The sequence below is a fragment of the Achromobacter sp. ACRQX genome (assembly GCF_022346505.1).
Classification (GTDB): Bacteria; Pseudomonadota; Gammaproteobacteria; order Burkholderiales; family Burkholderiaceae_B; genus Achromobacter; species Achromobacter animicus.
In genome coordinates, this window is sequence record NZ_JAKRML010000017.1 from 57672 (window position 1) to 114536 (window position 56865).

The window sequence follows — 56865 nt, forward strand, 5'->3', positions numbered from 1 at the left end:
TGGCTGGAAATGCACAGTGTGCCGCGGTCGTCTTCGGGGATGAAGACGGTTTCGATGGCGTTGCCCTGCCCCACGTCAAACAGCCACTTGCGGGTGCCGTCGGTCGAGCGCTGCTCAATGTTGACGGGCAATGCCTCGATGCGGCAATGCGACGCAAGCTGGCTGCGAAAATCGCGGGCCAGGTCGGTCATGGCGTCGAACGAATCGGCGCCGCGCTGGTGCATCCAGCGCTGCAACTGGCGGGCACGAAACGGCTTGCCGCCCCACTGCCCGACCAATTCGGACAGGGCGGAGCCGTCCAGCCCCAGCAGATTGATTCGTTCGACGGATTCCATAACCAGGTAAAACTTAAAGCGCTTTCAACAACTTAAGCCAAAAATTAACGGCTGTGGATGTTGATTTCGGGGAAGAAGAAAGCCACTTCGACAGCGGCCGTTTCCGGAGCGTCGGAGCCGTGGACGGCGTTGGCGTCGATGCTGTCGGCGAAATCGGCGCGGATGGTGCCGGCTTCAGCCTTCTTGGGGTCCGTGGCGCCCATCAGGTCGCGGTTCTTCTGGATGGCGTCTTCGCCTTCCAGCACTTGCACGAACACGGGGCCCGAGATCATGAAGTCGACCAGGTCCTTGAAGAAGGGACGGGCGGCGTGCACGGCGTAGAAACGCTCGGCGTCGGCGCGCGACAGTTGGGTCAGGCGGGCGGCGATGACCTTCAGGCCGGCTTGCTCGAAACGGCCGACGATCTGGCCGATCACGTTCTTGGCGACGGCGTCGGGCTTGATGATCGAGAGGGTGCGTTGGATGGACATAAAAGACTCCGAAAACTGATTTCTGACGGGTTTCTAGTTAATTGCTTGGCGGGGCTCGGGCCGTTCTGAACCACCGCCAAAACAGGATTCGACACTGCCGACCTGTCGGACGCATCCTGGAATGCAAGCGGGATTCCGGTTGCACGCGAATCCGATGATTCTGCACGCATTTCCGAAGGAATCCTCAATGAATTCAGGGACTTCTAAAAGGTTTACAGCAACCCGGCATTCTAACACGCCGAGAAGACCGCAATACATCTTAAAATGAGCGGTTTGCTGCCCGCTCCCTACCCGGGCGCCCCTGTCTGCCGGAACTTAGTAATGACTCAAGCTGCTCCCCCGAACGCCGCGCCCATCGCCGGCGAAACCCCGGAACTCTCGAAGAGCTTCGAACCCTCCGAACTGGAATCCCGCTGGTATGCCGAGTGGGACAAGCGCGGGTACTTCGCCGCGGGCCAGCATGTGGAAACGGGGACGGAAAGCCAGCCGTACGTCGTCCAGTTCCCGCCGCCCAACGTCACGGGCACTCTGCACATGGGCCACGCGTTCAACCAGACCATCATGGACGGGCTGGTGCGCTACCACCGCATGTCGGGCGACGACACCGTGTTCATTCCCGGCACCGACCACGCCGGCATCGCCACGCAGATCGTCGTTGAAAGACAGCTCGACGCCCAAAAGGTTTCGCGCCACGACCTGGGCCGCGAGAAGTTCGTCGAGAAAGTGTGGGAATGGAAGGAAAAATCGGGCAGCGCGATCACCGGGCAGGTGCGCCGCCTGGGCGCCTCGGCCGACTGGCCGCGCGAATACTTCACCATGGACGACCGCATGTCGCGCGGCGTGGTGGAAACCTTTGTCCGTCTTCATAAACAGGGACTGATCTATCGCGGCAAGCGCCTGGTCAACTGGGATCCCAAGCTGCTCACGGCCGTGTCCGACCTGGAAGTGCAGTCCGAAGAGACCGATGGCCACATGTGGCACATCCTGTACCCGTTCGTTGACGGCCCGCAGACCATCGTCGACAAGGATGGCCAGACCGTCACCCTGCGCGGCATGACCATCGCCACGACCCGTCCGGAAACCATGCTGGCCGACGGCGCGCTTTGCGTGCATCCCGATGATCCCCGCTACAAGCACCTGGTGGGCAAGCAGGTCGAACTGCCGCTTTGCGACCGCAACATTCCCATCATTGCCGACGACTTCGTCGACCCCGAATTCGGCACGGGCTGCGTGAAGATCACGGGCGCTCACGACTTCAACGACTACGCCTGCGCGATGCGCCACGATCTGCCCCTGATCGTGATCTTCACGCTGGACGCGCACATCAACGAAAACGGTCCCCAGCAGTTCCAGGGCATGGAACGCTACGAGGCCCGCAAGGCCGTGGTTGCGCAACTGGAGACCGAGGGCTATCTGGTCAAGGTCGAGCCGCACAAGATGATGCAGCCCAAGGGCGACCGCACCGGCGTCGTGCTCGAGCCCATGCTGACCGACCAGTGGTTCGTTGCCATGAGCAAGCCCGCGCCGGAAGGCACGCTGAACCCGGGCAAGAGCATCACCGAGGTGGCGCTGGAAGTCGTGGCCGACGGCCGCATCCAGTTCTACCCGGACAACTGGACCACCATCTACAACCAGTGGCTCAACAACATCCAGGACTGGTGCATCTCGCGCCAGCTCTGGTGGGGCCACCAGATTCCGGCCTGGTACTCGGAAGACGGCCAGGTGTTCGTCGCCCACGACGAAGCCGGCGCGATCGAACAGGCGCGCGCCGCTGGCGTAACGGGTCCGCTCACGCGCGATCCGGACGTGCTGGACACGTGGTTCTCGTCGGGCCTGGTGCCTTTCACGACGCTGGGCTGGCCGGAAAACACGCCGGACCTGCAGCGTTACCTGCCCTCCAGCGTCCTGGTCACGGGCTTTGACATCATCTTCTTCTGGGTGGCGCGCATGGTCATGCTGACCACGCACCTGACCGGCCAGATCCCGTTCAAGCACGTCTACGTGCACGGTCTCATCCGCGACGCCGACGGCCAGAAGATGAGCAAGTCCAAGGGCAACACACTGGACCCGGTGGACCTGATCGACGGCATCGACCTGGACGGCCTGGTCGCCAAGCGCACCTACGGCCTGATGAATCCGAAACAGGCCGGCGCGATCGAAAAGGCTACGCGCCGCCAGTACCCGGACGGCATCCCCGCCTACGGCACCGACGCGCTGCGCTTCACCATGGCGGCCTACGCCACGCTGGGCCGCAACATCAACTTCGACCTGAAGCGTTGCGAGGGCTACCGCAATTTCTGCAACAAGCTCTGGAACGCCACGCGCTTCGTGCTGATGAACACCGAAGGCCATGACCTGACGGTGCCGGATGCCGGCGAGCTGTCCTTCGTGGACCGCTGGATCATCAGCCAGATGCAGACGCTGGAAGCCGACGTGGCGCGCGGTTTTGCCGACTACCGTTTCGACAACATCGCCAACGCGCTCTATCGCTACGTGTGGGACGAATACTGCGACTGGTATCTGGAACTGGCCAAGGTGCAGATCCAGACCGGTACGCCGGCCCAGCAACTGGGCACCCGCCGCACCCTGATCCGCGTCCTGGAATGCGTGCTGCGCCTGGCCCACCCGATCATCCCGTTCATCACGGAAGAGCTGTGGCAGAAGGTGTCTGTCGTGGCCGGCAAGCGCAAGGAAGGCGTGGCCGACAGCGTCAGCGTGCAGCCCTACCCGAAGGCCAACCCGGATGCGGTGGACACCGCCGCCGAAGCCGACGTGGCCGAACTGAAGGCGCAGGTCGAAGCCGTGCGCGCGCTGCGCGGCGAGATGAGCCTGTCGCCCGCCCAGAAGGTGCCGCTGTGCGCCCAGGGCGACGCGCCGATGCTGACGCGCAACGCGCCCTACCTGGCCGCGCTGGCCAAGCTGAGCCAGGTCGACGTGCTGGACGTGCTGCCCGACGCCGGCGCGCCCGTGCAGGTCGTGGGCAGCAGCCGCCTGATGCTGCACGTTGAAGTCGACGTGGCCGCCGAGCGCGTGCGCCTGGACAAGGAAATCGCCCGTCTGGCCGGTGAAATCGCCAAGGCCAAGGGCAAGCTGTCCAACGCCAGCTTCGTCGAGCGCGCCCCCGCCGCCGTCGTCGAACAGGAAAAGGCCCGCATGGCGCAGTTCAGCGAAACCCTGCAGAAGGTGCAGGAGCAGCGCGCCAAGCTGGGCGACTGATCCCAGCGCCTGATGTGAAGCCCAGAAACCCCGGACACCGTTCCGGGGTTTTTGTTTTGGGTGTGTTTTTTGGGGGGGTTGGCGGGGATCGGGGCGCGGACGCTGCCGCCCCTCAAACCCCGCCGTCCGTCATGCGGTACCAGCTCACCACCGCGTTGACGTACAGCCGGCGGAGCGGATAAAGCGGAAACGGCACGATCGGCGACAGCGGCACGGGCAACGCATTGGCATCGCCCGTGGCGACGTATTCGGCCATGGCCGCGCCCATGCAGGTCTGCAAGCCGACGCCGCGGCCCTGACAGCCGATGTCCACCAGCAACCCGGGCTGCGGCGCATGCAGATGCGGCAGATAGTCGCGCGTGACGGCAACCCGGCCGCACCAGCGGAATTCAAAGGGCGTGCCCGCCACCTGCGGAAACATCTTCACCATTACGCGCTCAAGATGCGCCCAGTCCGACTCGCCCTTGGGCTCGCGGAACGGACCGCGGCCACCCATCAGCAAGCGGCCCTGGTGGTCCAGACGAAAGTACAGCAACAGATTGCGCGTGTCGGAAGTGACGTGGCCCTCGGGGAATATGCCCGCGCGGATGCGGTCCGGCAGCGGCGCGGTTGCCACCTGGAACGTGTTGGCGTCGATGATGGACGGCTTGAGACCGGGCCACAGATCGCCGCCGTAGGCATTGGTGCACATCACCACGCGATCGGCGCTGACCGAGGGACCGCGAGCCGTGGACACCGTCCACTTGCCGCCGTCACGCCTCAGACCGGTGACGGGCGTGTCGGTGTGCAGCGTCGCGCCCGCATTCAGCGCGGCGCGCGCCAGGCCCCGCGCGTAACTCAGCGGCTGCACCGCCCCTGCCCGCCGGTCGACCCATCCGCCCAGGTATTTGTCCGCGCCGATCAGGCGCGCGACCTGCGCGCGGTCCAGCGGCTGGGCGTCCACACCAAGGCGCGCCCATTGCGCCGCGCGGCCTTGCGCGATGCGAAGCGCCTGCGGCGTGTGCGCGCCCTGGATCCATCCGGCGCGCACGCGCGGCACGTCCATCGCATGCCGTTCGATCAGGTCAAAAACCACGTCCGCCGTCGCGCCGGCAAACCGTGTCAGCCGCTCGCCGCGCTCGGGGCCGAACATCGAAATCAGATCATCCGGGTCGTACTTCAAACCGGGAATGACCTGACCGCCGTTGCGGCCCGATCCGCCGAAGCCAATCTCGCGCGCCTCCAGCAGTACGACCTTCACACCGCGCTCGGCCAGGTGCAACGCGGTGGACAAGCCGGCATAGCCGCCACCGATCACGGCGACATCGGCCTGCGCGGACGCGTCCAGCGGCCCGGTGGGCGGCGGCGGCGCCGCGGTGGCCGCCCACAGTGACGGGGAAAGCGGAAACGGCGCTGGCTGCATGGGGCTTCCTTCCTTACATGGGATGCAGCACGCGCCGCAGGAAGTCCTGCGTGCGCGGATGCTGCGGATGATTCAGCACTTCGCGGGCGGCGCCCTGCTCCACCATGACGCCGCCGTCAAAGAACATGACACGGTCGGCGACCTCGCGCGCAAAGCTCATTTCGTGGGTGACGACGACCATCGTCATGCCGGCCTCGGCCAGCTTGCGCATGACGCCCAGCACATCGCCGACCAGTTCGGGATCGAGCGCCGAGGTGGGCTCGTCGAACAGGATCGCCTTGGGTTGCATCGCGAGCGCCCGCGCGATCGCCACGCGCTGCTGCTGGCCGCCGGATAGCTGATTCGGATGCGCGTGCTCCTTGTCCGCCAGCCCCACGCTGGCCAGCAATTCGCGGCCGCGCTCCACCGCCTGGGCGCGAGGTTCCTTCTTCACAAAGATGGGGCCTTCGATGACGTTTTCCAGCGCCGTGCGATGCGGAAACAGGTTAAAGCGCTGGAACACCATCGCCACCTGCGTGCGGATCGACACGATGGAAGGCGCGTCGCAATCGACGAGCTCGCCGTCCACGGTGATGCGACCGGCGTTGTAGCGTTCCAGTCCGTTGATGCACCGCAGGATGGTCGACTTGCCCGAGCCGGACGGACCCACCACACACACGACCTCGCCCTGCTCGACTTCGGCGTCGATGCCTTTCAGGACCTCGAGCGGACCAAAACTCTTCCTTACGCCTTGCAGGCTGATCATTTGATGGCGCTCCGCTTTTCCAGATGCCGCACCAGCAGGATGAGCGGCACGCACATCACCAGGTACATCAGCGCCACCAGCGTGAACACCGTGGCGTTCTTGAAGGTGGATACGGCGATGAGCTTGCCTTGCAGCGCCAGCTCGGCGACGGTGATGGTGGACGCCTGCGACGAGTCCTTCAACATCATGATCATGATGTTGCCGTACGGCGGCAGGACGATCTTCACGGCCTGCGGCAGCACGACGCGCCGCATCGTCAGGCCCCAACCCATGCCCATGGCCATCGCCGCCTCGATCTGACCTCGGTCGATCGCCTGGATGCCCGCACGGAAGTTCTCCGCCTGATAGGCCGAATAGGCGATGCCCAGGCCGATGATGGCCGCATGCACGGCGCTCAGCGACACGCCCATGTCCGGCATCACGAAGTAGATGTAGAAGAGCAGCACGATGATCGGAATGCCACGCAGCAGATTGACAAGGCCCGCGCTGAAGCCCGACAGATATTTGTTGCCGGACACCCGCATCAACGCCCATACCAGGCCCAGTACCGTGGACAGCGCAAGGGAACCCAGCGTGACCAGAATGGTGAGCTTGGCGCCCTCCAGCAGGATCGGCATGAACTCTGCCGCGTCTTTCAAGAATTCCGTCATGAGTCCACCCGCTCCAAGAAGACAGCCCGCGATGACCGCTTGGGAAACGGCCAGAGAAGTGCCGCGGATGCGCTGCGTCCGCCGACGCGACCGAACGCGCCGGCGGGATGCTGCAAATGCCCGAACTGAGTCGGCCCGACCGGCATCACGCGCCGCCCAGGCCCCACTTCTTCAGGATCGCGTCGATGGCGCCGTCGGCTTTCAGCTTGGCCAGCGCCTTGTTGATGCGATCAAGCAGCTCGGTGTCGTCCTTGCGCGTGGCAAGGCCAAGACTTCCCATGATCGTCGGTTGGTACGACTGCGCCATCTTCAGGTTGGGATAGTTGCCCTGCGACAGGACGTACGCGGCGATGGGATAGTCCATGAAGCCGCCCTGGATGCGGCCGGCGTTGGCGTCGCGCATCATGTCTGGCGGATTGTCGTAAAGCTTCACTTCCTTGAAGACGCCGCTCTTTTGAATGGGCTCGACAAAGGCAGTGCCGACCTGCACGCCGACGGTCATGCCCTTCATATCGGCGAAGGACTTGTATTCCTTGTTGTCGGTCTTGAGCACCATCAGGCCCTCGCCGTAGCGATAGACGGGCTCGGAAAAGCTCACCACCTGCTGGCGCTGCGGCGTGATGAACATCGCCGCCGACACGATGTCGATGCGCTTGGATGTCAGCGATCCGATCAGTGCGGAAAACGCCATGGGCTCTATCTGCACCGAGAACCCGGCCTCCTTGCCCACCGCTTTCACGATGTCGACCATCACGCCCTCGATGCTGTTCGTCTTGGTATCGAGAAAGGTGAATGGGCTGCCGGTGGGCGTGGACCCCACCTTCAATACCGTCTGGGCTTGGGCGCCCGCCGCCATGGACAATGCTGCGAATACAGAGACAACAAGAGTCTTGAATTTCATGACATATCCTCATCGTGGCAAAGAAGGCCGGGCCGCGCGTGACGCGTCCGGTGGCGGCACGCTCCCCGCGCGTTCCGCCGCTTGAGTGCTGCGCGCTCAGGGCGCTTGTGACGTGTTGTCCTCCGCGGCTTGAGTGATGTTGGAGATGGCCCAGATGACCTCGGTCGTCTGCGTCCCCGGATTGCACCAGCGGCGCGGCGTGCTGCTGGCGTAGCAAAAGCTGTCGCCCGCTTGCAGGCGGATGACGCGGTCGCCCACCCACAGTTCGAGCACGCCCTTGAGCACCAGGCCGATCTGCTCGCCCTGCCCCGTCACGAAGAGCTCGGTGCCGGTGGAGCCGCCGGGCGCGATGGATGCGCGGCACAGGTCCATGCTGCGGCAGGCCGAGGGCGTGAACATCTCTTTGCTGATGCCCTTTTCCTTCAGGTCGATATGGCGGTGCGTGCCCGCGCGGGCTACGCGGCCATCCTCTTCGCCGCCGGTATGCTCGGCGTTGCGCAACAACGCATTGACCGACACGCGAAACTCGCGCGCCAGGAGATGAAGGACTTTGACGGAGGCCGAGCTCAACCCTCTTTCGATCTGGCTGAGCAGGCCGAGCGACATGCCGCAGGCCCGGGCGACGTCAGCCAGCGACCGTCCCTGTTGCTTGCGCAACTGACGCAACTGCTGACCCAGCCACAGATCGACGGCCGACTCCGGCCGCTGCGCGTGGGCGGGCGACGAGGGTGCTGCGCTGGCACGGCGAACGGCGGCAGAGCGGCTCATATGAAAATTTCATGTGCATGTAATTTTCAATACTAAGGAGCCGCAAAAACGCCCACAATCCAGGGACTTCCCTAGCGTTGTGGGCGTGGCAGGCCGGCGCGACAGTCAGGAGGCGTCGGACGGATTGGGCTTGGGATCGGGGCTGGAATCCGGGGTGGTGTCGGGCTGGTTCTGCCCCGTGGGCGCGGCATCCGCGGCAGGTTTGCGCGGGCGACGGCGTCTTGTGCCCGGCTCCGCAGGCGACGGCGTGCCGGCCAACTCGGCCAGATAGCGCTCGTCCAGCTTGCTCAGCCAGCCATTCGCGCGCGCGGATTCGATGAGTTCGGGCCGGCGTGCGGCGGTCAACGCCAGCGACCGCTCGCGCCGCCAGCGCGCGATATTGGCGTGATGGCCGCTTAGCAGCGGCGCCGGCACCGCTTCGCCCTCGTAGACTTCCGGGCGCGTGTAATGCGGGCTGTCCAGCAGGCCGGACAAGGTGTCGTTGAAGGAATCCTGCAGGGCGGAATCGCCGTCGTTGAGCACGCCTGGCAAAAGACGCACTGCGGCATCGATCACGGCAAGCGCCGCGATTTCACCACCGGAGAGGACGAAGTCGCCGAGCGAGATTTCCTGCGTGACGCAGCGATCAATGAAGCGCTGGTCCACACCTTCGTAGCGGCCGCAGATGAGAATGAGGCCATCGCTGGCGGCCAAGGCTTCGGCGCCCGCCTGGTCATAGCGCCGGCCGACCGGCGCAAGCAGCGCCACCGGGGCGGGACCCAGGCCCTGTCCGGCGCGCGCCTGCTGGGCGGCATTGACGGCGGCTTCCAACGGGCCCGGCATCATCACCATGCCGGGGCCGCCGCCGTAGGGGCGGTCGTCCACGGTGCGGTGTACGTCATGCGTGAAATCGCGGGGATTCCAGGCATGGAGTTGCCACCGGCCCTGGGCGTGAGCCCGGCCGGTGACGCCGAGGTCGCGCACCACCCCGAACATTTCGGGAAATAGCGTAACGACGTCGATACGCATCAAAAATCCGCGGGCCAGTCGCTGTCGATGCGGCGGGCAGCCAGATCAACGGCGTGGATATGCGCGCGTACGAACGGCACAAGCATTTCGGCGGGTCGGCCCTTGGCGTCCAGGACGGGTTCGGGGCTTTCGCCTTCACCCTTCTGCAGCAGGACCTTCAACACGGCGTGAGCGCCGTTGTCGAGGACCTCGCTGACCACGCCAATTCGGGCGGGTTCGCCGTTGGCGCTGGAGTACAGCGCACAACCAATGAGATCAACCCAGTAGTATTCGTCTTCCTCGGGCGCGGGAAATGATCCGCGCGGCGCTTGCACGGTATGTCCGCGCAACGCTTCGGCCTGGTCGCGATCCGTGATGCCCTGCAGTTGCGCCACCACGGTGGCTCCCTGCGAACGGACTTGCAAGATCTTGAATGCGACAGGCGCAGACGCGACAGCGCCCCGCGCCAATTCAGGCACAGGGCGAGTCAACCACCATTGAGACGCTGAGAGCAGCACTTCGGCGTTGGCCGAATGCGGCTGCACTTTAACCCAGCCTTTCACACCGTAGGCTGCAGTGATGCGGCCCAGCTCGACCAAATCCGTAGGCGCCGCGTTTGAGGTTGCGGCATCAGGCATTTATCGTGCTCTTTATCAGGCTTGGATAGCAATGAAGCAGCCAGGAATATCCGCTTTCAAGCGCGAGGCTCTAAGCGTGGAAAAACCTGCTGCTCCAGAATCAGCTAAGGATGTGCGTCGCGGGCAATTAGGCCGCGGCGGAAACCTTGGCCGAGTATTCCTTGACCAGACGCTCGACGGCGGGCGACAGTTGCGCGCCGGTGCCGGTCCAGTACTGCACGCGATCCAGCGCAATGCGCAGGTTTTCCGTGCCTTCGCTAGCCACGGGGTTGTAAAAACCCACGCGCTCGATAAAACGGCCGTCGCGACGGTTACGCGAATCGGTGGCCACCAGGTTGTAGAACGGACGCTTCTTGGACCCACCGCGGGCCAGGCGAATCACCACCATAGGTAATCCCTTGAATTAGTTGTGAAAAACGGGAAATTCTAGCACTGAAAGGAGCCTGCTGGCAAATGCGAGTGCCGAAGAATCTGTGATGCGGTGCGATTTGTATCCTAAAACACCACATCCGGGTATTCTACAAGCACGAGCCCAGCCCTGCTGCGGCTCGATGCAGGTGGCCCCGGCATCATTGGTTCGAGGCTGTGCGCGCGGTTTCGCCGGCGCCCACATCTGCGGCCTACCCCGGTTGTCATGCGTTTGAGCAGTTGGTGCGTCTGAAGAGCAATCTGATTGGAGAGATCGGATTTCATGTCGACCCGCGCAATACGCTACGCCCTGCCCTTGCTGGCCGCCATGAAGCGGCAGCCTCATCCTGCCACCCCGACTTTGCTGCAAGCGCCCGGAAGATCCAGGCTGCGTTGCCGCGCCCCAGCCTGACTCCGCTTTTCCCCACAAAAAGTAGTTTAACTGGAGTGTGCAAACCATGAAGAACCAAAAATCAGTCTTCTCACCCGTTGCGCGCCTGGCGATGGCGGGATTGCTGGCGGGAGCGCTGGCGTTGCCCACCGAGGCGCCCGCGCGCGTGATCGGGGCGGCACTGACGACGGCCTCCGGCCAGGTGACGGCGGTGGACCAGGCCAGCCGGACCATCACCCTGCGCGGCGCCGACGGCAATACCGTGGACATCGTGGCCGGACCGGATATCCGCAACTTCAAGCAGATCAAGGCGGGCGACACGCTGACGCTGGACTATTACGAGTCGGTGGCCGTGGACGTGCGTCCCGCCGGCTCCGGTGCACCTGAAGTCGTGACCGAGACCGCCGCGACACGGTCGGCCAAGGGCGCGATGCCCGGCGGCGCAGTGGGCCGGCAGACCACGATCACGGCCGAGATCTGGCACATCAACCGGAGCGCAAACCTGGTGATCCTGAAGGGACCCCAAGGCGGCAGGCGCACCATCCAGGTCAGGGATCCGGCGCTGCGCGAAAAACTTCAGCAGTTGAAGGAAGGTGATCTGGTGGACTTCACGATCACGCAGGCGGTCGCCGCGGCCATTCACAGGTAGGCAAGGACACGCCGGTATAAAGGGCCGCCCCAAAAAGGCAAAAAAATTCGCCACACTGACGCCCGCAAAGAACAAGGCCCGCTTTCAAGCGGGCCCTGTTCATGAAGCGACTGCCCGCCCGGCTAGCGCCGGCGCAGGAAATGCACGCAGCGACCGTCGGCCTCTTGCTGCGCGACCAGCGCATTGCCGGTCTGACGCGCAAACGCCTGAAAATCGCGGATCGCATTGCGGTCCGTCGTGATGACGCGCACCACCTGCCCGCTTGCCATCGTTGCAAGCGCCTTCTTGGCGCGCAGGATGGGCAAGGGGCACGTCAGCCCGCTGGCATCGACGTCTTGGTCGAACACCGGCGCCTCGGCGCCGACATCGAGACGGGAATCGACGTCGCTCATCAGAGGCGCTCGTCCACCCACTTCTGCACGCCAGCGATGGCTGCGGGCAGCGCAGCGATATCCGTGCCGCCACCCATGGCCATGTCGGGACGGCCACCGCCCTTGCCGCCCACCTGGCTGGCGACAAAGCCCACCAGATCGCCCGCCTTGATGCGGTCGGTCAGGTCGGCGGTGACGCCACCGACCAGGCTGATCTTGCCATCGGCCGAGCCGGTGGCCAGCAGCACGACAGCAGGCTTCAGGCGATCTTTCAGGTTGTCGACCATGCCGCGCAGCGCCTTGGGATCGACGTCGCCGATGCTGGCCGCCAGAACCTTGATGCCCTTGACGTCGACCGCGGCGCTGGAGGCCAGGTCATTGCCGGCGCTGGCCGCGAGCTTGTTGCGCGACTGCTCCAGTTCCTTTTCGAGCGTCTTGACCTGGTCTTGCACCTGCGCGATGCGCGCCGGCAGATCGGCCGGGGTGCTGCGCAGCATGCCGGCCACCTGGGTCAGCAAGGCGTTCTGGTTCTGCACCCAGGCAAGCGCGTTGTCGCCGGTGATGGCTTCGATGCGGCGGACGCCCGCGGCCACGCCGCCTTCGGACACGATCTTGAACAGGCCGATGTCGCCCGTGCGGGTGACGTGCGTGCCGCCGCAGAGTTCGCGCGAGAAGCCGATGTCGAGCACGCGCACGGTATCGCCGTATTTTTCACCGAACAACGCCATGGCGCCGCCCTTGACCGCATCGTCGTAGCCCATGACCTGGGCAACGGTGGGATGGTTGGCCAGGACTTCGGCGTTGACGATGGCTTCGACTCGGGCGATCTGCTCAGCCGTCAACGGGGCATCCTGCGCGAAGTCGAAACGGGTCTTGTCGGGATCAACGAGCGAGCCGCGCTGCTGCACGTGCGCGCCCAGCACCTGGCGCAACGCCTTGTGCATCAGGTGCGTGGCCGAGTGGTTGCGCACCGTGCGGGCGCGGCGGACGGCGTCCACGCGGGCCAGCAGCGTGTCGCCGACGGCCAGCGAGCCGGATTCCAGCGTGCCGTGATGGCCGAACACGCCGGACTGGATCTTGAGGGTGTCGGCGACGGCAAAGCGCACGCCATCGGCTTCGAGCAGACCGGTATCGCCGACCTGGCCGCCCGACTCCGCATAGAACGGGGTGGCGTCCAGCACGACGACGGCGCTTTGGCCGGCCTTGACTTCCTGCACCTGCGTGCCGTCCACGTACAGGGCCGTGACCTTGACGTTGTCCAGCTCAAGCTTTTCGTAGCCTTCGAAGCGCGTTTCGGCGCCTTCGTAGCTGAGGCCTTCGGCCATCTTGAACTTGCCGGCCGCGCGGGCCTGGTCACGCTGGCGTTCCATGGCGACTTCAAAGCCGGCCATGTCGACTTCGACTTCGCGTTCACGGCAGATGTCGGCCGTGAGGTCGACCGGGAAGCCGTAGGTGTCGTACAGCGTGAACAGCGTGGTGCCGTCCAGCACGCCGCCCTTGGGCACGTTGGCCAAGGCGGTGTCCAGGATGCGCATGCCGTGTTCGAGGGTTTCGCCGAAGCGTTCTTCTTCCTGCTTGAGGACCTGGGCCACGCGATCCGCGGCGGCGGCCAGTTCCGGGTAGGCCTCGCCCATTTCGGCGACGAGATCCGGCACCAGGCGATGGAAGAAGGGTTTGGTCTGGCCCAGCTTGTAGCCGTGCCGCAGCGCGCGGCGCACGATGCGGCGCAGCACGTAGCCGCGGCCTTCGTTGCTGGGGATCACGCCGTCGACGATGAGGAACGAGCAGGCGCGGATGTGGTCGGCGATGACCTTGAGCGAGTTGTCTTCGAGGTCCTTGATGCCGGTTTCGCGCGCGGCGGCGGCGATCAGGTGCTGGAAGAGATCGATTTCGTAGTTGGAATGCACGTGCTGCAGGACGGCGGCGATGCGTTCCAGACCCATGCCCGTGTCGACACAGGGACGCGGCAGGCGCGGCATGTTGCCGGCGGCGTCGCGTTCGAACTGCATGAACACCAGGTTCCAGATTTCGATGTAGCGGTCGCCGTCTTCTTCGGGGGATCCCGGAGGGCCGCCCCAGATTTCGGGGCCGTGGTCAAAGAAGATTTCGGAGCACGGACCGCAGGGGCCGGTGTCCGCCATCTGCCAGAAGTTGTCGGACGCGTAGCGTGCGCCCTTGTTGTCGCCGATGCGGATGATGCGCTCGGTCGGCACGCCCACTTCCTTGGCCCAGATGTCGTAGGCCTCGTCGTCTTCCTGGTAGACCGTCACCCAGAGCTTTTCCGCCGGCAGCTTGTAGACCTGCGTCAAGAGCTCCCAGGCGTACTGGATGGCGTCGCGCTTGAAGTAGTCGCCAAAGCTGAAATTGCCCAGCATTTCGAAGAACGTGTGGTGGCGGGCGGTGTAGCCCACGTTCTCCAGGTCGTTGTGCTTGCCCCCGGCGCGCACACTGCGCTGCGACGAGGTGGCACGCGTGTACGACCGCGATTCCTTGCCCGTGAAGACGTCCTTGAACTGGACCATGCCCGAATTGGTGAAGAGCAGGGTCGGGTCGTTGCCCGGGACGAGCGACGACGAGGGAACAATGGTGTGTCCCTTGGACTTGAAGAATTGCAGGAACTGCTGGCGAATCTCGGAGGATTTCATCGTGGATGAAGCAGAATTTAGGGCGAATCGCCAATTATAGAGGGTTGGCGGGGATACGCGGGATATGGGCGGAATGGCCATCATCGGACGCAGACGAAACCCGTGGTCCAACCCTCGGTTTCCGTCCATTTCCCGCCGGCGGACACGATGACCTCGGCGTAGCCGGGCGGGCAGGAACACTGGCCCGTGCGAGGATTGGCCGTAGACAAGCCCGTGTAATGGAAGCAGCCGAGCGGATAGTTGGTGCTGTAGGCGCCCCCGAACCCTCCGCTTGCCTGCGTCCAGATGCCGGATTCGCAGGAAAGCAGCTGACCGGCGGCCGACGTGGCCAGCGTTCCGCTTGAAACGCCGCAGGCATGGCCTGGGATCTCCCGGGCCCCGACGGTGACGTAACCACCGGCGTCCACGTTGCCTGCGACAGACAGATTGCCTTGCAGATCCGGATCGCGGGTGTCGCGCATCTTTACATAGCCGCTCATGTCAGGCTGCCCGGCGCCAGCGCCCGCCCACAGGGCAAGCGTGCCAGGCGGATACGCGAGCGCGTCGGCCGCCGGCGGGTTGGGAAACGCATAGGCGGCGCCTCGCAACTGGAACGGCGCTTGCGGCCACACGGCCCCGCCATAGCCGCCCGCGGACGCGATGACCGAAGCCATGGCGACCTCGTCCGGCAATTGCGTCCCCTTTTTCAGCAAAGGTTTGTCGGCAGCGACGACGCCGTCGATCCGGCAAGGCTCGTCGGGGCAGGCCTGGCTGCGCAGGAGCCGGATGTCCGCGCCGAAACCCAGCGCCGACCGGTCGGGAAAGTCCGCAGGCAGGTGGCCTTGCACCCGAAGCTCGGAAAGCGTGGGCCGCAGCGCGTCGGCGAACAGCGGCTGGCCCTGGCTGTCCTGAGGCGGCTCCCCCTTGGTCAGCGCCTCGGAGTGCCGGGACAGCACATCCGTCACCGCCAGCCGGATCTGCGTCAGCCAAACGCCCGTTGAACGGGCGGCAGATGCCTCGATGCCGTGGACGACCGCGTTGGATGCCCAGATGGCGATGGCCGTGGTGATGGCCAGCGCCAGCGCCAGGCCGATGAGCGAAAAGCCTGCCTGCTGCCCGCACAACAACGGACGCTGATGCCCCGCCGGGAAAAGCCGAACCTCCCGGTGCGCGCTCATCGTGCAGTGAAGACAAAAGTGTTTACGTCGCCCTGGCTGCACTGCGCCTGGGCCTGCGCGGCGCGGTATGGCGTCGCGGGATTGGTGATGGAATCCTTGACGACCTTGGCGCCGCTGCTGCCGCTGATGGAGATGATTTCCGACACCCGTTGAAGCACGGACGCGAGCGCTGGGCAGGCTGCGTGGCTGACATTGGTGAGCGTGAGCGTGAACGCCGAGCCCATCCCCGCGCCATCGACGGACGCGGGCTCGACCTGCACTACGCCGCTGCCGCCGGTGCCGGAGCCGCCCAGGCCGTGCGCCACGCTCGCCGCGGCGCCCGCGCCCTGCACCGAGAGCACCGTAGAGTCGCGCAGCGCGTTGGCCAGGGCGCCGGTGTCCAGCCCCGTGTACGGTGTCACGCCACCGCCTTGCGCGTTGATCTTCATGCTGGCGATGAACCGCTGCAATTCTTCGCCGACCTTCGGCACTTTGTTTTCAATGACATACCCGCCAATGGCAGGGATGCCGACGATGGCGATGAGCAGGACGATGGCCGTGACGATGGACACTTCCATCAAGGAAAATCCACGCTGGTTCGCACCAAGGGATCGGGACAGACTGACTGCGTTCATGAATATCCTCATTGATTAAAGTGCGCGGCGAGCCGCGCCGTTTCCGCCAACCCGCGGAGCACTACTGGCTGGCATAGAAATTGGTCAGTGCTTGACGCAGCTCGTCTATCACCGCGTAATGCCACAGCGTGATGCCCAGCACCGAGGCCAGGGAAAGGATCAGCAAGCACCAGCGCAGCACGAGCGCCTGGCGCCGCACCCGGGCCAACAGGCGGACCTCGACGCGCTGGCGCACGCGGGCCAGGCCCGGCTCGACGCCGAGCGCGTCCATCAGGTCCGCCATGTACCACCACGTTTGGGAGTCCAGCAGTCCGGTGCCGAAGATTTCCGCGCCGCTGGCGCCTGCGTCGATGCGGCCAAGCATGGCGTGCAGATGCGAGAGCAGCCACGGCGAGGCATCGCGCGCCTGCACGGCCAGCGCGCGGCGCAATCGCGTGTCGGCCGCGCCGTGCTGCCGGATGAGCACGGCCAGCAGCGACAGAAAGCGGATGGCCTGGAAATCGCGATACAGCCGCCAGAGCAGCCAACGGTCGAGCATGGCGCGAAGATCGCCGGTGAAGTTCGCCAGCGACCAGAGGGCGAGCATGACCACGCCAAATATCAGGACGACCCACAGCGCAAGCCACTGCTTCAAACCGCCCGCCAAAGCGAACAGCCAGCGCGTGAGCGACGCATAGTCTTCGGCGGGCACGGCCTGAAAGACCTGCTGCAGCCGTGGCACGCTGAAGAACGGAATGGCGCACAGCAACGCGAAGGCCACCAAGGCGGCAACGACGCCCGTGGCGGCTGCCGACAGCAATGCCGACCAAGCCTCGGACGCCAGGCGGACGGCGCGCGCCAGGTCGCGCAGCGCCGCGGGCAGATCGCCGCCTTCTTCCTGCACGCAACTGAGCAGCAGGCATTCGTCGTGCGGCAGCGTGTCGGACCAGGCGACGCCCAGGTCCCCGCCGGCGCCCAGATACGCGGCAGCCCAGTGCTGACAGAGGCGGCCGCGCACCGTCTCGGGCCCGTACCGGCTGGCGTCGTCCTCGAAGATGTCGCGCAGGCTCTTTCGGCCTTGCGTGCCTTCGACGACATCCGCCAGATATTCGTAATAATCCGCGCGCTGCGGCCGAAAGCGCAGCGCGTCTAGCCGCAGCTGGCGTGTACCTGCTGACCGCAGGGACCCGCGCGATGCCGGCAACGCGAGATCAGCCATGGTGCGCTCCTTCAGAGCGGGCCGTGCCGGCCTCCTGCGCAAGCGCCGCGGGCTGTAGCGGAGCGGCCGATCCCGTGTGCAGGCTGGGCACGATGGGCAATTCGAACCGGCGCAACAGCGTGCGCGGATCGATCTCTCCCAGGCTCGTCCGATACAGCGCGCAATCCAGCGCCCGCGCGCCGCGCGTGCCGGCGTCTCGCCATGCACTGCGCGTGGCAGGCTGGAACTGTTGCTTCAGTGCGCGGTTGTCGCGCTGCCGCACTTGGTCTAGAAAGTCCGGCACGCGATCGGGTTCGATCATTTCGGCGGCAACGCTGCGCCCCGCCGTTCCGTTCAATTCCGGCATGTGATCGCGGCGGCACGCGGGGCAGCCTGCTTCGTTTCTGACCCGGAGCGACTCGGCGTGCAGATCGAACGCGTCTTGCATCCCCAGCACCCAGCCGCGCCAGTCCCATGCTTGCGCATGCCGAGCGTGGACGCCCGACCACAGGCTGTCGACGGGCAACGCGCAGCCGGGGCACAGGCGTGGCAGCAGCGTCTGATAGATCAAGAGCTTCAGGATGCCGGGCGACGCAAGAAATTCGCGTGACACGCCGATGGCGTCGGACGCCAGGCGCTCGGGAATCATCGCGGCCGATCCGGCGTGTGTCGTGGCGTACAGGCTGACGCCGGAACTGGCGAGATCCATGAACGCGCGGCCGGTCTGCGTGTCGCGGATCTCGCCGATCAGCAGGTCGTTCATCGCCGAGCGCTTGATGGTCTTGAGCTTGGCGTCCAGCGTCGGCCACGCCGCGTCCGCCAGCGCGCCCGTCAGCGTGTTCTGCAACGCGTTGCCAATGTGGTATTCCACCGGGTCTTCAAGCGTGATGACCTTGCGCGTGGGCGCGATGCCGCGCATCAGCGCGGCGATGGTGGTGGACTTGCCCGAGCCGACCACGCCCGCCAGCACGATGGCCCCACCCTCGCGCTCACGCACCCGCAACAGGGTTTCGGCCTGGCCGGGCAGGTATCCCAAGGCCAGGAGGTCGCCGTTGACGGTTGCATCCAACCGCAAGATCCGCAGGCACACGGAAGGCCCCGCGTCCGCCGCCAGCGACGCCCAGCGCAGCACGATGGGCGCCGCGTCCACGGTCAGCGAAATGCGCCCCTGCTGCTCGAGCGCCGGATCGAACACGGCGCCATTGCCGCCGCGTACGTCCATCCACGCGACGGCAAGGACTTCGAGCAGCGTGGCGCTGGAAAGGCCGGCGAACCGGTCGGAGCCGACGTACTCGCCGTGGATGGTGTAGCGAATTTCGCTGGCGTCGCGCCGCTGGTCCACGTTGATGTGGACGTCGCTGGCGCCTTGGACCACGCCCCAGCGGACGATGTCGAGAAACAGGGCGGCGAGCGCCGAGGCGCGTTCGGCCGGGTTGGCCCGCGCTGAGCGCCCGGGACTGGGCGCCGTGTACTGGCCGCGCGCGATCATCAGCAGGAGCGGCGCCGGGACGACGTATCGCGCGGGACTTGCCATGCGATAGCCAGCCGCCTTCACCATGCGCTCGACCTCGTCGATCTGATCGCCGACGGTGTATTCCTTGACGGCAAAGATCGCGGCCAGGCCGCCCTCGAGCAGGACCGGGCACAAGCGTCCGGCCAGCGCCGCCAGATCAAACTGACGGCTCAGAGCGCGCACAAAGGCGGGATCCATGCCAGCGACGTCTTCGGGCGTATGCAGCTCGGGCGGGCGAACGAGCGTGTCCGCGATGGGCTGGGTCTGCGTCATCATGGGTGTCCGCCCCCGGCGTCTAGGCACGCGGTCTGGTCGCGGCCGTCGCGCTGCACGCGGACGCAGGCGCCGTCGATGGCCAGCAGACGATACGGCGCGGCCAGACTGCCTCCTGCCACGGGATCGGCGCGGCCAGCCCGATAGCGCTGCAGCGTGCCATTGACGACGATGTCAACGTTCAAGCGGCTCGCTGTGCCGAAAATTGCGGTCACGCGTATGTTGTCCGACGCGCGTCCCGCGGGCGACGCCATCAGGCCTTTCCCTTCGTTCATCGTGCAAAGACCCGGGATTTGGCAGTCGGACATCGCGGCCGCCGCGTCCGCGCGCAGCAACGTGCGTACGGTTTCGACCTCGGGCCAAGGTTGCGGCGCGGACGCCGGATCTACGCCTTGCGCATGGCCTGCCGATACCACCGCGGCGCTCAGTGCGATACCGGCAATCGTTCGCCGGGCTACGCACCAGCGCGGGATGCAAAGCTTATTCCTGTTCATAAAGTTCTCCCTGCAATTCGGCCACTAGCGCACTGGCCACGAGGCTGGGCCGCGGTTGCGGCTGCACGGTCACCACAAGGCGCGACCAGCGTGCCGCGGATACCGGCCCCGGCATCAACGCCATGGACCGCAATGGCCCATGCAAGGCCAGACTGCGCCGCCGCACGACGGGCATGCCCGTCCGCGCGGGATTGGATTGCCCTGCGCTCGCCTGCCTGGCCGCCGGCTGCTGAGCCGCAGGCTGGCGCTGCCCATGCGGCAGGAGCGGCACGGAATGCGACAGCGCGACGGAAGCGAATGCTGGGCGTAGTCCTTGCAGTCCGCCAGCCACCCGCGTGTCGACGTGCAGCGACGAAGGCAACGTCATGTCGGCAATCCGGATCGGCTCGGACGCCAGGCGCCACGCCAGCGTGGCTTCCTCGAGCGGCTTGAATGACACCTGCCAGCCCGCTGGCAACAATGCGTGCAGGCCATGGTTCGTGGCCAATGGGTGAACGCGGGCGTACACGGCCGCGCAATTCCAATGCTGCGCGCCAGCGTCGCAATACGCGCGCCGCAAAGCCCAGCCCTGCACCTGCACCGGCAGCGCCGCCACGCTTGCGAGCAAGCGCGTCAGCTCCGTCGGCGGCTGGACTGTGGTGGCGCGCAACATCGCCTCGTAGGCATCGGCCACCGGGTCCCGAACGGCAACGGGCTGCGGCGGCGCTGCCTGTCTTTGCGAGAACGTGCTGGCGCCGGCGTTCCACAGCGGCGGCGCTGCCGCGGCAAGCCCGACGCACGCCAGAAAGAGACGCAATGCGACGGGCAGCTCGGCCCAACGCGAAGGCAGCGCGGTAAGCGCGGCGCCGGCATCCACGGCCTGAATCAACGCGGACCACACCTGGTCCGGCGCGCGCTCCGCCAGGGACGGACGCTGCGCGAGCAGCGCCCGCTGTTCCTGCTGGGCTTCGTCAAGCGAACCGAACACCCGGTCGGTCTGCGAGAGGACAGCGCCGCCGTGCGCGGCGACAAGCCAATGGCGCCCGTCCGGCAGCCGAACCAGGCTATGACCGCCCTCGGGGTGCAGCAAGGCGAACAACTGCGCGGCCGATTGCGGCGGCACCGCGGCCGGTGCGCCGGCGCGGCGCATGAATCGCGCACCCCGGAGTCCGGCGCGGGTGCGTCCATAGCCCGCGACCATGGCGGGCGATCCGCCCACCACGTAATGCGTGGCCCGCAGGCGCCGTCCGCGCGACCGCGCGAGCTTGGGGACGTTGGAACCGATAAGCGCGAACCAGCGCAAGCCGAACGCCAGCGTTCGCTCGGCGCCCGGGCAGTCGATCAGCAGGAGTTGAGGGGCCCGGTTCACGATCAGTACCCTTCCTCGACCTGAGCCGTCACGAGTATCAGCGTCGTGTGGCGTTCAGTGGCGGCGCGATCCAGGCCGCCCGCAAGCAGCGGCAGTCCGGGCGCCAGCCGTTGGCGGTCGTGCTGGTCCTGCGTGCGGTCAAAGCCGGCCACAATCATGGGCTGCCCCGGCCGCAGTTCGATCTGCTGTACCGTGCCGCTGCCATCGACCGTGATCTGCTGCACTTGCACCTGATTGGCGCTTTCGCCGAAGGTGATTGTTTTCAGGGGCTGCGCGACCGCGTTGTCATACGCGATGGAAAGCAGGATCTGCCCGTCTTCCTGGATGTCCGGCACCAGGGTCAGGAACGAGCCGACGGTTTCTTCTTTTTGGCTGATCGAGACGGCAGGCAGCGATCCGTTCGCGCCAGTGGCGGTCATGCCGGGCATGGCAGTGCTCTGCACGCGATCAATGTAGGAGAACGTAGTCCTGACGGCATGCGAGACCGGCCGGCGGTTCAAGGTGAGAACCGGAATCTTGCTGTGCCGCACGACCGCGCCCATCGCACTGAGGGCGGACACGATGGCCTGCGAGCCCTGGAATGGTCCCGCGCTCGATGCGGCTTGAAGCAACCCTGCGCCGGTGGCCGGCACGCCAGGCACGGCCAGCCGCGCCGTGGCGCCTGCGGCTGCATAAAGGGCATTCCAGTCGAGCCCCCCCGTGGCTTCCGTGTTGGCGATAAAGGTGATTTCCTCGAAAAGCAGGCGGACACGGCGGGTCAACGCCTTGTTCTCGCGTTCCAGATAGCGTGCGACCCGGTCCAGTGCGTCCGGCGTATCTGTTACGACCAACGTGGCTGCGCCTTCCACCGGCTCTGCAATAACGCCGGATCGAGTGAGGAAAGGCAGAACGTTTGCGCGCAGGATGGCCAGCGCGTTGTGTTCGCCCGCGGCCAGCGTCGTGTTGGAGGTGCTTTCGAAGCCCTCGCCTTCTGCGCTGCCTGAGCGGCCGAGCCGCACGTCGACCTTGCTGGCGAGCGTCAGGGCGCGCAGATCGAAGACGCGCGTTTCGGTGCGGTAGAACTCGAGCGCGTTGTGTTCGTAGCGCCGGTGCACCGAAAAGCGCGCGGCCAGCGCGTCGAGCAGATCGGCGAGCGGCTGAGGATCCGCCCGCACTTCAATGCGCGCCGGTGCGGCGAGAGCCACCGCGCCGCTGACGGCAAGACGCGGCAGGAATTGGTCGGGGGGAAGCAATGCGTCGGGACGCACTCGAACCGCAATGCCCGTGGCGGCGGTCAGGCGCTGCGCCAGCGTGGAAAGATCTGCGTCGTCGGCCAGCATGAGCGTGGTTTTGACGTTTTCGCGTAATGCCGGCGGCAGCGCGACCTCGCGCGCGAGCGGTTGCGGCTTGCCCGCCAGCCAGGGCGTGGAGACTTCCTGCGCGGCGATGCGAGCCTGCCGATCAGACAAACCGTCCGCAAAGGCCTGATGGCGGGTGGCGGCGTCCGCATGCCGGCCGCTGGCCGCGCGTTGCATGATCGTGACCTGCTCGGACACCGAGCAGCCAGCGAGCACGCACGAGAGCACCGTGCAGGCGAACGTTCTGGTTGCCGGAACGCGCGTGGCGCAAGCTAACGAAAGGAACTTCATGCCGCGGCTCCTTTGGGCGTGGCCGCCCGCGAGCACGATTGCGCAAGCGGCACGACGCGCAGGACGCGGTTGCCATAGAAGCAGGGTTGCAACGGACGGTCGGCCAGTTCGGTGGCCCCGAGCAGCCCGCGCACTGCCGTTTTGAAGTCGCCGGAGAATTCGGCCGTGGCCGCCAGCGGGATATCGACGTCTACGGCCCAATGCTGTGGTTCGAACGTCCAGCCCGACGCGCCGGCCCAGCGCGCCAGCACCGCGCGCAGCGTGGCGTCGGGTGGCGCGGCCCGGAACGGGGCAGCCTGCGCATCAACGTGCGTATCGGTGGACGTCGCGCCCGCAAGCGTGGCGGACTGCGCGGCATGACGGCTCGACGCTTCTGTGCCGGCCAGCGCGCCCCCATCCGAGCGCGGAGCCGAGTCATCGACGAGCTTGGTGTGCGAGGTGAAATCCGCCCTCGGACGCTGCGATGCGTCTAGGGCAGTTGCCGGGGTCTGCACCATACGCGAGGCGGATTGGGTCAAGGGCGACGGAATGTCCGCCGCACCATGCGCCCGCTGCGCCCAAGCAGTCAGCCTGCCGCCGCGAAAGCGCAGTGCTTTCCATGCACCGGCGACCACGACGTAAGGGTCGCGGCGCACATAAGGCAACGGGAGTTCGCCGCCATCGCCTGCACCGAAGATGGCCGGCAACGGCTGGCCCGGCTGGAATTGCAGCCAGGTCTCGCGCCCGTCGTCGAAGACCTGCAGCGGCGCGACGGCGGGATCGCCGGATAGTTGCCAGTCGAAGCGGAACCCTTGCGAGAACGGCTTGGCCGCCTGCCAGGAGGTTGTGTCTCGGCCTGAGCCCGGGCCCGACCACGTGCATGCGCCCAGGCAAGACAGCCCGGCCGCCAGAAAGAAGATTCGTACCATGCCTCACCGCGAACAAAGCGCGCATCGGAAGCGACACGCTTGAACGGCATGGTGGCCGAGCGCCGGAGGCGCCGCCAGACTGGCATGTACGGACGGATGGATTCATCCACCCCGCGCGCGCGACGAATCCGGACAACAAAAAAGCCTGGTCCGTAGACCAGGCTTTCTTCTGCTGCGCGGCGCTGCGAGAGCGCGCCGCTATGCGGCGCGATCAGCGCTGCGTGGCAATGGTGCGCGCCTGCGCGGCGGCGTTGTTCAGCGCAGAAACGGGAGGCACCTTGCCATCGAAGGCATCGGTGAGTTCCTTGTTCAGCACGGGTTCGATGCGCTCGTAGTTGGCCATGCGGAAACCGCGTGCGTTCTGGACGGGCTTGGCGCTCATCGAAGCCACGAACGCCTGCGCGCCCGGGATCTTGCTGTAGAACGACACGTCCGAGGCACGGAAGGCGGCTTCGGTCAGCGGCAGGTAACCCGTGCGCTGATGCCATTCGGCGGCGACCACCGGCTTGGACAGCCACGCCAGGAACTGCGCGGTGGCCTTTTCCTGGGCCTGCGGATGGCCTTCAAGCGCCCACAACGCCGAACCGCTGACGAAGGGCTTGCCGCCCTCCTTCGTGGCTTGCTCGTAGTACGGCAGCGGCGAGACGCCGAAGGACAGCGACTTGGTGGCGAGGAACTGGCCGAGCGCGCCCGAATTGGCCGTCAGCACGGCGCATTCGCCCTTGGCGAACAGCTTGTCGGAGGCGTTGTCGCCGGAATACGCCGTGAACAGCAGCGAGCGCTTCCAGCTGACCATCAGCGAGATGTGGCGCATGTACAGCGTGTCGAACTGCATGGCAGGCGCGGCGGATTTCTTGGTGACCGCGTCCAGGCCGTTGTTGTTGCTGGTGAACAGCTGGTTGTTGACCGGCGCCAGGTTCTCGAGGTGGACCGCGACCTGATCGCTGGATGCGTACGGGCAGTCGATATCGGCCACGTCGCGCAGCTTCAGGAGTTCGGCCTGCAGCGCGGTCCAGGTGCGCGCCGGCTTGTTGGGATCGAGACCAGCCTTCTTGTAGGCGGCGGTGTTGTAGAACATCACCGGCACTTCGGCCATCCAGGGGAAAGCCAGCAGGCGGCCCTTGCTGTCGCGGGTGAAGCTGCTGGTGGCCGGCACGAACCAGTTCAAGTCCTTGATCGGATACTTGGCCAGCAGTTCGTAGAGCGGCAGCACGGCTTTGTGCTGGGCCACGACTTCGGGCGAGTGGTTATCGGACAGTTGCAGCAGGTTCGGGCCCTTCTTGGCCTTGACCGCGGACACCGCCTCTTGCTCCAGGGCAGTCGGCGAGGCGAAGCCGCGCAGCGTCACTTTGACGTCGTCCTGCTCCTTGTTGTATTGCTTGGCGAGCTTTTCGAACTCGGCCTTGTTTGCATCTGTCAGGGTGTGCCAGACCTGGATTTCGACGGGTGCGGCGTTTGCCACGCCGGCCATCGCCATCGCGGCGCCAAACACCCATGCACGCCGGCTGGCGAACATCGCGCGGGCAACGCCCGCCAATTGCAGTTTCTTCATAGGTTCACAGACCAAGAAAAGGGAATTCCGGTTCTGGCCGCCGTCCACTGAGCAGATCGGCCAATGCCCGGCCCGAGCCAACACCCATCGTCCAGCCAAGCGTACCGTGTCCGGTATTGATATACAAATTCGGAATACGGCTGCGGCCGATGATGGGCACGTTCGAGGGAGTGGACGGGCGCAGGCCCGACCAATAGCTGACGCGCTCGAAATCGAGCGCGTCGGGAAAGAGTTCTTTGGCGAGGCGGGTCAGGGCCTCGCAACGGCCGGTATTCAGGCTGCGCGAATAGCCGGAAAGTTCCGCCGTGCCTGCCATGCGCAGCCGGTCACCCAGCCGCGAAAAGACGATCTTGTGGCTGCTGTCCGTCAAGCTGACGGTGGGGGTCGCACCCGGATTGCGCACCGGGAACGTGGCCGAATAGCCCTTTGCCGGATACACGTTGCACGGAATGCCGAGGGGACGCAGCATCGCGGGGCTGAAGCTGCCCATGGCGACGACATAGGCGTCGGCCGACAGCGTGGCATAGCGGCCGTCGGGCTGGATGAGTTCGATGCCCGTGACCGCGCCGCCCTGCGTCAGAAGCCGGGTCGCACGCGTGTTGTACTGGAATTCGACACCCGCGCGGGCGCAGTGTTCGGCCAACGCGACGGTAAAGAGGTGCACGTCCCCGCTTTCGTCCTCGGGCGTGTAGTCGCCGCCCACGATCGTGGCGCGATGCGGCGCCAGCGCGGGTTCGATGGCGATGACTTCGTCGGTGTTCACGACGCGGCGCTCGACGCCGAAGTCGCGCATCAGGCCGGCGGCACGCTGCGAGTTTTCGAATTCGTGGGGATCGCGGTAGAAATTCAGGATGCCGCGTTCCAGGTGGTCGTACTGGATGCCGAGTTCGGCGCGCATGCCGCGCAGGGTGGCGCGGCTGTATTCGGCCATGCGCACCATGGCCCGGATGTTGGGAGCCAGCCGGCCGGGCAGGCATTCGCGCAGAAATGCCAGGCCCCACATCCACTGCCGCCAGTCCAATTGCGGACGGAACAGCAGCGGCGCGTCGTCGCGGAACATCCACTTGAGCAGCTTCATCGGCGCCTGGGGATTGGCCCAGGGCTCGGCGTAGGAGACGGAAATCTGCGCGCCATTGGCAAGGCTGGTTTCCTGCGCGGGACCGGTGCAGCGGTCTATGACCACGACGTCATGACCCGCCTGGCTGAGCCACCAGGCGGTGGAGATGCCGATAATGCCGCTACCCAATACCGCTACTTTCATGCCCGCATCGCTCCTTGCATGCCGGTTGCGTGCGCGGACCCGATGTCCGCGTACCCCCGGCAGGCCGCTGCCAAAGCAGTTTACCTTGCCGCTTTGCAGCCGCCTAAGTAATAAAAAAACATATTACTTAAGACCCGGCCTTCGCCAGATCGGCCTCGGACGTGAAGGCGTCCGCGTAGAACTCTTCCGGCGGCAGACCGTTCTGGGCGCTGAACTCGCGGCGGGCCGCATCGACCATCAGCGGCGTGCCGCAGGCATAGACCTGGTGCCCGGAAAGATCCGCGATGTCGTGCATCACGGCTTCGTGGACGAAGCCGGTGCGGCCGGTCCAGTTGTCTTCCTGCAGCGAATTGGACACCACCGGCACGTAGCGGAAGTTCGGCAGTTGCGCGGACCACGACTGCGCCAGCGCGTCCATGTAAAGGTCTTGCGGACGGCGGCCGCCCCAGTACAGCGCGACCGGGCGGTTGATGTTCTTGTGGATCATGTGTTCGACGATCGCCTTGACGGGCGCGAAGCCCGTGCCGCTGGCCAGCAGAACGATCGGCTTGTCGCTGTCTTCGCGCAGGAAGAACGATCCGAAGGGCCCTTCCAGGCGCAGGATCTCGCGTTCCTTCATCTGCGTGTCGCCGGCGCCGAACACGTGATCGGTGAAGAGTCCTCCCGGCATGTGCCGGATGTGCAGTTCCAGCGGGCTGCCGGTGTGCGGCGCGCCAGCCATCGAATAGCTGCGGCGGCGGCCGTCCTTCAGGATGATTTCGACGTACTGGCCCGCGTAATAGCGGAACTGTTCGGAAGCCGGCAATTGCAGCTTGAGGACCGTGACGTCCGGCGCGACGCGTTCCATGGTCTGGACGCGCGACGGCAGCTTGCGAATCTGGATGTCGCTGGCCAGCCGGACCTCGGTGGATTCGACCACGAGGTCGGATTCCGGCCGGGCCTGGCAGAACAGCGTGTAGCCGTCGGCCAGTTCTTCCGGCGACAGGATCTGCGCGGGGTACTGGCCGGCGTCGAACTCCCCGGACACCACTTTGCCCTTGCAGGTGGAGCACGCGCCGTTGCGACAGCTGTAAGGCAGGACGATGCCCGCCGCCAACGCGGCGTCGAGCACGGTCTGGCCGGGCTCGACCGGGAATTGATGCTTGCTGGGTTGGATGATGACCTGGAAGCTCATGATGAAACGGTTCAGAGGCGACGAAGCGCTATCCGGCTGTGCCGGGAAGGCGCTCCGCCCGGCCCGGCGTCATGCCGGGAACTTGCGGATTTCCTTGACGCGGTTGGCGTCGTCCACGAGCACCACCTGGGGCTTGTGCTTGGCCGAATCTTCTTCGGACATCGGACCGTACGTGCAGATGATGAGCAGGTCGCCCACCTGGGCCCGGCGCGCAGCCGCGCCGTTCAGCGAGATGGCGCCGCTGCCGCGGGCCGCCTTGATGATGTAGGTGTCGAAGCGTTCACCGTTAGTCACGTTGTAGAGTTCGATGCGTTCGAACTCGCGCATGCCGGCAGCGTCGAGGAGGTCTTCGTCGATGCCGCAAGATCCTTCGTAGTGAAGGTCGGCTTCGGTGACCGTGACGCGGTGCAGCTTTGCCCGCAGCATGATGCGTTGCATAAAAAATTCCTGGTTTCGCGGCCCGGACCGCGAAGTGTTGCATGGTTGATGCCCGGCATCCGGATTTGCCGTCGAAAGCCGGTATTCTATAATTTTTGCCGCAGCGGGACGGCCCGTTGCTGCGCACAGTCAAACGGCTGGCGCGTTTTCCGGGGACGACCCCATTTATGCCGGCGCCTTGCCGGCAACGCAACATGGGAGTCGTGAATGACCTGGATCATCCTGGTATTGGCTGGCCTATTTGAAATCGTCTGGGCCGTCGGCCTGAAATACACGCACGGATTCACCCGGCTTGGCCCCTCCATCGTTACGGTGGGCGGCATGCTGGTCAGTTTCTGGCTGCTGGCCCTGGCCATGAAAACCCTGCCGCTGGGCACGGCCTACGCCGTGTGGGTGGGCATCGGCACGATTGGCGCCTTTGTGGCCGGCATCGTGCTGTTCGGGGAATCGGCGAGCTGGCTGCGAATCGCCAGCGTCGCGTTGATCGTGCTGGGCCTCGTGGGCCTGAAGCTTTCCACGCCGTAAGGCTCCGGCCGGGCTGGGCTTAAGGCTTAGGGGCCAAATGAGACCCCAGCCCCGTTAGGGCGGCGCGTCAGAAATCCAGTTCGATCTCGACGGCGTCGCCCACCTTGAGCCGCGCCCCCGCCGGCGCATCCAGGATGGCGTTCTGGCCGAACACCACGCCGATGTCCAGATTGCGGTAACCCGCCAGCGTACGGCCCGGTTCCTCGTACTGCTTGGCCGTGCGCTGATCGATGTCCGGAATCGAGCAACGCGTGCACGGCTTGACGAACGCCATCCGCACCCCGGCCGCCGAAATCATGGCGGTGTGGTCTTCCTCGAAGGCTTCCCATTCGCCCTCGACCACGATATTGGGACGGAACCGGTCCATGGGCACGGGGTCGGCGCCCTTGGCCTGCAGCCGGGCATTCAGGTCGTCCAGCGACGCCTGATTGGCGATCAGCAGCGGGAACCCGTCGGCAAATCCGAAGCAGTGCTCGCCCACAAAGGCGTCGGCCAGGTCCGGGTGCGCATCGACCCAGCGCGACACCCAGTCGGGCTTGGCGTCGCGGCGCGCCGCGGCGTCCACCTTGAGCAGGCCGCACGGCGTTTGCAGGAACTGGGTCAGCCATTGGGCGGCGGCTTCGCTTTCGCGCCGGGCCATGGTGGTGTCGGCCCAGACGCCGACCGTGAGGGCCTCGCCGTGCAGACCCGATCCGTCCAACGCGATATCCAGGTCAGCCATGCCAGGCGCCGACAGCCGCAGCGCGTCAGCAGTGAGCGCCGTGCGGATGAGCGCCATGGCCGGCCATTGCCGTTGCGTCATGAACTGGCCCGCGGCGTCCACCACCATCCAGCGCCGGTCATGCGCAAGGCCCGCGCGATCGATGGGAGATTCGGTCAGATCGATGCCCGCGCAGGATTTGACGGGGTAGATATGCAGGCTGAGGATGCGGGCGGACATGGCGGCGATGGCTCAACGAGTGGCGAATGCCGCAGAGAATACAAGAAATGCGGCGCGCCGGACCGCCCGAAAGAGACAAAAAAGCCCGGGACTAGCCCGGGCCAGATGAGGTGGCGGTCGCTCAGCCGCCGACCAGCTTCAAGGTGTCCAGCGGCGTGACCGCCTTGAATCCCTTGCGCGTCGCGATGTGCTCGGGACGCGGGGTCAGCCCGTACTTGGGCGGGTTCAGGGTGTTCTCCATGCTGTTGTAGACCATGAAGACATTGGCGCGGGGCCACGGCGAAATGTTGCTGTTCGAGCCGTGCATCGTGTTGCAGTCGAAGAACACCACGGAGCCGGCCTTGGCCGTCATCGTGCTGATGCCGCCCTGCTCCACCAGCAATTGCAGGCTGACAGGATCCGGCACACCGTATTCCTGCTTCTTCAGCGACTGTTTGTAGTGCTCATTCGGCGTCTCGCCGACGCACGAGATGAACTGCCGATGCGAGCCGGGCACCAGCATCAGCGGGCCGTTGCACTCGTTGTTGTCGGTCAGCAGCACCGAGCAGCTGAGCGCACGCATCGACGGCATGCCGTCTTCGACGTGCCAGGTTTCAAAGTCGGAGTGCCAGTAGAACTCCTTGCCCTTGAAGCCCGGCTTCATATTGGCACGCGACTGGTGGATGTAGACCTCGGAGCCGAGAATCTGACGTGCCACGTTGACCAGGCGCGGATCGCGCACCAGCCGTGCCAGCATCGGATTGAGCACGTGCACCATGAAGATGGAACGCACGGCGTTGCTGCCCGGCTCGGTGATGGCCTCTTCGCGGCGGACGATGGACGGGTCACGCGTCATGCGCTCGACCTCGGCCGACAGCGCACGCACCTCGGCCTCCGTGAACAGGTTTTCCAGCAGCAGGAAGCCGTTGCGGTCGTACTGGCCGACCTGCTCTTCGCTCAGGGCGTTGGCATACTTGCCGTCTTCATAGACAACCGGATCCTGGCGGGAAATGATGGCGGAACTGCGATCCGTACGGGAGGCGTACGGATCCTGCGCGGGTGAGATCATGCGAACCTCCTTTTATCAGGCCGCGACCGCATCGGGCAGCGCGTAGACACCTTCCTTGTCGTGCACTTCCTGGCCGGTCAGCGGCGGATTGAAGACGCAGATGACGCGCAGCGGCTCCTTGCCGCCGCACAGCCAGTGCTCGTCGTTTTCGTTCAGCGCGTAGACCACGCCGGGGCCCAGGTCGTATTTCTTGCCGTCGGCAATGGTCTCGATCGAACCGTCGCCCTCGATGCACCACACCGCCTCAAGATGGTTCTTGTAGTGGATGTGCGTGCGGCCGCCCGGGAAGATGGTGGTCTCGTGGAATGAAAAGCCCATGCCATCCTTCTTCAGCAGCACGCGGCGGCTGACCCAGGTGTCGGTGCGGACTTCGTCGGCAGTGCCGATCACATCTTTGACATTACGTACGATCATTGACGTTTTCCTCCAAATTTCAGGATGCGGGCAGACTGCCCCTCATCGGCCAGCGCTTCGGCCACGCTGGCCTCGATCAGATCCAGGCCCTTGGCCAGCAGGTCTTCCTCGATCGTCAGCGCGGGCAGCAACTTCAGCACTTCATCGTGCGCGCCCGACGTTTCGATCACGACGCCCTTCTTGAAAGCGCATTGGGCGATGCGGTTGGACAGCGCCGGATTGCCGTTGGACACGAGGCCCTGGATCAGGCCGCGGCCACGCGCCGACAGGCCGGCGTTGGGATAGCTGTGCACCAGGTTTTCAAGCCAGTCGCCGACCAGGCGTTCCTTGCGCTGGATGTCGGCCGTGAATGCGGCGTTGGTCCAGTAGGTTTCCAGCGCCTGCGTCGCGGTGACGAACGCCAGGTTGTTGCCGCGGAAGGTGCCGCTGTGCGCGCCGGGCTTCCAGATGTCCAGTTCGGGCTTCATCAGCACCAGCGACATCGGCAGGCCAAAGCCCGATAGCGACTTGGACAGCGTGATGATGTCGGGGCGGATGCCGGCGGTTTCGAAGCTGAAGAACGTGCCCGTGCGGCCGCAGCCGACCTGGATGTCGTCCACGATCAGCAGCATGTCGTGGCGCTTGCACAGTTTTTCCAGCTCTTTGAGCCAGCGCAGCGTGGCCACATTGACGCCGCCTTCGCCTTGCACCGTTTCCACGATGACGGCTGCCGGCTTGTCCATGCCGCTGCTCGGGTCTTCCAGCATGCGTTCCATGTACGCCATGGTGTCCACGTCCGGACCGAAGTAGCCGTCGTAGGGCATGAAGGTCGTGTTGCCGAGCGCGTAGCCGGCGGCGTCACGGAACTTCATGTTGGCCGTCGCGGCCAACGAGCCGCCGCTCACGCCGTGAAAGCCGTGCGTGAACGAGATCACGTTGGGACGGCCCTTGACCTGGCGCGCGATCTTCAGCGCGGCTTCGACGGCATTGGTGCCGGTCGGGCCGGTGAATTGCAGCGTGTACTGCCAGTTGCGCGGCTTGAGCAGCACGCGATCCACCGTCTCCAGGAAACGCTTCTTCGCGCTGGTGGCCATGTCCAGGCCGTGGACGACGCCGTCCGCCTGCACATACTCCAGCAGCTTTTCCTTGAGAACAGGATTGTTGTGGCCGTAGTTCAGCGTGCCTGCGCCGCTGAAGAAGTCGATGTATTCGGCGCCATCTTCATCGATGAGCGTCGAGCCACGGGCCTGATTGAATATCACGGGAAACGACCTGATGTAGCCCCGCACTTCAGACTCCATGCGGTCAAAGATCTTCAAGTCCATGATTAATCCTCCCTTTTCAACTCATTAATTGACGGACGGCCTGATCCCGCCAGGTGCGGCAAGCGCACCCGGACAGTTAGAACCATCCCTGTAACTCGATAAGCCCTTCAGGCCTGAGACGCCCCTACGGGGACGGCAAGGCGAACGGACCTATCCTTAACAGCATCTCGTCGTCATGGTCCGCGCCGCCGAAGAGTTGCCGGTCGAAGAACGGCTGTTCGGAAACGTGGGCGCCTACTTCGGCGGCCAGGCCGGCGAAGGTGCGGCGCGAAGCCTGGTTGTCAGGCCCCACCGTGGTTTCAAGATAGCGGACATGCGCCAGGCCCTTGCGCTGCAAGAGTTCCCGGAGCATGGCGCGGCCAAGGCGTTGGCCGCGAGCGCGGGCGTGCACCGCAACCTGCCAGACGAACAGGACGTCGGGGCGGGACGGGTCCACATATGCGGAGATGAAACCATTGATGCGTCCCCCGGCGCTTTCAGCCAGGACGCAGGTGTCGCGGAAGTGCTCGCACAGGAGCAGGTACGCGTAGAGGGAATTCAGGTCGAGCGGCGGGCACTCGGAAATGAGGCGGTGGATCGCGGCGCCGTCTTTGCGGTCGGGCAGACGCATGGTATGGGTCTGCGCGCTGACCGCCGGCGCCACGGCACTTGAGAGTATGGGGGAGTCCAGTTCGTTTTTCTTCATGCAACGATTCCCGATTCTGGGGGTGCCCCGCCCGTGGGCACTTCAAGGATGGGCGACGACACGTCTCCATGCGTGTCGACTGCGGCCTGACCGTCCTGTTCCATGAGCGTCACGATGCGCTCCAGGGACAGGGTGATGGTGGCCTGTTCCAATTCCGGCAAGGCATTGAGCGCGTCAGCCAGATGCTTTTGCAGCGGCGACGGCGCGCCTTGCGCCAATTCACGTCCCGCCTCGGTGGCCGTGACGAACACGATGCGGCGGTCTTCACGGCCCCGCTCGCGGCGGATGAGCGCCTTGTCTTCCAGGCGATCCAGGATGCCGACCACCGTGCTGGGGCTGACGTGCATCTCGCGGCTGATCGCGGTGGCGGTCATCGGACCGTTGGCGATCACGGTGCGCAGGCACATCAGCTGCGGCGCAGTGATGTGACTGACCGCGGATAACTGGCGCGAATGCAGCGCGATCGAACGCGTGATGCGGCGCAGGGCTCGCAAAATGCGCAGGTCGTACTGCTGAGTGGTTTCGGTTTTCGCGGCGTCAGTCATGGATACAGATGGTTCGGGCAAAATCATTTCTACACGAATCATATGCGCCCGATTTATTTGAGTCAAACAAAAACCCGGGCACGATGTAAATAAATGAACGCGGATTTGGCGAGGATGACCGCAGTATGAATGGACTTGTCAGCACGCTGGTTCCGCTATGCCGGGCGCTATGAGCGGCATCCGTCTGCTGGCTGGCCCGAACAAAAAACATATGTTTTGTTCATGATGTTTTATTTATCATATGTTTTTACCGTTTACCCGGTCCTGCCAACATGTCCTTGCCCGCTTCCCTGCTCGCCACCCTCCAGGCAAAGCTGGAACAACTGCCGCCCGAATTGCAGCGGGCGGCGCGCTGGGTCGTGGCGAATCCCGCGCAGGTGGGACTCTGGTCGATGCGCCGGCAGGCGCAGACGCTCGGCGTGGCGCCCGCCACGATGTTGCGCCTGGCTCGCGCATTGGGCTATGGCAGCTACGAGGATTTCCGCCAGCCGTTCCAGCAGGCGCTGGCGGCACAGGGCGAGCCGGGCCTGCGCGACCGCGCCGCTGCCCTGCAGGCTGCGGCGGGTGCGTCCGCCGAACCCGGCCACGATGCATTGACCGGGTATCAGGTCCAAGCCATTTCCTCGGTCTGCGCGCTGAACCCGCCCGCAACGTTCGACGCCACCGTGCAAACCCTTTTGGACGCGCATCAGGTCGGTTTCCTGGGCACGCGCTCGGCCTTCGGCATTGCATTCCAGATGCGCTACGCCTATCAGCTCGTGCGGCGCAACAGTGTCCTGATCGACGGGCTGGGCAGCGCGCCGGCCGAGCAGATCGACAACCTGGGCGCGGGCGATGCGCTGATCGTCATCTCGCAGGCCCCCTACCCCGCCGCCACCGTGGATCTGGCGCGCCAGGCCGCGCGGCGCGGCGTGGCCGTGGTGGCGCTGACCGACGACCCGCTGTCGCCGCTTGCCGGAGACGCCCGCCACACGCTGCGCTTTGCCCCGTCCGACCGCGATGGCGTGCAAGCCAGGCCGGCGCGCCAGGGGCCGGGCTCGTTCTTCCACACGACCGCCGGTCTGCTCGGGCTGGCCGAACACCTGATCGCACGGCTGACGGCCCTCGGCGGCGACGCGGTGCTGGACCGGCTGGCCGAAGTCGAGCAGCGCCTGCGCACTGACAACGTCTATTGGACCGGCGCCCCCGCGCGCCGCCACGGCTGAGGCGCCCGAGCCAACGCCACCCTCAACCTGACCCAGGAACCCGCAGCATGAGCCAAACCCACATCCTGCATCGCTCCCTTCGCCATACGCCCCCCGTCGCCGTGCGCGGCCAGGGCGTCTGGATCCATGACAGCGCGGGCCGCGCATATCTGGACGGCTCAGGCGGCGCGGCCGTGTCCTGCCTGGGCCACAATCATCCAGAGGTCCAGGCGGCCCTGCACGCGCAGATCGACGCGCTGGCCTATGCCCACACCAGCTTCTTCACCACCGACGTCGCTGAAAAGCTGGCGGCCCGCCTGGTGGCGGACGCGCCCGCCGGCACCTCCCATGCGTACTTCGTATCGGGCGGGTCCGAAGCGGTGGAAGCGGCGCTCAAGATGGCGCGCCAATATTTCGTCGAAATCGGCCAGCCGCAGCGCCGCCACATCATCGCGCGGCGGCAGAGCTATCACGGCAACACGCTCGGCGCGCTGGCGGTCGGCGGCAATGCCTGGCGGCGCGCACAGTTCGCGCCGCTGTTGATCGAGGTCGAGCACGTCTCGCCGTGCTATGCCTACCGCGACCAACGCAGCGACGAAACCGCCGAACAATACGGCGAGCGGCTTGCAGAGGAACTGGACGCGGCCATCGTGCGCCTCGGCCCCGACTCCGTCATGGCATTCGTGGCCGAGCCGGTGGTGGGCGCGACGTCTGGCGCGGTGACCGCCGTGCCGGGGTACTTCCGCCGCATCCGCGAGGTCTGCGACCGCCACGGCGTGCTGTTCATCGCCGACGAAGTGATGTGCGGCATGGGCCGGACCGGCACGCTGTACGCCGTCGAACAGGAAGGCGTGACGCCGGATCTCATCACCATCGCCAAGGGGCTGGGCGGCGGCTATCAGCCCATCGGGGCAGTCATGGCGCAACAGCACATCGTGCAGGCGATGCAGCAAGGCAGCGGCTTTTTCCAGCATGGCCACACGTATCTTGGCCACGCGCTGGCGTGCGCGGCCTCGCTGGCGGTGCAGGACGTGATCCGGCGCGACGGGCTGCTTGAGCGCGTGCGGGTTCAGGGCGCAGGCCTGGCGCAGCGTCTGCAGGCGGCGCTGGGCGAACACCCGCACGTGGGCGACATCCGCGGCCGGGGTCTCTTCATGGGCGTGGAGCTGGTTCAGGACCGCGTCAGCAAGCAGCCCTTCGATCCCGAATTGACGCTGCATGCGCGGATCAAGCGCGAGGCGATGGCGCGGGGTTTGATGGTGTATCCGATGGGCGGCACCCTCGATGGACGACAGGGCGATCACGTCCTGCTCGCGCCGCCTTTCATCATTTCCGACGACGAACTGGATCAACTGACGGAACGGCTGACCGGCGCCATCGACGCCGCGATCGCGTAGACGCGGGGTTAGGCGTCCACCGCAACAGCCGCCGGGCGGCGATCCTCCGCCCCGCGCCGCCTGATCAGCCTGCGCCCGCCCGCCGCCAGGGCGGGCGCGCGCCGATGGTGAGCGCGCGCAGGAACCATTCCACGGGTCCATAGGCGTGATGCCGCAGCCACCAGGCAGACAACGGCAACTGGGCGGCAAAGATGGCCACCGCAATCAGCAACGCAGCCAGGGGCGTCACGGCGGCGTACAGCCGCAGGCCCCACGCCGTGAAGAGAAACGCGCAGACCACCGATTGCATCAGGTAGTTGCTCAGCGCCATCCGCCCCGCCGGGGCCAGCCAGACCCCAAGGCGCTCGCCCGGCCCCGTGCGTAGCGCCAGCAGGAACGCCGCCCCGTACGACAGGCTCAGGAGCGGCGCGGTGAACAGGCCCACGGCCAGGCCCGGCAATTCCCACATCACGCGCGCCTGCGGCAAGGCGCTGGTGGCATATGCCGCGGCGCCGGCCAGTCCGGGCAGGACGCACAGTGCGCACAGCAGTCCCAGGGCGCGGCGCGAGCGCCAGGGATCCGCCAGCGCATTGCGCCGCCCCAACGCGTACCCGGTCAGGAACATGGCGAAGACGAACGGCCCTTGCACGAACAGCACCGTGAACCAGATGGCTTCGGTGAGTTCCTTGATGTGCTGCGCGATCGTGGTGCCCACGGTGCCGCGGTACGCCTCGATGGAGGCCAGCGCGTCGGCCTTGTACTGCAGCGCGTAGCCGGCCGGAACGGGGTCCAGAAAGCTCAACGCGCCCAGAATCCCCCACACCGCCGACGCCAGCGCGATCAGCCACAGGGCAACGCGCAGCGCCCGGCCCGGGTCCATGCGCCGGCACAACAGCAGCGCAAGACCCAACAAGGCGTAGGTGACCAGGATGTCGCCCTGGTAGAACAGGATGGCGTGCGCCATGCCCAAGGCCGCCAGTCCCAATAACCGGCGCAGAAAGCGCGGCGCGAACGCCGCGTCGGCGCGCTCGGCCGCCGACATCTGCAGCGTGAAGCTGTAGCCGAACAGGAAGGAAAACAGCAGGTAGAACTTGGTTTCGAACAACCAGGCGACCAGCCAGCGGACCGTCACGTCCACGGGGCTGGAATACACCGGATCCGGCACGCCCCCGCCATAGAACGGAAAGGCGAAGACGTTGATATTGACGACCAGGATGCCGAAGAGCGCGAAGCCGCGCAGGGCATCGACGTGCGCAAGGCGCGGCCGGGCGGCGAGGTCGATGCTCATGCGGGCCTCTGGAAGGCAACCCGGCGGCGCAAGTGGCGCGCGCCGCCGGGCGTGTTCGGCGTCAGGCGGCGCGCAGGCGTCAACCCAGCACCGGCGACAGCAACGGCTGCTTGGGCCGCACGTCCAGCGCGCGGCCCTTGCGGGCCCGCTTGCCGACGTAGACGGCCAGGTCCGCACCAGCCAGGATGTCCTCGGTCATCTTGTTGCGATAGATGCCGGTGGCGCGCAAGCCCTTCGGGCCGATCGGCACGGTCTGGTCGAGCTTGTCCGCACCGTCCAGTCCCATCAGGATGGTGCCGCGTCCGCCGCCCGACAGCGACTTGACCTCGTCCAGGCCGAAGACCAGGAACTTGCCCTTTTGCGACAGCAGCGCCAGTTGCTGGGCGCCTGCAAACAGCGGCACCGGACGCAGCAGTTCGTCGCCCGTTTCCAGCGTGATGAACTGCTTGCCTGCACGCTGGCGGCTGACCATGTCGGACAGCTTGGCCGCGAAGCCATAACCGCCGCGGGTGGCCAGCAGCCAGCGGCTGTCGGCCGAGGCAGCGATCGTATGGACGATGCGCGTGCCGGATTCCAGGTCGATCATCGTGGTGACCGGTTGGCCGTCGCCACGCGCCGACGGCAGCCCGGACACCGGCACCGAGTAGACCCGCCCGTTGTCGCCGACCGCGATCAGCGTGTCGGTGGTGCGGCATTCGAAGGCGCCGTACAGGTCGTCGCCCTGCTTGAAGCCGAATTGCGAAGCGTCATGGCCGTGGCCCTGACGCGCGCGCAGCCAGCCCTTCTGCGACACGACCACGGTGACCGGCTCGTCCAGCACCTTGGTTTCCAGCACGGCGCGCTCGGCGGTTTCGATCAGGGTGCGGCGCTCGTCGCCATATTGCTTGGCGTCGGCTTCGATTTCCTTGATCAGCAGGCGCTTGAGCGTCGTGGGGTTGTCCAGCAGCTCCTGCAGCGAGATCTGCTCCTTGCGCTTGTCGGCCAGTTCCTGCTCGATCTTGAAGCCTTCCAGGCGCGCCAATTGGCGCAGGCGCATTTCCAGGATGTCTTCGGCCTGGCGCTCGGACAGCTTGAAGCGTTCCATCAGGGCGGCGCGGGGCTCGTCGGATTCGCGGATGGTCTGGATGACCTCGTCCACGTTCAGGTAGACGACCATGCGGCCTTCCAGCACATGGATGCGGTCGATGACCTTATCCAGGCGGAAGCGCGTGCGGCGCACGACGGTGTTGGTGCGGAACGCCAGCCACTCGACCAGGATGTCGCGCAGGCCCTTCTGGCGCGGCCGGCCGTCGGTGCCGATGCACACCAGGTTGACGCTGGCGCTGCCTTCCATGCTGGTCTGCGCCAGCAGCGTGTTGACAAACTCGTCGCGGTCCACCCGCGAAGTCTTGGGTTCGAAGACCAGACGCACCGCGGCGTCCTTGCCGGATTCGTCGCGCACGGCATCCAGCAGGTTCAGCATCACGGCCTTGGCCTGCGTCTGCTCGGGCGTCAGGCTCTTCTTGCCCGTCTTGACCTTGGGATTGGTGATTTCCTCGATTTCTTCCAGCACCTTCTGGCCGGACGTGCCCGGGGGCAGCTCGTTGACGACCAGTTGCCACTGGCCGCGCGCCAGTTCTTCAAACTGCCAGCGCGCGCGCACCTTGAGCGAGCCGCGGCCCCCTCCGTAGATCTGCGCGATATCGGCAGCCGGGGTGATGATCTGTCCGCCGCCCGCGAAGTCCGGGCCGGGGATCATGGCGTACAGCTCCTCGTCCGGCAACTGCGGCTGCTTGATGAGCGCCACGCAGGCCTGGGCGACTTCGCGCAGGTTGTGCGGCGGAATCTCAGTGGCCATGCCGACCGCGATGCCCGACGCGCCGTTCAGCAGCATCACGGGCAGCCGCGCCGGCAGCATCTGCGGCTCTTGCTGGCTGCCGTCGTAGTTGGGCACGAAATCGACGGTGCCCTCGTCCAGCTCGTCGAGCAGCAGCTTGGCAATGGGCGTGAGCCGCGCTTCCGTGTAACGCATGGCGGCGGCGTTATCGCCGTCGCGCGAACCGAAGTTGCCCTGGCCGTCGATCAAGGGATAGCGCAGCGAGAAGTCCTGCGCCATGCGGACCATGGCGTCGTACGCGGCCTGATCGCCATGCGGATGGTATTTACCCAGCACGTCGCCCACGACGCGCGCGGATTTGACGGGTTTGGCGCCGAAGCCCAGCCCCATCGCCTGCATCGCAAACAGGATGCGGCGCTGAACGGGCTTCTGCCCGTCGCCCACGTCGGGCAGCGCGCGGCCGCGCACCACGGAAACCGCGTAGTCCAGATAGGCCTGTTCCGCGTAGCGCGCCAGCGTGATGGCGGCGTTGCCGTCACCGTCGCCGTCGCCGCCGGGCGGGTTGGAGTCAAACAGGCCGGGTTGATTGCTGTCGGTCATGATGGTTTCAGGTAAACAAATTCTTCGAAACGGCGTCAATGCGCCTCAGGCGGACGGGGCCATGAGCTGGGTGTCGGCAACGTGCGCGCGGATCTGGGCGCGCACGGCTTGCAGCGTGGCGGCGTCCTGCCCGCGCTTGGGGATGATCACGCCCTGCAGGGTGCCGAGGATGACGTAGAGATGTTCGGGGGTTTCTTCGACCCGCCGCACGTCGGTCCACGCCATCTGCCCGGAAGCAGAGGCGGTGCTGTCGGTGACGCCGTCGGGGCCGAAATCAAGTTCGTGCCGCCCCAGATACAGGGTGTCCGGCTGCTTGGCCAGCATGCGGCGCGTGTTCATCCGCACGAGTCCGGGCAGCACGTATTCGTAGGCCAGGGCCAGCAGCGCGAGGATGCCCAGCCCGACCGCCAGCCCCTGGAAGTACACCGGCAGGATCGCGCCCCAATTGGGTCCCTTGCCGTCCCAGGTCTGCCAGATCAGGTACGCAAGCAGCGCGACGATCATCAGGATGCCGAAGCGCAAATGAGACCGATAGCGGCGGCGGCGAAGTTCCGGCCGTTTGTACACATAGGCGGCAAAATCCGCGTAGTCGTCGGCGGTCAGGTCGACGACCATGCGGGCTTGCCCGGGCGCGGACGGCGTCATCAGATGTCAAGCTCCGCCAGGTTGCCCTTTTCTTCGATCCACGCGCGGCGTTGCGAGGACTCGCCCTTGCCCATCAGCATGTCGAACATGCGGGTGGTGTCGTCGGGCGTCTGGTCGCCGTAGCCCACGGGCAGCAGGCGGCGCGTGTCCGGGTTCATGGTTGTTTCCCACAGTTGCTCGGGGTTCATTTCGCCCAGGCCCTTGAACCGGCTGACGGCCCACGCGCCTTCGCGCACGCCTTCCTTGCGCAGCTTGTCCTGCGCGGCTTCAAGTTCGCCTTCATCAAGACAGTAGATCTTGCGCGCGGGACGCTTGCCCTGCGCGGGCACATCCAGGCGGAACAGCGGCGGCTTGGCGACGTACACGTTGCCGGCCTCGACGAGCTTGGGGAAATGCCGGTAGAACAGCGTCAGCAGCAGCACCTGGATGTGCGAGCCGTCGACGTCCGCGTCCGACAGGATGCAGATGCGGCCGTAGCGCAGGCCGGACAGGTCGGGCGTATCGTTGGGACCGTGAGGGTCGACGCCGATGGCCACGGAAATGTCGTGGATCTCGTTGTTGGCAAAGAGGCGGTCGCGGTCGACTTCCCAGGAATTGAGCACCTTGCCGCGCAGCGGCAGGATGGCCTGGAATTCCTTGTCGCGGCCCATCTTGGCCGAGCCGCCGGCCGAGTCGCCCTCGACCAGGAACACTTCAGTGCGCGTGGCGTCGCTGGACTCGCAGTCAGTCAGTTTGCCGGGCAGCACCGCCACGCCGGAACTCTTGCGCTTTTCGACCTTCTGGGCCGAACGCTGGCGAGCCTGCGCCTGCCGGATGGCCAGTTCCGCGAGCTTCTTGCCGTATTCGACGTTGCTGTGCAGCCAGAGGTCGAGCGCGCTCTTGGAAAAACCGCCCACCAGCCGCACGGCGTCGCGGCTGTTCAGGCGTTCCTTGATCTGGCCCTGGAATTGCGGGTCCAGCACCTTGGCCGACAGCACGAAGCTGGCGCGGGCGAACACGTCTTCGGGAAGCAGCTTCACGCCCTTGGGCAGCAGGCTGTGCAGTTCGGCAAAGCCCTTCACCGCGCCGAACAGGCCTTCGCGCAGGCCGGACTCATGCGTGCCGCCGGCCGGCGTGGGAATGAGGTTGACGTAGGACTCGCGCACCGCGTTGCCGTCGTCAGTCCAGGCCACCACCCATTGGGCGCCCTCGCCTTCGGCGAAGTTTTCATGGTCGGCGCCCGCGTACTGTTCGCCTTCGAAGAACGGCACCATCAGTTCGGCGCCCGCCAGGGCCTCGGCCAGGTAGCCGCGCAGGCCGTCCTGATACTGCCAGGTCTTGGTGTCGTTGGTTTTCTCGTTGACGAGCGTGACCTTCACGCCCGGCAGCAGCACGGCCTTGCTGCGCAGCAGATGCGTCAGCTCGCCCAGCGGGATATTAGGGCTGTCGAAGTATTTGGCGTCCGGCCAGACGCGCACGCGTGTGCCGGACTTCTTGCGGCCGCCCTGATCGTAGGGCGCCAGGGGTTCGGCGACGTCGCCGCCCTTGAACACCAGACGGCTCACGGCGTTGTCGCGCCAGACGATGACTTCCAGGCGGGTGGCGAGCGCATTGGTGACGGACACGCCGACGCCGTGCAGGCCGCCCGAAAAGGCGTAAGCGCCGCCGCCCGCCTTGTCGAACTTGCCGCCCGCATGCAGGCGCGTGAACACGAGTTCGACCACGGGCGCGTTTTCTTCGGGGTGCAGGCCGACGGGAATGCCGCGGCCGTCGTCCTCAACGGAGACGCTGCCATCTGCATGCAGCGTGACCTGGATCTGTTTGCCGTAGCCGGCCAGGGCCTCGTCTGCGGCGTTATCAATGACCTCCTGCACGACGTGCAGGGGGTTTTCGGTGCGGGTGTACATGCCCGGGCGCTGCCGCACGGGTTCCAGCCCCTTCAGGACGCGGATGGACGCCTCGTTGTAACGTGGAGTGGCCAAGTTATCCCCAACATCTGTGGAAAAAAACCGACATTTTACGGATAAGCCTAGATTCTGCGCGGCTCCGGGTGGGATGCGCACGACCTGACCAGGTCCGATTTCGGTAGGATGATGACAGTCACAACCGCCGATCCGGGCTTTGACTTCCCGGACCGCGACAGCTGCGCCGCAACATCCTACACAAAAACCTGCAAACCCTGTTGTTATTAACAGTGGTATGCCTGTTGTTATTGACAGTGGTATGCTTGAGTCCATTCCACAAACAAGAACAAGGCAAGGCGCGTTTTCACGCGCCTTTTGCTGCCGAACCGAGAATCACCATCATGAGCGACCAAATCAAGAACGTCAGTGACGCCAGCTTCGATGCCGATGTGTTGAAATCCGGCCAGCCGGTGCTGGTGGACTACTGGGCTGCCTGGTGTGGCCCCTGCAAGATGATCGCCCCGATCCTGGAAGAAGTCGCCACCGAATACGCTGGCCGTCTGACGATCGCCAAGCTGAACGTGGACGAGAACCAGGGCACCGCCACCAAGTACGGCATCCGCGGCATTCCGACCCTTATGCTCTTTAAAGACGGCCAGGCTGCCGCCACCAAAGTTGGCGCGCTGTCGAAGTCGCAACTCACCGCATTCCTGGACGGCGCGTTGTAAATCGCGTGCTGTAAACGAGGGCGCCGCCGCATAGGCGGCGCTCATTCAGTACCGCGCGAGCCCGTCCGTGGCGCGCCGCCAGACCCTCCTTTACTTTTCCCCCAACACTCACCGCGATGCACCTCAACGAACTGAAGGCGCTGCACGTCTCGCAGCTGCTCGAAATGGCCGCTGGCCTGGAAATCGAGAACGCCAACCGCCTGCGCAAGCAGGAACTGATGTTCGCCATCATGAAGCGGCGCGCCAAGCAGGGCGAGCAGATCTTCGGCGACGGCGTTCTTGAAGTCCTGCCCGACGGCTTTGGTTTCCTGCGTTCGCCGGAAACCTCGTATCTGGCCAGCACCGACGACATCTACATTTCTCCGTCGCAGATCCGCCGTTTCAATCTGCACACCGGCGATTCCATCGAAGGCGAAGTGCGCACCCCCAAGGATGGCGAGCGCTACTTTGCCCTGGTGAAGGTGGACAAGGTCAACGGCGTGGCCCCTGAGGCGATCAAGCATCGCATCATGTTCGAGAACCTGACGCCGCTGCATCCGAATCGCGTCATCCGCCTGGAACGCGACATCAAGAGCGAGGAAAACCTCACCGGCCGGATCCTCGACGTCTTCGCCCCCATCGGCATGGGCCAGCGCGGCCTGATCGTCGCCAGCCCCAAGTCCGGCAAGACGGTGATGATGCAGCACATCGCGCATGCCATCACCACCAACTATCCCGATGCGGTCATGATCGTCCTGCTGGTCGACGAACGCCCGGAAGAAGTGACCGAAATGCAGCGCACCGTGCGCGGTGAAGTGGTGGCGTCGACCTTCGACGAACCCGCCACGCGTCACGTGCAAGTGGCCGAAATGGTCATCGAAAAGGCCAAGCGCCTGGTCGAAATGAAGAAGGACGTCGTGATCCTGCTGGACTCGATCACCCGTCTGGCCCGCGCCTACAACACCGTCGTGCCGGCTTCCGGCAAGGTGCTGACCGGCGGTGTGGACGCCAACGCCCTGCAACGCCCCAAGCGTTTCTTCGGCGCGGCGCGTAACCTGGAAGAAGGCGGCTCGCTGACCATCCTGGGCACCGCGCTGATCGAAACCGGCAGCCGCATGGATGAAGTCATCTATGAAGAATTCAAGGGCACCGGCAACTCCGAAGTCCACCTCGAGCGCCGCCTCGCAGAAAAGCGCGTCTACCCGTCCATCAACCTGAACAAGTCGGGCACCCGCCGCGAAGAGCTGCTGATCGCCCCGGACCTGCTGCAGAAGGTGTGGGTGCTGCGCAAGTTCATTCACGACATGGACGAAGTCCAGTCCATGGAGTTCATCCTGGACAAGATGCGCGCCACCAAGACCAACGCCGAATTCTTCGACATGATGAAGAAGAAGTAAGCGCAACGTCCGCGCCAAAGAAAGCCGCCCTTGCCAAGGGCGGCTTTTTTTATGGGCGGCGGCTCAATGTTCGATGAATTCCGGCATCCGGCGCGGCGTGGCATTCGCGGGGCGCGGCGTCTGCTTGGCCGGTTCCTTGCCGGCTTCGATCGGCTCGATGCTGGGATCGTCCCAGCTGCCTGTGACGGCGTATTCCATGGTCATCGCGCGGGCGAGCGGCTGCTTGAGCAACCATTGCGTGACAAAAGCGCCCAGGCCGATCAGCGGATTGACCGCCAGGGCGGTAACCATCGCCGCGCCGCTGGCGTCCAGATTCGGAATCACCACCGCTTTCATGTCCCAGCGTTCCTTGACGAGGTTCACGCCTCCGGCCAGGACGATGGCCGCGACCGGCCCGTTGATCTTGTAGCCTTCGGTGGTCAGCATGCCGTCGGCCACCTTCACGTTCCCGCGAATGGTGTCGAACGGAAAGCCGTCGCGCAGCAGGTTGGTGGGATTGACGTCCAGCCGTGCCAACCGCTGCAGCGATTGCAGCGACAGCAACTCCAAGAGGCGCGCGGTGCGGGAATTCACGTGCATGAAGCGGCCGTTGTCCAGGCTGACCACCACGTCCCCCACCACGTCGGCAATGTTGTGTGTCCACGGCAGATTGCGCCAGGTCGCCTTGCCCTGGATCGTTCCCTTGCCGTTGGACACCACGTTCTCGAAGCCGATCCGGCCCATGAAGTCACCGACGTTTTCCAGCTTCAGCAACGCGTCGACGGTCAGGCCGCGGTTGGGACCTTCCAGCCCCCAGCTCCCCGTGGCGTTCAGGGCCGCCGAATCGTTGGTGATGGACAGCTTGTCCAGCCGCCACTGCCGTCCGCGTTCCAGATTGGTGCCCGTGACCTGAAGCGCCCCCAGGTTCTTGCCGTACAGCATGAACTGGTTGGCTTGCAGGTCGATGGCGGGGATGTCGGACAGGTCGTTGCCGGACGCCAGCGCCTTGTCGGCCTGATTGGCGTCGCCCTCGCCCGCGATCGACAGATGTTTCAGGCGAGCGGTGATCTGGCCGGCGATGGCGCCCTGCGCCTCACGCCACTCCAGCGTGCCCGCCGCCTGCCGCGATTCCAGTTCGACGCGCCAGCGCGCCGGCGCGGGACGCGTGGCGTACAGCGTCAGGTCATTGAAGGTGAAACCGCTGGCGTGCAGCACGCTGGCCGCCAGGCTGATGCGCTCGGGCTGCGGCAGGATAGGCTTGGCGGGCGGCCTGCCCTTGACGGGCGGCTCGTCGAATCCGTCCGAAACCTTTTCCCAGCCGTCCATGTCCAGCTCGGGCAGGCTGGCGTTCAGGCTCAGCCCGCGTTCCGGCAGGCTGGCTGGCCGCCCGACGCCCAGCGCCCCGCGCGAAAAATACGACGAGGAGCCATCGGCCGGGTCCCGCTCGAACAGCGCATTCACGTTGTCGCCCAGGCTGGCCGTGAGCCAGCGCCGGTCGCGCGCGCCGCGGTCCTGTGCCGGCGACCATTGCAGCTTCAACAACTGCGCGGACTTGGCGGGCTTGCCGGCCGGCGCGGGCATGTCGATCGCCATGCCGACCAGGTCGGACTCGGCCGAGATGTCGATCGCACCGCCCTTCAGGTAGATCAGCCGGCCCTTGTACGCCGCACGGCCGGTAAAGCGCGACATCGACGGCGCGCGGCTCAACTGCGACAGGCCGGGCCCCGATAGCGTGCCGTCAAAACGCAGCGCGTCCGTGCCTTGCGCCAGCGTGCCGTAGATGTTGACGGGGCCGCCCAGGAACTGCGCGCGGATGCCCTTGGTCTGCACGCCTTTTTCCGAGAATTCCAGATCACCGTGGATCTGGCTGAGCACCGGAATCTCGGGCATGAAGCTGAACGAATTGTCCGAGAACTTGATGCGCCCCACCACTTGCGTGTCATCGGTGTTGAGCAGCGGCACGGTCAGATCGAGCGGCATGCGCCAGTCGCCGGTGCCGTGCGCCTCGTCCAGCGCCCCGTCCAGCAGCTCGCCCAGCGGAGAATTCGCCGCCAGCGCCAGGTACGCCGCCACCGGCCCGGAGGTGTCGCCGGTGACGCGAAGCTGTGAGTCGTGCTCCATGTTCGGAATGGCGGCTTTCACCTTGCCCAGCGTGACGGTATGTCCCTGCCCGGTATGGGCCACAGCGCCGCCGGCGCTATCCAGCGCGAGGCTCACCTTGTCGATGCGAAAACTGCCCGACAGGTTTTCCAGCATCGGCCAGCCCTTGTGGTGTTTGCGCGCCGGCGCGTAATCGACCTTGGCGCCGGAATAGTTGCCGGCGATGACGAACTCGCCGGTCGAGCCCGGTGCGCCATACGGAAAGTCGTCCAGATCGCCCTTGAGCGTGATGGCCGCCGAATGCATCTGCCCGGCGGGCAGGCCGGTCGCCAGCCATTCACGGGCGTCCGCATTCACCTCGAGCGGCAGATACCGGTGAATGGCCGACATCGACCCGCGGACCATCGTGCCGCGCACGTCAACGCTGCCCGCCGCGGTCTTGCCTTCGGGCCGCCATTGGCCTTGCAGGCGTGCTTCCAGGTCTTCATTGGCAAGGCGCAACTGCGCCACGTCGACGAACCAATGCGCCGGATCCGGCCCCTTGACCTGGGCATCGAGCTCCAGGTCGTCGGCCCGTAGCGTCGGCGTCTCGAAGACGCCGGGCAGCGTCACGCGCAGTTGATGCACCGCGCCCTTGACGGCCACGTCAGGCGCGCCCTTGCTGCGCCCCAGCGGCACGCCTTCGATCTTCACGTAATCGCCAGGCCACAGGGAAAAGCGCAACTGCCCCGAGCCGCTCTGGACAGCTGGGCCGTCCGGCGCCGCAATCCAGGACACGCCGCGCACGGCGACATCGCTGGTCAGTTCGGTGAACTTGCCGTGATCCAATTGCCACCACGCCCGAGCCGCCAGCCGGCCGGCGACCGCGGGCACGTCGATCCACGGCGCCCAGGCCTGCGGCTCCACGTCGTCGGCCTGCGCAAAAATCTGGCCGCTCCAGTTGGCGGGCTTTTTGGCGTCGACGCCAAACAGTCCACGGTTGAATTCCCCGCGCAGTTCCAGCTTATGCGCCAGCGCGGGCCCTGCGGAGGCCTGCAGCACGAACCGGTGCGACAGGCTGCCATTGCGCACCAGGAAGTCGACGCCTTCCAGTGTCAGTTCCGGCGCCTGGCGCAATTCGTCCTGCCAGCGCAGCGTGGCGTCGCTGACCAGCAGCTCGCGCTGCGCCGCCAGCCAGCGCAGGCCCGGATGATTGAGGTCGGAGGCATGGTCGCTCGCATTCAGGTCGATGTCCTGACCGGCGACCCACAGATGATTGGACGCGTCCCGCCGCAGCGTGAGTTCCGGCTTTTCCAGCCGCAGCCGCACCAGCGTGGGCGACAGCGACAGCAGGCTGCGCCATGCCACGACCGCGGACACGGACGGCAGGCTCAATACCGGATCGGCGTCGTCGTCGTAGACCTGGACGGCAGCGAGATCGAGCCTGGGATTGAGCCCTTGCCAGTTCGCCTTGATCGCGCCGATCGTAACGCGGGCGCCCAACGCCTGGCTGGCGTAGGCTTCGATCTGAGGGCGCCACTGATCCACCCGCGGGAGGACCCAGTAGCGCACGCCCAGAAACCCGATGGCGACGACGCCATAGACGGTCAGCGCGGCCCAGAACAGGCTGCGGAGCACTTTTTTTGGAACAGACACGGATCAGTGGGCAGGAGGAGATGTCTTGCAGTATCGTCCCCACTTATACCTGAAACACGTCCATCCGTCTGCCGCCCTTTGCACCATGTCGAAACCATCCTTGATCGCTCCCGCCCTCGCCTGGTCCGGCCATCTGCGCCGCCGCCTGGACGCCCACCCGGACCTGGCCGCCTGGTTGGACGAGGCCGTGAAACACCCCGTGACACCCGACCTGATGGCGCAATGGCAGAACGAACTGGCCGGCCCCGCCTCGGCCGCCTCCGCCGCCTTGCCGGTGGACGTCTGCCGCATGGTGCTGCGAAAGCTGCGCGAACGCGTCTTCAGCGTGCTGATCGTGCGCGACCTGACCGGGCAAGCGCCGCTTGAAGAGGTGGTGGGCGCCATGACCACGCTGGCGGACATGGCAGTGGCTGCCGCCTACCGCAGCGTGGCGGCGGAACTGTCGGCCGTGCACGGCATGCCGCGCGACCCGACCACCGGCAAACCGCAGGAGATGCTGATCGTCGGCATGGGCAAGCTGGGTGGCTGCGAGCTCAACGTTTCGTCCGACATCGACCTCATCATGCTGTACGGCGAAGAAGGCGAAACCGACGGCCCGCGCCGCATCAGCCATCACGAGTTCTACGGGCGCCTGACCCGCCGCATGATGCCGGTCCTGTCCGAGGTGGACGCCAACGGCCAGGTGTTCCGCACCGACCTGCGCCTGCGCCCGGACGGCGACGCCGGTCCGCTGGCCTGGAGCCTGGATGCCCTGGAGCACTACCTGATCGGCCAGGGCCGCGAATGGGAGCGCTATGCCTGGCTGAAAGCGCGGCTGATGCCCGCGCAGGCGTTCGAAGACAGCGACAGCGCCGCGCAGGCCCGGCAACTGGAAAGCCTGCGCGTGCCCTTCGTCTACCGCAAGTATTTCGATTTTGACGCGCTGGCCGCGCTGCGCGCGCTGCGCGAGCGCATCCGCCAGGACTGGCAGCGCCGCGCGTCGGCGCGCAATGGCATCGACAGCGCCAACAACATCAAGCTGGGCGACGGCGGCATCCGCGAGATCGAGTTCGTGGTGCAGCTTGCGCAATTGATTCGCGGCGGCCGCATGCCGGCGCTGCAAAAGCGGGGGCTGCTGGAAGCGCTGCATGCCGAGTGCATGGCGGGTTTGATCCCCGAGGACGATGCCCGCCGCCTGGAAGAGGCCTATCGTTTCCTGCGCCGCACCGAGCATGCGCTGCAGTACCGCGAAGACGAGCAGACCCACCTCTTGCCCGGCGACCCCGACCTGCGCGCCGCCCTGGCCGCGGCGCTGGGGATGACGGCCGAAGACTTTGAAAGCACCTTGGCGGCACACCGCGAGTTCGTGTCGCAGACCTTCCGCAACGTATTCCGCATGGTCGGCATGGGCGAGGAAGAAGCCGCACCCGCCACCGCCCCGGACGCCACCGCAGACGCCACGCCGTCCAGCCAGCCCGAGCCTGACAGCGAATGCGAACTGAGCGAGCAGATCCGCCAGGCGTTCGGCAACGATGCAGACGATCTGCTGCGCCGCGCCGAGACGCTATCGGGCAGCCATCGCGTGCGCAGCCTGCCAGAAAGCAGCCGCCGCCGTATGGAGGTTCTGCTGCCGGCCGCCCTGCGCGCCGCGCTGCAGACGCCGGCGCCGCATGAAGCGGCGGTGCGCCTCTTCGACCTGATCGAAAAGATTGCGCAACGCAGCGCGTACCTTGCCTTGCTTGCCGAGTACCCGGACACGCTGGCGCGCGTGGCGCGCATGGTGGCCGCCAGTCCGTGGGCCGCGCAGTACCTGACGCAGCATCCGCTGCTGCTCGACAGCCTGATCGACTGGCGCACGCTCTTCGAGCCGCTCGACTTCGGCCAGATTGCCCGGCAGCTCACCGCAGATATGGACGCCTGCCGCCTGCCGGACGGCGATCCGGACGTCGAACGCCAGATGAACCTGATGCGCGACGTGCAGCGCCAGGCCAGCTTCCAATTGCTGGCGCAGGATCTGGAGGGCGAGCTCACCGTCGAAAAGCTGGCCGACCAATTGTCCGCGCTGGCCGACCTGCTGCTTACCGAAACCATCCGTCGCGCCTGGCCGCTCGTGAACAAGGTCCCGGGCGCCGAGCCGCACTTTGCCGTCATCGCGTACGGCAAGCTGGGCGGCAAGGAACTGGGCTATGCGTCCGATCTTGACCTGGTGTTCCTGTTCGACGACCCGCGCGACGACGCGGCGGAGGTCTACGCCAAGCTGGGCCGGCGCATGTCGTCCTGGCTGTCGACCATGACGTCCTCGGGCCGGCTGTACGAAACCGACCTGCGCCTGCGGCCCGACGGCGACGCGGGGTTGCTGGCGGTCTCGCTGGAGGCCTTCGAGCAATACCAGCACAAGCACGCCTGGGCGTGGGAACACCAGGCGCTGACCCGGGCGCGTTTCGCGGCGGGCGACGCCAACCTTGGCGAGCGCTTTGAGAAGATCCGCGAGGACATCCTGGTGGCGCCGCGCGACACGGCCGCGTTGCGCAACGAGGTGCTGGCGATGCGCGAAAAGATCAACGCTGGCCATCCCAACACCACCGACCGCTTCGATCTGAAGCACGATCGCGGCGGCATGGTCGACGTGGAATTCGTGACGCAGTACCTGGTGCTGTGCCACGCGGGCACGCATCCGGTGCTGGTGCGCAACCTGGGCAACATCGCGCTGTTGCGCCTGGCCGGCGAGGCCGGGCTGATCCCGCCGGACCTGGCGGCGCGGTCGGGCGACGCCTACCGCACGCTGCGGCGCGTCCAGCACCAATTGCGTCTTCAGGGCGTGGAAAAGGCCCGCGTGGCGCCCGACCAGCTGCAGTCAGAACGGGCCGCAGTCCGCGAGCTCTGGACAACGGTGCTGGGCTGATGGCAACTCGTCGTAAAATAAGGGTTTTTCCGCTTTTGCCTGACCGCCATGTCTGAACTCGTCCGCCCCAAACTCGACCTGCCCGCCGGCCGCAGCAAGGTGCTGATGCATTCGTGTTGCGCGCCCTGTTCCGGCGAGGTCATGGAGGCCATGACGGCCTCCGGGATCGATTACGCGATCTACTTCTACAATCCGAACATCCATCCGGTCAAAGAGTACGAAATCCGCAAGCAGGAGAACATCCGCTTCGCCGAGCAGCACGGCATCGAATTCATCGACGCCGACTACGACATGGACAACTGGTTCGAGCGCGTCAAGGGCATGGAAAACGCGCCCGAACGCGGCGAGCGCTGCACGGCCTGCTTCGACATGCGCTTCGAGCGCACCGCGCTTTACGCGCACGAGCATGGCTTTGACACCATCACCAGCTCGCTCGGGATCTCGCGCTGGAAGGACATGAACCAGATCAACGGCTGCGGCGAACGCGCCGCCGCGCGCTACGACGACCTGATCTACTGGACCTACAACTGGCGCAAGGGCGGCGGTTCGGCGCGCATGATCGAAATCAGCAAGCGCGAGAACTTCTACCAGCAGGAATACTGCGGCTGCGTCTACTCGCTGCGCGATACCAACCGCCATCGCCGCTCGCAGGGCCGGGAACGCATTCACATCGGCGTCAAGTTCTACGGCAAGGAAGACCTGATCAACGAAGAAAATCTCTGATCAGCGGGCGGTGCGCTCCGCACCGCCCATAAAAAAGCCTGGCAGTCGGCGCATCGCGCGTCCTCCAGGCCCGCTGCGGCGCCCCACGGGGCGCCGCAATGCTTTGTGTTGCGATCAGTCCAGCGTCAGCACCGTCGCGCCCGTCGTCTTGCGCGAAGCCAGCGCCGTCTGCGCCTCGCCCGCCTGCTCCAGCGTGTAGCGCTGGTCGATGCGGACCTTGATCTTCTTCTTGAGCACCAGGTCGAACAGTTCTTCGGAGGCCGACTGCAGCTTTTCCAGCGTGTTCACGTGGATGCCCAGCGAGGGGCGCGTCACGTACAGGCTGCCCTTCTGGTTCAGGACGGCCAGGTTCACGCCTGCCACGGGACCCGAGGCGTTGCCGAAGCTGACCATCAAACCGCGCGGCTCGATGCAGTCCAGCGAGGTTTCCCACGTGTCCTTGCCCACGCCGTCATACACCACGGGCACCTTCTTGCCGCCCGTCAGTTCCAGCACGCGCTCGACCACGTTTTCACGCGAATAATCAATGGTTTCCCAGGCGCCGTTCTCGCGCGCCAGTTCCGCCTTTTCCGGGCTGGAGACCGTGCCGATCAACTTGACGCCGAGCGCCTTGGCCCATTGGCAAGCGATCAGCCCGACACCGCCAGCCGCGGCATGGAACAGGATGGTCTCGCCGCCCTGCAGGCGGTACGTCTGGCGGAACAGGTACTGCACCGTCAGGCCCTTGAGCATCAACGCGGCCGCTTCGTCGAATTCAATGCCCTTGGGCACCTTGACGACCTGCAGGGCCGGCACGTTGCGAGCCTTGGCATAGGCGCCGATGGGGCTCTGGCCGTAGGCCACGCGGTCGCCCTTCTTCAGGTGCTTGACGTCGGCGCCCACAGCGGTCACCACGCCAGCGCCCTCGAAACCCAGGCCGTGCGGCAGCGGATGCGGATACAAGCCCGTGCGGAAATAGATATCGATGAAGTTCAGACCGGCGGCGTGCTGCTCGATCGTGACTTCGTTGGCGGCCGGCGGGGGCACTTCCACCTCAACCAGCTTCAAAACTTCAGGACCACCGTGCTGCTCGATACGAATTGCCTTGACGAGATTGCTGGCCATGCTGGCCTCCTTTCATTGGAAATAATGCGAATTGACCAAAAATGCAGACTTCACCGCGTGGACTGCCTGTCGTCCTGCGCGGGCGGCGTGCGCATGGCGCCGCCCCCCATCAACGCAAACACCCCCGCCAGCACCAGGACGGTTCCGCCCATCTGCCACACGGTGATGGGCTCGTCCAGGAACCACGAGGCCAGGAACAGCACCGACACCGGTCCCACCATGCCCAGCAGCGAAGCAGTGGGTGCGCCGATCAGCGACACTGCCCACATCAGCATGAATACCGGCACCACCGTGTTCAGCGTGGCGTGAATGATGGAATAGCCATAGACCGCCGCGGGCTGGATCAGCATCGACGGCGGGTGCACGACAAAGAACTGGATGATGCAGGCCACGCACGACACCAGCATGGCATACGCCACCAGCCGCGTCGGGCCGATCCGCTTGATCAGTTCCCCGGAGCAAATCAGGTACACAGAATAGCTTGCAGCCGAGCCGAAAACGAACAAAGACCCTAACAGCACCTCGCCGCCCCCGCCGAAGGACAGGTCGTGCGCAAACACCAGCACCACGCCGGCGTACGACAGCACCATGGCCAGCCATTGCCGGCGCTCGATCGGCCGCTTGAACCAAAGGGCCGACAGCAGCACGACGAGCGAGGGAGACAGAAACAGGATCAGGCGTTCGAGGCTGGCGGTGATGTAGCGCAACCCCAGGAAGTCGAGGAAGCTGGACAGGTAATAGCCCAGAAGACCAAGCACGCACACCTGCAGGCGTTCCTTGGTGGTCATCACCACGATCTCGCCCCGCGCCGCGCGGCGCGACTGGCGCCACGCCACCACCGCGAAGAACGGCATCGCGAACAGCATCCGAAACGCGATCAGCGTGACCGCGTCGATTCCGTAGCGGTAGGTGAACTTGACGACGATGGCCTTGGCGGAAAAGAGGATGGCGCCAAGCACCGCCATGGCGATCCCGGCGGCGCGGCTGGAGGCCAGCGGGAGCGCCGTAAGCTTGGCAATACGATTCATGCGATGATTTTAAGTTCACCGCAAAAATAATTGCACGCCTTCTCTGATGCAGACCGCCTCCTTCGCAGCATGACCCGACACCGCGCCCTTACTTATATCCATATTGCCGCCGTGCTATTCGGCCTGACCGGCGTGTTCGGCGAACTGATCCAGGCCAGCGCCGCCGTCATCACGCTGGGACGGGCGCTGTTCGCGGTCGTGGCGCTGGGCATCTTCGCGCGCATGCGCCGCAAGCCGCTGCTGGGCGTGCTGACCCCGGCGCAGCTGTTCGTGCTGGTCCTCGCGGGCGCGCTGCTCGCGGCGCACTGGGTCACGTTCTTCATTTCCGTGAAGGTGGGCGGCATTGCCATCGCGACGCTCGGCTTTGCCAGTTTTCCCGCCTTTATCACCCTGTTCGAAGGCCTCATCTTCCGCGAGCGCGTCCGTCTTGCCGAATGGCTGCTGCTGGGCCTGGTGACCGCCGGCCTGGTGCTCGTCACGCCTTCGTTCAACCTGGCCGACCAGGGCACCATCGGACTCGCGTGGGGCCTGCTGTCCGGCCTGAGCTTTGCGCTGCTGGCCTTGAGCAACCGCCGCTCGGCCTCCGGCATGGATCCGATGCAGGTAGCCTGCTGGCAGAACGTGGTGGTGGCGCTGGTGATGGTGCCCTTCGCGATCGGCCAACTGCCTGCGCTGCCCGCGCTGGACTGGTTCTGGCTGGCGTTGCTGGGCGTCTTCTGCACCGGGCTGTCCCATTACCTGTTCGTCTCCAGCCTGACCCGGCTGAACGCCCGCAGCGCGGGGCTGGTGATTGCGCTGGAACCGGTCTATGCCATTGCCTTCGCCTGGGTGCTGTTCAGCCAGGAGCCGACGCCGCGCATGCTGGCCGGCGCTGCGCTGATCGTGGCCGCCATCGTCTGGTCCGGTCTGCGCAAGCAGGCGCCGGCGGCCGAACCCGCGGCAAAGATACAGCCTTGACAATAACTGACTAGGCAGTAAAATGCGCCGCATGACTGCCGCGCCTTCCCTGCCCACGCCCGTATCCTCCGAGTCGCCCGACACCCCGGTCCATTACCGCAACGACACCCGTTGCATGGCCGAAGACAACGCGGGCTATCTCATCAAGCTGGCTTATCACTCCCTGAACCGCATGCTGGACCAGGAGATGGCGCCGCTTGACCTCACCGCCATGCAATGGCGTCCGCTGGCCATGGTGTTTCTGGGCCGTGCCGATACGCCCGCCGAACTGGCACGGCTCAACGACATGGACACCGGCGCCATGACGCGTGCGCTGGACCGCCTGGAAGCCAAGGGCCTCCTGCGCCGGAACCGCAGCCAGGAAGACCGCCGCGTCGTCAAGATCGAGCTCACCGAACTGGGCGAGGCCAAGGCCCGCGAAATCCCCGCCAACATTGCCCGCGCGCTCAATCATCACCTGCGCGGCTTTTCGACCGACGAGGTCAAGCAGCTCATGCACTTCATGCGACGAATGATCGCAAACGGGTCCGCGTCCGGCTCCCCGGCCGACCGCTGACCCCACGCCCCGTGCTGGAGCCGGGGTATTTATTTGGCATAATCGTTGCCTAGGCAAATACAGATTAATCAATTACTTTCAGCTAACAGTCAGGATGAAACGCCTTTTATCTACCGCATTGGTGCTCGCCCTCGCCGGTTGCGCGCTGATGGAGCCGGCGCCCAAGCCCGTCGCCGCGCTTGATGCCGCCAAGCTCGGGCTGACCGGTCAAGCCACCGAATGGCCCGCCGCCCAATGGTGGGAACGCTACGGCGACCCGCAGCTCAACGCACTGATGACAGAAGCGCTGGCCAACAGTCCCTCGATGAGCGCCGCGCAGGCGCGCCTGGCCAAGGCCAACGCCGCCGTCGGCATCGCGCGCGCGCCGCTGCTGCCGCGCGTGGACGCGGGCTATACCCTCAATCGCGAGCACCTGTCCAAGGACTACATCTACCCGGCGCCGCTGGGCGGCTCCGTCGTCAGCGACAACCGGCTGGCGCTGGACTTCAGCTACGAGCTTGATTTCTGGGGCAAGAACCGTTCGCGCCTGCAGTCCGCCGTGTCGCAACAGGAAGCCGCCAGCGCCGACGCGCAAGCCGCGCGCAACCTGCTCGCCAGCGCGACCGTGCGCGCCTACCTGAACCTGCAGAACGCGTTTGCCCAGCGCGACGTGCTGAACCGCGTGATCGCGCAGCGCGCTGAAGTTTTGTCGCTGACCCAGGGCCGCTACTCGGCCGGGCTGGACACGCAGGTTGAAGTCAAGCAGGCCGAGTCGTCGCTGGCCTCCGGCAAGGTCGAACTGACCCAGACCGACACCACGCTCGCCCAACTGCGTAACCAGGTCGCCGCCTTGGCGGGCGCCGGCCCGCAGCGGGGACAGGATCTGGTTCAGGTGTCGCTGACCGCACCGGCCGGCGCGGTCCCGGCCAGTGTTCCGCTCGACCTGCTCGGTCACCGGCCCGACGTCACGGCCGCCCGCTGGCGCGCCGAGGCGGCGCGCCACGCCATCGACACGGCCAAGGCCGAGTTCTATCCCAACGTGAACCTCGCCGCGTTCGTCGGCTTTCAGGCGATCGGCACCGGCAACCTGCTGGGCGCCGACGCCCGCATGGCCGGCATCGGTCCGGCCATCACGCTGCCCATCTTCCACGGCGGAGAACTCAACGCCAATCTCGCGGGCCGCCGCGCCGATGCGGACCTGGCGGTGTCGGACTACAACCAGACCGTGCTGGACGCCGCGCATCAGGTCGCCGACGCCCTGGACGGCCTGCGCCTGCTGGACCAGGAAAAGGCCCAGCAACGCCAGGCGCGCGAGGCCATCGAGGCCGCCTACGCCCTGGCCGTCGACCGCTACAAGGCCGGCATGGGCAACTACATCACCGTGCTGATCGCGCAGACCGGCGTGCTGACGCAGGCCCGTCTTGAAACGGACCTGCGCATCCGCGCCTATCAG

Annotated in this window: 49 protein-coding genes (2 of these 49 running past the window's edge); 12 read left to right on the top strand and 37 right to left on the bottom strand. The window is 65.7% G+C overall.

What is annotated here, in order from left to right:
* Both rlmN and ndk read right to left on the bottom strand, forming a co-directional pair.
* Positions 1 to 335, bottom strand: the start of a protein-coding gene (gene rlmN, locus MHZ91_RS16490; RefSeq protein WP_105238151.1) for a 23S rRNA (adenine(2503)-C(2))-methyltransferase RlmN. The gene continues 820 nt to the left of window position 1, outside the view; 335 of the gene's 1155 nt are visible here — the first part of the coding sequence; the start codon lies at positions 333 to 335; the stop codon falls past the left edge of the window.
* 44 nt (positions 336 to 379) lie between these two features.
* Positions 380 to 805 carry a nucleoside-diphosphate kinase gene (gene ndk / locus MHZ91_RS16495; RefSeq protein WP_175125038.1) on the bottom strand — a complete coding sequence of 142 codons (426 nt, stop codon included), beginning with the start codon at positions 803 to 805 and terminating at the stop codon, positions 380 to 382.
* A gap of 321 nt (positions 806 to 1126) precedes the next feature.
* On the opposite strand from ndk, the gene MHZ91_RS16500 reads away from it, so the two are divergent.
* On the top strand, positions 1127 to 4021 hold the full coding sequence (locus MHZ91_RS16500; RefSeq protein ID WP_239214615.1) for a valine--tRNA ligase: 2895 nt from the start codon (positions 1127 to 1129) through the stop codon (positions 4019 to 4021).
* Between the two features lie 112 nt (positions 4022 to 4133).
* On the opposite strand, the gene MHZ91_RS16505 is transcribed toward MHZ91_RS16500, so the two are convergent.
* From MHZ91_RS16505 to rpsP, 8 genes are all read right to left on the bottom strand, one after another.
* Complete coding sequence (locus tag MHZ91_RS16505) at positions 4134 to 5423, bottom strand: FAD-binding oxidoreductase (RefSeq protein WP_239214616.1); 1290 nt, start codon at positions 5421 to 5423, stop codon at positions 4134 to 4136.
* Between the two features lie 13 nt (positions 5424 to 5436).
* On the bottom strand, positions 5437 to 6168 hold the full coding sequence (locus MHZ91_RS16510; RefSeq protein WP_175139245.1) for an amino acid ABC transporter ATP-binding protein: 732 nt from the start codon (positions 6166 to 6168) through the stop codon (positions 5437 to 5439).
* Positions 6165 to 6818, bottom strand: a complete 654-nt coding sequence (locus MHZ91_RS16515; protein ID WP_175125042.1) for an amino acid ABC transporter permease — start codon at positions 6816 to 6818, stop codon at positions 6165 to 6167. Before MHZ91_RS16515 ends, MHZ91_RS16510 begins: the two co-directional genes overlap by 4 nt.
* Before the next feature lie 145 nt (positions 6819 to 6963).
* Entirely contained in the window at positions 6964 to 7719 is a 756-nt protein-coding gene (locus MHZ91_RS16520; protein WP_056571455.1) for an ABC transporter substrate-binding protein, read from the bottom strand.
* Between the two features lie 96 nt (positions 7720 to 7815).
* A complete protein-coding gene (locus MHZ91_RS16525) occupies positions 7816 to 8487 on the bottom strand; it encodes a helix-turn-helix domain-containing protein (protein WP_239214617.1) in 672 nt (223 codons plus the stop codon).
* Positions 8488 to 8592: 105 nt separating this feature from the next.
* A complete protein-coding gene (gene trmD / locus MHZ91_RS16530; RefSeq protein ID WP_239214618.1) occupies positions 8593 to 9495 on the bottom strand; it encodes a tRNA (guanosine(37)-N1)-methyltransferase TrmD in 903 nt (300 codons plus the stop codon).
* Positions 9495 to 10112: a ribosome maturation factor RimM gene (gene rimM, locus MHZ91_RS16535; RefSeq protein WP_175125044.1), complete on the bottom strand. Its 618-nt coding sequence runs from the start codon at positions 10110 to 10112 to the stop codon at positions 9495 to 9497. The genes trmD and rimM overlap by 1 nt, the downstream gene beginning before the upstream one ends.
* 127 nt (positions 10113 to 10239) lie before the next feature.
* The gene (gene rpsP / locus MHZ91_RS16540) at positions 10240 to 10500 is read right to left on the bottom strand and encodes a 30S ribosomal protein S16 (protein ID WP_008165084.1); all 261 of its coding nucleotides are present in this window, start codon (positions 10498 to 10500) and stop codon (positions 10240 to 10242) included.
* 478 nt (positions 10501 to 10978) lie between these two features.
* Here rpsP and MHZ91_RS16545 point away from each other — a divergent pair, with 478 nt between their 5' ends.
* The gene (locus MHZ91_RS16545; RefSeq protein ID WP_239214619.1) at positions 10979 to 11560 is read left to right on the top strand and encodes a hypothetical protein; all 582 of its coding nucleotides are present in this window, start codon (positions 10979 to 10981) and stop codon (positions 11558 to 11560) included.
* A gap of 122 nt (positions 11561 to 11682) precedes the next feature.
* On the opposite strand, the gene MHZ91_RS16550 is transcribed toward MHZ91_RS16545, so the two are convergent.
* From MHZ91_RS16550 to panD, 14 genes are all read right to left on the bottom strand, one after another.
* Positions 11683 to 11952 (bottom strand): sulfurtransferase TusA family protein, encoded by a 270-nt coding sequence (locus tag MHZ91_RS16550; protein ID WP_239214620.1) that lies wholly within the window; start codon positions 11950 to 11952, stop codon positions 11683 to 11685.
* Complete coding sequence (gene alaS, locus MHZ91_RS16555; RefSeq protein ID WP_239214621.1) at positions 11952 to 14576, bottom strand: alanine--tRNA ligase; 2625 nt, start codon at positions 14574 to 14576, stop codon at positions 11952 to 11954. The genes MHZ91_RS16550 and alaS overlap by 1 nt, the downstream gene beginning before the upstream one ends.
* An 80-nt stretch (positions 14577 to 14656) precedes the next feature.
* Positions 14657 to 15733, bottom strand: coding sequence for a prepilin (locus tag MHZ91_RS16560; RefSeq protein ID WP_239214623.1), 1077 nt, complete (start codon positions 15731 to 15733; stop codon positions 14657 to 14659).
* The gene (locus MHZ91_RS16565; protein WP_239214625.1) at positions 15730 to 16347 is read right to left on the bottom strand and encodes a type 4 pilus major pilin; all 618 of its coding nucleotides are present in this window, start codon (positions 16345 to 16347) and stop codon (positions 15730 to 15732) included. The genes MHZ91_RS16560 and MHZ91_RS16565 overlap by 4 nt, the downstream gene beginning before the upstream one ends.
* Before the next feature lie 61 nt (positions 16348 to 16408).
* A complete protein-coding gene (locus MHZ91_RS16570; protein WP_239214626.1) occupies positions 16409 to 17545 on the bottom strand; it encodes a general secretion pathway protein in 1137 nt (378 codons plus the stop codon).
* Positions 17538 to 19313, bottom strand: coding sequence for an ATPase, T2SS/T4P/T4SS family (locus tag MHZ91_RS16575; protein ID WP_239214630.1), 1776 nt, complete (start codon positions 19311 to 19313; stop codon positions 17538 to 17540). The genes MHZ91_RS16570 and MHZ91_RS16575 overlap by 8 nt, the downstream gene beginning before the upstream one ends.
* A complete protein-coding gene (locus MHZ91_RS16580) occupies positions 19310 to 19804 on the bottom strand; it encodes a hypothetical protein (RefSeq protein WP_239214632.1) in 495 nt (164 codons plus the stop codon). Before MHZ91_RS16580 ends, MHZ91_RS16575 begins: the two co-directional genes overlap by 4 nt.
* Positions 19791 to 21152, bottom strand: a complete 1362-nt coding sequence (locus MHZ91_RS16585) for a hypothetical protein (RefSeq protein ID WP_239214635.1) — start codon at positions 21150 to 21152, stop codon at positions 19791 to 19793. The genes MHZ91_RS16580 and MHZ91_RS16585 overlap by 14 nt, the downstream gene beginning before the upstream one ends.
* A gap of 2 nt (positions 21153 to 21154) precedes the next feature.
* Positions 21155 to 22780, bottom strand: coding sequence for a hypothetical protein (locus MHZ91_RS16590; RefSeq protein WP_239214638.1), 1626 nt, complete (start codon positions 22778 to 22780; stop codon positions 21155 to 21157).
* Positions 22777 to 23688 carry a TcpQ domain-containing protein gene (locus MHZ91_RS16595; protein ID WP_239214641.1) on the bottom strand — a complete coding sequence of 304 codons (912 nt, stop codon included), beginning with the start codon at positions 23686 to 23688 and terminating at the stop codon, positions 22777 to 22779. The genes MHZ91_RS16590 and MHZ91_RS16595 overlap by 4 nt, the downstream gene beginning before the upstream one ends.
* Before the next feature lie 211 nt (positions 23689 to 23899).
* A complete protein-coding gene (locus tag MHZ91_RS16600) occupies positions 23900 to 25240 on the bottom strand; it encodes an extracellular solute-binding protein (RefSeq protein ID WP_175125053.1) in 1341 nt (446 codons plus the stop codon).
* Positions 25241 to 25244: 4 nt separating this feature from the next.
* Complete coding sequence (locus tag MHZ91_RS16605) at positions 25245 to 26501, bottom strand: D-amino acid dehydrogenase (protein WP_239214644.1); 1257 nt, start codon at positions 26499 to 26501, stop codon at positions 25245 to 25247.
* Positions 26502 to 26628: 127 nt separating this feature from the next.
* Positions 26629 to 27675, bottom strand: a complete 1047-nt coding sequence (locus MHZ91_RS16610; RefSeq protein ID WP_175139257.1) for a CDP-6-deoxy-delta-3,4-glucoseen reductase — start codon at positions 27673 to 27675, stop codon at positions 26629 to 26631.
* A 69-nt stretch (positions 27676 to 27744) separates the two neighbouring features.
* Positions 27745 to 28113, bottom strand: coding sequence for an aspartate 1-decarboxylase (gene panD / locus MHZ91_RS16615; protein ID WP_039883066.1), 369 nt, complete (start codon positions 28111 to 28113; stop codon positions 27745 to 27747).
* A gap of 207 nt (positions 28114 to 28320) precedes the next feature.
* Here panD and sugE point away from each other — a divergent pair, with 207 nt between their 5' ends.
* Positions 28321 to 28638, top strand: a complete 318-nt coding sequence (sugE, locus tag MHZ91_RS16620) for a quaternary ammonium compound efflux SMR transporter SugE (RefSeq protein ID WP_175125056.1) — start codon at positions 28321 to 28323, stop codon at positions 28636 to 28638.
* 67 nt (positions 28639 to 28705) lie between these two features.
* On the opposite strand, the gene MHZ91_RS16625 is transcribed toward sugE, so the two are convergent.
* The 6 genes from MHZ91_RS16625 to MHZ91_RS16650 form a co-directional block, all read right to left on the bottom strand.
* On the bottom strand, positions 28706 to 29578 hold the full coding sequence (locus MHZ91_RS16625; RefSeq protein WP_239214647.1) for an MOSC domain-containing protein: 873 nt from the start codon (positions 29576 to 29578) through the stop codon (positions 28706 to 28708).
* A gap of 121 nt (positions 29579 to 29699) precedes the next feature.
* Positions 29700 to 30626 carry an ectoine hydroxylase gene (thpD, locus tag MHZ91_RS16630; protein ID WP_175125058.1) on the bottom strand — a complete coding sequence of 309 codons (927 nt, stop codon included), beginning with the start codon at positions 30624 to 30626 and terminating at the stop codon, positions 29700 to 29702.
* Positions 30627 to 30641: 15 nt separating this feature from the next.
* The gene (locus MHZ91_RS16635) at positions 30642 to 31040 is read right to left on the bottom strand and encodes an ectoine synthase (RefSeq protein WP_056571502.1); all 399 of its coding nucleotides are present in this window, start codon (positions 31038 to 31040) and stop codon (positions 30642 to 30644) included.
* Positions 31037 to 32344: a diaminobutyrate--2-oxoglutarate transaminase gene (gene ectB / locus MHZ91_RS16640; protein WP_239214650.1), complete on the bottom strand. Its 1308-nt coding sequence runs from the start codon at positions 32342 to 32344 to the stop codon at positions 31037 to 31039. Before ectB ends, MHZ91_RS16635 begins: the two co-directional genes overlap by 4 nt.
* 124 nt (positions 32345 to 32468) lie before the next feature.
* Positions 32469 to 33029, bottom strand: a complete 561-nt coding sequence (gene ectA, locus MHZ91_RS16645; RefSeq protein ID WP_175125060.1) for a diaminobutyrate acetyltransferase — start codon at positions 33027 to 33029, stop codon at positions 32469 to 32471.
* Complete coding sequence (locus MHZ91_RS16650; protein ID WP_239214654.1) at positions 33026 to 33574, bottom strand: MarR family winged helix-turn-helix transcriptional regulator; 549 nt, start codon at positions 33572 to 33574, stop codon at positions 33026 to 33028. Before MHZ91_RS16650 ends, ectA begins: the two co-directional genes overlap by 4 nt.
* 272 nt (positions 33575 to 33846) lie before the next feature.
* Here MHZ91_RS16650 and MHZ91_RS16655 point away from each other — a divergent pair, with 272 nt between their 5' ends.
* Positions 33847 to 34779 (top strand): MurR/RpiR family transcriptional regulator, encoded by a 933-nt coding sequence (locus MHZ91_RS16655; RefSeq protein ID WP_239214656.1) that lies wholly within the window; start codon positions 33847 to 33849, stop codon positions 34777 to 34779.
* Positions 34780 to 34826: 47 nt separating this feature from the next.
* Entirely contained in the window at positions 34827 to 36155 is a 1329-nt protein-coding gene (locus tag MHZ91_RS16660) for an aspartate aminotransferase family protein (RefSeq protein WP_239214657.1), read from the top strand.
* Positions 36156 to 36219: 64 nt separating this feature from the next.
* Here MHZ91_RS16660 and MHZ91_RS16665 read toward each other — a convergent pair whose 3' ends face one another.
* The 4 genes from MHZ91_RS16665 to parE all read right to left on the bottom strand — a co-directional run bounded on the left by MHZ91_RS16665 (position 36220) and on the right by parE (position 42444).
* Positions 36220 to 37422, bottom strand: coding sequence for a DUF418 domain-containing protein (locus tag MHZ91_RS16665; protein ID WP_239214658.1), 1203 nt, complete (start codon positions 37420 to 37422; stop codon positions 36220 to 36222).
* A 79-nt stretch (positions 37423 to 37501) separates the two neighbouring features.
* A complete protein-coding gene (gene parC, locus MHZ91_RS16670) occupies positions 37502 to 39838 on the bottom strand; it encodes a DNA topoisomerase IV subunit A (protein WP_239214659.1) in 2337 nt (778 codons plus the stop codon).
* A gap of 45 nt (positions 39839 to 39883) precedes the next feature.
* Positions 39884 to 40483, bottom strand: a complete 600-nt coding sequence (locus tag MHZ91_RS16675; RefSeq protein WP_175125066.1) for a YcxB family protein — start codon at positions 40481 to 40483, stop codon at positions 39884 to 39886.
* Positions 40483 to 42444, bottom strand: a complete 1962-nt coding sequence (gene parE / locus MHZ91_RS16680) for a DNA topoisomerase IV subunit B (protein ID WP_175125067.1) — start codon at positions 42442 to 42444, stop codon at positions 40483 to 40485. The genes MHZ91_RS16675 and parE overlap by 1 nt, the downstream gene beginning before the upstream one ends.
* A gap of 323 nt (positions 42445 to 42767) precedes the next feature.
* On the opposite strand from parE, the gene trxA reads away from it, so the two are divergent.
* The gene (gene trxA / locus MHZ91_RS16685; RefSeq protein WP_006218534.1) at positions 42768 to 43094 is read left to right on the top strand and encodes a thioredoxin TrxA; all 327 of its coding nucleotides are present in this window, start codon (positions 42768 to 42770) and stop codon (positions 43092 to 43094) included.
* A gap of 116 nt (positions 43095 to 43210) precedes the next feature.
* Positions 43211 to 44470 carry a transcription termination factor Rho gene (gene rho, locus MHZ91_RS16690; protein ID WP_043541410.1) on the top strand — a complete coding sequence of 420 codons (1260 nt, stop codon included), beginning with the start codon at positions 43211 to 43213 and terminating at the stop codon, positions 44468 to 44470.
* Between the two features lie 63 nt (positions 44471 to 44533).
* Here rho and MHZ91_RS16695 read toward each other — a convergent pair whose 3' ends face one another.
* Positions 44534 to 48166 (bottom strand): YhdP family protein, encoded by a 3633-nt coding sequence (locus MHZ91_RS16695; protein WP_239214660.1) that lies wholly within the window; start codon positions 48164 to 48166, stop codon positions 44534 to 44536.
* A 103-nt stretch (positions 48167 to 48269) separates the two neighbouring features.
* Here MHZ91_RS16695 and glnE point away from each other — a divergent pair, with 103 nt between their 5' ends.
* Together glnE and MHZ91_RS16705 are read left to right on the top strand one after the other, a co-directional pair.
* Positions 48270 to 51065: a bifunctional [glutamate--ammonia ligase]-adenylyl-L-tyrosine phosphorylase/[glutamate--ammonia-ligase] adenylyltransferase gene (gene glnE / locus MHZ91_RS16700; protein ID WP_239214661.1), complete on the top strand. Its 2796-nt coding sequence runs from the start codon at positions 48270 to 48272 to the stop codon at positions 51063 to 51065.
* 48 nt (positions 51066 to 51113) lie between these two features.
* Positions 51114 to 51788, top strand: coding sequence for an epoxyqueuosine reductase QueH (locus tag MHZ91_RS16705; protein WP_218345294.1), 675 nt, complete (start codon positions 51114 to 51116; stop codon positions 51786 to 51788).
* A 114-nt stretch (positions 51789 to 51902) separates the two neighbouring features.
* Here MHZ91_RS16705 and MHZ91_RS16710 read toward each other — a convergent pair whose 3' ends face one another.
* Together MHZ91_RS16710 and MHZ91_RS16715 are read right to left on the bottom strand one after the other, a co-directional pair.
* On the bottom strand, positions 51903 to 52892 hold the full coding sequence (locus tag MHZ91_RS16710) for a quinone oxidoreductase (protein WP_175125070.1): 990 nt from the start codon (positions 52890 to 52892) through the stop codon (positions 51903 to 51905).
* 50 nt (positions 52893 to 52942) lie between these two features.
* Positions 52943 to 53920 carry a DMT family transporter gene (locus MHZ91_RS16715; RefSeq protein ID WP_175125071.1) on the bottom strand — a complete coding sequence of 326 codons (978 nt, stop codon included), beginning with the start codon at positions 53918 to 53920 and terminating at the stop codon, positions 52943 to 52945.
* A gap of 69 nt (positions 53921 to 53989) precedes the next feature.
* On the opposite strand from MHZ91_RS16715, the gene MHZ91_RS16720 reads away from it, so the two are divergent.
* The 3 genes from MHZ91_RS16720 to MHZ91_RS16730 form a co-directional block, all read left to right on the top strand.
* Positions 53990 to 54877: a DMT family transporter gene (locus MHZ91_RS16720; protein WP_175184936.1), complete on the top strand. Its 888-nt coding sequence runs from the start codon at positions 53990 to 53992 to the stop codon at positions 54875 to 54877.
* Positions 54878 to 54908: 31 nt separating this feature from the next.
* On the top strand, positions 54909 to 55433 hold the full coding sequence (locus MHZ91_RS16725; protein ID WP_175185189.1) for a MarR family winged helix-turn-helix transcriptional regulator: 525 nt from the start codon (positions 54909 to 54911) through the stop codon (positions 55431 to 55433).
* Between the two features lie 94 nt (positions 55434 to 55527).
* Positions 55528 to 56865 carry the 5' portion of an efflux transporter outer membrane subunit gene (locus MHZ91_RS16730; protein ID WP_175125073.1) on the top strand. 78 nt of this gene lie beyond the right edge of the window, so only the first 1338 of its 1416 coding nucleotides appear in the window; the start codon lies at positions 55528 to 55530; its stop codon lies off the right edge, out of view.

Excerpts from the sequence above, each read along its gene's own strand:
- alaS (WP_239214621.1), bottom strand. The coding sequence starts at position 14,576 with ATGAAATCCTCCGAGATTCGCCAGCAGTTCCTGCAATTCTTCAAGTCC.
- thpD (WP_175125058.1), bottom strand. The coding sequence starts at position 30,626 with ATGATCTCACCCGCGCAGGATCCGTACGCCTCCCGTACGGATCGCAGT.
- MHZ91_RS16520 (WP_056571455.1), bottom strand. The coding sequence starts at position 7,719 with ATGAAATTCAAGACTCTTGTTGTCTCTGTATTCGCAGCATTGTCCATG.
- MHZ91_RS16500 (WP_239214615.1), top strand. The coding sequence starts at position 1,127 with ATGACTCAAGCTGCTCCCCCGAACGCCGCGCCCATCGCCGGCGAAACC.
- glnE (WP_239214661.1), top strand. The coding sequence starts at position 48,270 with ATGTCGAAACCATCCTTGATCGCTCCCGCCCTCGCCTGGTCCGGCCAT.
- MHZ91_RS16660 (WP_239214657.1), top strand. The coding sequence starts at position 34,827 with ATGAGCCAAACCCACATCCTGCATCGCTCCCTTCGCCATACGCCCCCC.
- MHZ91_RS16635 (WP_056571502.1), bottom strand. The coding sequence starts at position 31,040 with ATGATCGTACGTAATGTCAAAGATGTGATCGGCACTGCCGACGAAGTC.
- MHZ91_RS16720 (WP_175184936.1), top strand. The coding sequence starts at position 53,990 with ATGACCCGACACCGCGCCCTTACTTATATCCATATTGCCGCCGTGCTA.
- ectB (WP_239214650.1), bottom strand. The coding sequence starts at position 32,344 with ATGGACTTGAAGATCTTTGACCGCATGGAGTCTGAAGTGCGGGGCTAC.
- MHZ91_RS16570 (WP_239214626.1), bottom strand. The coding sequence starts at position 17,545 with ATGGCTGATCTCGCGTTGCCGGCATCGCGCGGGTCCCTGCGGTCAGCA.
- MHZ91_RS16525 (WP_239214617.1), bottom strand. The coding sequence starts at position 8,487 with ATGAGCCGCTCTGCCGCCGTTCGCCGTGCCAGCGCAGCACCCTCGTCG.
- trxA (WP_006218534.1), top strand. The coding sequence starts at position 42,768 with ATGAGCGACCAAATCAAGAACGTCAGTGACGCCAGCTTCGATGCCGAT.
- MHZ91_RS16505 (WP_239214616.1), bottom strand. The coding sequence starts at position 5,423 with ATGCAGCCAGCGCCGTTTCCGCTTTCCCCGTCACTGTGGGCGGCCACC.
- rimM (WP_175125044.1), bottom strand. The coding sequence starts at position 10,112 with ATGCCTGATGCCGCAACCTCAAACGCGGCGCCTACGGATTTGGTCGAG.
- MHZ91_RS16595 (WP_239214641.1), bottom strand. The coding sequence starts at position 23,688 with ATGGTACGAATCTTCTTTCTGGCGGCCGGGCTGTCTTGCCTGGGCGCA.
- MHZ91_RS16575 (WP_239214630.1), bottom strand. The coding sequence starts at position 19,313 with ATGATGACGCAGACCCAGCCCATCGCGGACACGCTCGTTCGCCCGCCC.
- MHZ91_RS16625 (WP_239214647.1), bottom strand. The coding sequence starts at position 29,578 with ATGTCCGCCCGCATCCTCAGCCTGCATATCTACCCCGTCAAATCCTGC.
- MHZ91_RS16710 (WP_175125070.1), bottom strand. The coding sequence starts at position 52,892 with ATGGCCAGCAATCTCGTCAAGGCAATTCGTATCGAGCAGCACGGTGGT.
- MHZ91_RS16675 (WP_175125066.1), bottom strand. The coding sequence starts at position 40,483 with ATGACGCCGTCCGCGCCCGGGCAAGCCCGCATGGTCGTCGACCTGACC.
- MHZ91_RS16565 (WP_239214625.1), bottom strand. The coding sequence starts at position 16,347 with ATGAACGCAGTCAGTCTGTCCCGATCCCTTGGTGCGAACCAGCGTGGA.
- parC (WP_239214659.1), bottom strand. The coding sequence starts at position 39,838 with ATGACCGACAGCAATCAACCCGGCCTGTTTGACTCCAACCCGCCCGGC.
- ndk (WP_175125038.1), bottom strand. The coding sequence starts at position 805 with ATGTCCATCCAACGCACCCTCTCGATCATCAAGCCCGACGCCGTCGCC.
- panD (WP_039883066.1), bottom strand. The coding sequence starts at position 28,113 with ATGCAACGCATCATGCTGCGGGCAAAGCTGCACCGCGTCACGGTCACC.
- ectA (WP_175125060.1), bottom strand. The coding sequence starts at position 33,029 with ATGAAGAAAAACGAACTGGACTCCCCCATACTCTCAAGTGCCGTGGCG.
- rho (WP_043541410.1), top strand. The coding sequence starts at position 43,211 with ATGCACCTCAACGAACTGAAGGCGCTGCACGTCTCGCAGCTGCTCGAA.
- MHZ91_RS16545 (WP_239214619.1), top strand. The coding sequence starts at position 10,979 with ATGAAGAACCAAAAATCAGTCTTCTCACCCGTTGCGCGCCTGGCGATG.
- MHZ91_RS16725 (WP_175185189.1), top strand. The coding sequence starts at position 54,909 with ATGACTGCCGCGCCTTCCCTGCCCACGCCCGTATCCTCCGAGTCGCCC.
- MHZ91_RS16590 (WP_239214638.1), bottom strand. The coding sequence starts at position 22,780 with ATGAAGTTCCTTTCGTTAGCTTGCGCCACGCGCGTTCCGGCAACCAGA.
- MHZ91_RS16650 (WP_239214654.1), bottom strand. The coding sequence starts at position 33,574 with ATGACTGACGCCGCGAAAACCGAAACCACTCAGCAGTACGACCTGCGC.
- MHZ91_RS16665 (WP_239214658.1), bottom strand. The coding sequence starts at position 37,422 with ATGAGCATCGACCTCGCCGCCCGGCCGCGCCTTGCGCACGTCGATGCC.
- MHZ91_RS16715 (WP_175125071.1), bottom strand. The coding sequence starts at position 53,920 with ATGAATCGTATTGCCAAGCTTACGGCGCTCCCGCTGGCCTCCAGCCGC.
- MHZ91_RS16580 (WP_239214632.1), bottom strand. The coding sequence starts at position 19,804 with ATGAACAGGAATAAGCTTTGCATCCCGCGCTGGTGCGTAGCCCGGCGA.
- MHZ91_RS16550 (WP_239214620.1), bottom strand. The coding sequence starts at position 11,952 with ATGAGCGACGTCGATTCCCGTCTCGATGTCGGCGCCGAGGCGCCGGTG.
- MHZ91_RS16605 (WP_239214644.1), bottom strand. The coding sequence starts at position 26,501 with ATGAAAGTAGCGGTATTGGGTAGCGGCATTATCGGCATCTCCACCGCC.
- sugE (WP_175125056.1), top strand. The coding sequence starts at position 28,321 with ATGACCTGGATCATCCTGGTATTGGCTGGCCTATTTGAAATCGTCTGG.
- trmD (WP_239214618.1), bottom strand. The coding sequence starts at position 9,495 with ATGCGTATCGACGTCGTTACGCTATTTCCCGAAATGTTCGGGGTGGTG.
- rpsP (WP_008165084.1), bottom strand. The coding sequence starts at position 10,500 with ATGGTGGTGATTCGCCTGGCCCGCGGTGGGTCCAAGAAGCGTCCGTTC.
- MHZ91_RS16560 (WP_239214623.1), bottom strand. The coding sequence starts at position 15,733 with ATGAGCGCGCACCGGGAGGTTCGGCTTTTCCCGGCGGGGCATCAGCGT.
- MHZ91_RS16655 (WP_239214656.1), top strand. The coding sequence starts at position 33,847 with ATGTCCTTGCCCGCTTCCCTGCTCGCCACCCTCCAGGCAAAGCTGGAA.
- MHZ91_RS16705 (WP_218345294.1), top strand. The coding sequence starts at position 51,114 with ATGTCTGAACTCGTCCGCCCCAAACTCGACCTGCCCGCCGGCCGCAGC.
- MHZ91_RS16600 (WP_175125053.1), bottom strand. The coding sequence starts at position 25,240 with ATGAAGAAACTGCAATTGGCGGGCGTTGCCCGCGCGATGTTCGCCAGC.
- MHZ91_RS16510 (WP_175139245.1), bottom strand. The coding sequence starts at position 6,168 with ATGATCAGCCTGCAAGGCGTAAGGAAGAGTTTTGGTCCGCTCGAGGTC.
- MHZ91_RS16515 (WP_175125042.1), bottom strand. The coding sequence starts at position 6,818 with ATGACGGAATTCTTGAAAGACGCGGCAGAGTTCATGCCGATCCTGCTG.
- MHZ91_RS16610 (WP_175139257.1), bottom strand. The coding sequence starts at position 27,675 with ATGAGCTTCCAGGTCATCATCCAACCCAGCAAGCATCAATTCCCGGTC.